General features: G+C 71.3%; 59 protein-coding genes and 1 tRNA gene (1 of these 60 cut by a window edge). 29 read left to right on the top strand and 31 right to left on the bottom strand.

The window, feature by feature from the left end; genetic code table 11:
* From ELY19_RS11400 to purD, 5 genes are all read right to left on the bottom strand, one after another.
* Positions 1-246: the start of a S9 family peptidase gene (locus ELY19_RS11400; RefSeq protein WP_126196304.1), read on the bottom strand. The gene continues 1,869 nt to the left of window position 1, outside the view; only the first 246 of its 2,115 coding nucleotides appear in the window; the start codon lies at positions 244-246; its stop codon lies beyond the left edge, outside the window.
* Positions 243-1,133, bottom strand: coding sequence for a phosphoribosylaminoimidazolesuccinocarboxamide synthase (locus tag ELY19_RS11395; protein ID WP_126196303.1), 891 nt, complete (start codon positions 1,131-1,133; stop codon positions 243-245). The genes ELY19_RS11400 and ELY19_RS11395 overlap by 4 nt, the downstream gene beginning before the upstream one ends.
* 85 nt (positions 1,134-1,218) lie before the next feature.
* Positions 1,219-2,646: an adenylosuccinate lyase gene (purB, locus tag ELY19_RS11390; RefSeq protein WP_126196302.1), complete on the bottom strand. Its 1,428-nt coding sequence runs from the start codon at positions 2,644-2,646 to the stop codon at positions 1,219-1,221.
* A 34-nt stretch (positions 2,647-2,680) separates the two neighbouring features.
* The gene (locus ELY19_RS11385) at positions 2,681-3,283 is read right to left on the bottom strand and encodes a TetR/AcrR family transcriptional regulator (RefSeq protein ID WP_197716015.1); all 603 of its coding nucleotides are present in this window, start codon (positions 3,281-3,283) and stop codon (positions 2,681-2,683) included.
* An 87-nt stretch (positions 3,284-3,370) separates the two neighbouring features.
* Positions 3,371-4,609, bottom strand: coding sequence for a phosphoribosylamine--glycine ligase (purD, locus tag ELY19_RS11380; RefSeq protein ID WP_126196300.1), 1,239 nt, complete (start codon positions 4,607-4,609; stop codon positions 3,371-3,373).
* 93 nt (positions 4,610-4,702) lie between these two features.
* On the opposite strand from purD, the gene ELY19_RS11375 reads away from it, so the two are divergent.
* Genes ELY19_RS11375 through ELY19_RS11365 form a run of 3 tightly spaced genes read left to right on the top strand, consistent with a single transcriptional unit; the run spans position 4,703 to position 6,589 of the window.
* A complete protein-coding gene (locus ELY19_RS11375) occupies positions 4,703-5,704 on the top strand; it encodes a serine hydrolase (protein WP_126196299.1) in 1,002 nt (333 codons plus the stop codon).
* A 9-nt stretch (positions 5,705-5,713) separates the two neighbouring features.
* The gene (locus ELY19_RS11370; protein WP_126196298.1) at positions 5,714-6,178 is read left to right on the top strand and encodes an ArsR/SmtB family transcription factor; all 465 of its coding nucleotides are present in this window, start codon (positions 5,714-5,716) and stop codon (positions 6,176-6,178) included.
* 9 nt (positions 6,179-6,187) lie between these two features.
* A complete protein-coding gene (locus ELY19_RS11365; protein WP_126196297.1) occupies positions 6,188-6,589 on the top strand; it encodes an HIT family protein in 402 nt (133 codons plus the stop codon).
* 1 nt (position 6,590) lies between these two features.
* Here ELY19_RS11365 and ELY19_RS11360 read toward each other — a convergent pair whose 3' ends face one another.
* The 4 genes from ELY19_RS11360 to ELY19_RS11345 form a co-directional block, all read right to left on the bottom strand.
* Positions 6,591-7,985 carry a sensor histidine kinase gene (locus ELY19_RS11360; protein ID WP_126196296.1) on the bottom strand — a complete coding sequence of 465 codons (1,395 nt, stop codon included), beginning with the start codon at positions 7,983-7,985 and terminating at the stop codon, positions 6,591-6,593.
* Between the two features lie 6 nt (positions 7,986-7,991).
* On the bottom strand, positions 7,992-8,699 hold the full coding sequence (locus tag ELY19_RS11355) for a response regulator transcription factor (RefSeq protein WP_126196295.1): 708 nt from the start codon (positions 8,697-8,699) through the stop codon (positions 7,992-7,994).
* Positions 8,700-8,778: 79 nt separating this feature from the next.
* On the bottom strand, positions 8,779-9,105 hold the full coding sequence (locus ELY19_RS11350) for a GNAT family N-acetyltransferase (protein ID WP_227966751.1): 327 nt from the start codon (positions 9,103-9,105) through the stop codon (positions 8,779-8,781).
* The gene (locus ELY19_RS11345; protein WP_126196293.1) at positions 9,102-10,106 is read right to left on the bottom strand and encodes a pirin family protein; all 1,005 of its coding nucleotides are present in this window, start codon (positions 10,104-10,106) and stop codon (positions 9,102-9,104) included. The genes ELY19_RS11350 and ELY19_RS11345 overlap by 4 nt, the downstream gene beginning before the upstream one ends.
* An 18-nt stretch (positions 10,107-10,124) precedes the next feature.
* Here ELY19_RS11345 and ELY19_RS11340 point away from each other — a divergent pair, with 18 nt between their 5' ends.
* Positions 10,125-10,589: a carboxymuconolactone decarboxylase family protein gene (locus ELY19_RS11340; RefSeq protein ID WP_126196292.1), complete on the top strand. Its 465-nt coding sequence runs from the start codon at positions 10,125-10,127 to the stop codon at positions 10,587-10,589.
* A 22-nt stretch (positions 10,590-10,611) separates the two neighbouring features.
* Here the strand turns inward: ELY19_RS11340 and ELY19_RS11335 are convergent, their stop codons facing one another.
* On the bottom strand, positions 10,612-10,971 hold the full coding sequence (locus ELY19_RS11335; protein WP_126196291.1) for a hypothetical protein: 360 nt from the start codon (positions 10,969-10,971) through the stop codon (positions 10,612-10,614).
* Between the two features lie 149 nt (positions 10,972-11,120).
* Between ELY19_RS11335 and ELY19_RS11330 the strand changes: the two genes are divergently transcribed.
* The 3 genes from ELY19_RS11330 (at position 11,121) to ELY19_RS11320 (ending at position 13,982) form a co-directional block, all read left to right on the top strand.
* Positions 11,121-11,993, top strand: a complete 873-nt coding sequence (locus ELY19_RS11330) for a hypothetical protein (protein WP_126196290.1) — start codon at positions 11,121-11,123, stop codon at positions 11,991-11,993.
* A 54-nt stretch (positions 11,994-12,047) separates the two neighbouring features.
* Positions 12,048-12,887 carry an alpha/beta fold hydrolase gene (locus ELY19_RS11325; protein ID WP_126196289.1) on the top strand — a complete coding sequence of 280 codons (840 nt, stop codon included), beginning with the start codon at positions 12,048-12,050 and terminating at the stop codon, positions 12,885-12,887.
* A 63-nt stretch (positions 12,888-12,950) separates the two neighbouring features.
* Positions 12,951-13,982: an NAD-dependent epimerase/dehydratase family protein gene (locus ELY19_RS11320; RefSeq protein WP_126196288.1), complete on the top strand. Its 1,032-nt coding sequence runs from the start codon at positions 12,951-12,953 to the stop codon at positions 13,980-13,982.
* On the opposite strand, the gene ELY19_RS11315 is transcribed toward ELY19_RS11320, so the two are convergent.
* From ELY19_RS11315 to ELY19_RS11305, 3 genes are read right to left on the bottom strand one after another with little or no spacing between them, the layout of a single operon-like run.
* On the bottom strand, positions 13,963-14,994 hold the full coding sequence (locus ELY19_RS11315; protein WP_126196287.1) for a sensor histidine kinase: 1,032 nt from the start codon (positions 14,992-14,994) through the stop codon (positions 13,963-13,965). The two genes, ELY19_RS11320 and ELY19_RS11315, sit on opposite strands and share 20 nt — an antisense overlap.
* A complete protein-coding gene (locus ELY19_RS11310; RefSeq protein WP_126196286.1) occupies positions 14,987-15,688 on the bottom strand; it encodes a response regulator transcription factor in 702 nt (233 codons plus the stop codon). Before ELY19_RS11310 ends, ELY19_RS11315 begins: the two co-directional genes overlap by 8 nt.
* Before the next feature lie 18 nt (positions 15,689-15,706).
* Positions 15,707-17,077, bottom strand: coding sequence for a hypothetical protein (locus ELY19_RS11305; protein WP_126196285.1), 1,371 nt, complete (start codon positions 17,075-17,077; stop codon positions 15,707-15,709).
* 124 nt (positions 17,078-17,201) lie between these two features.
* On the opposite strand from ELY19_RS11305, the gene ELY19_RS11300 reads away from it, so the two are divergent.
* Genes ELY19_RS11300 through ELY19_RS23495 form a run of 5 tightly spaced genes read left to right on the top strand, consistent with a single transcriptional unit; the run spans position 17,202 to position 20,716 of the window.
* Positions 17,202-17,867, top strand: coding sequence for a glycosyltransferase family 2 protein (locus ELY19_RS11300; RefSeq protein ID WP_126196284.1), 666 nt, complete (start codon positions 17,202-17,204; stop codon positions 17,865-17,867).
* A complete protein-coding gene (locus ELY19_RS11295) occupies positions 17,864-18,535 on the top strand; it encodes a TIGR04282 family arsenosugar biosynthesis glycosyltransferase (RefSeq protein WP_126196283.1) in 672 nt (223 codons plus the stop codon). The genes ELY19_RS11300 and ELY19_RS11295 overlap by 4 nt, the downstream gene beginning before the upstream one ends.
* The gene (locus ELY19_RS11290) at positions 18,529-19,155 is read left to right on the top strand and encodes a class I SAM-dependent methyltransferase (protein WP_126196282.1); all 627 of its coding nucleotides are present in this window, start codon (positions 18,529-18,531) and stop codon (positions 19,153-19,155) included. The genes ELY19_RS11295 and ELY19_RS11290 overlap by 7 nt, the downstream gene beginning before the upstream one ends.
* Entirely contained in the window at positions 19,152-20,273 is a 1,122-nt protein-coding gene (locus ELY19_RS11285; protein WP_126196281.1) for a molybdopterin-dependent oxidoreductase, read from the top strand. Before ELY19_RS11290 ends, ELY19_RS11285 begins: the two co-directional genes overlap by 4 nt.
* The gene (locus ELY19_RS23495) at positions 20,270-20,716 is read left to right on the top strand and encodes a hypothetical protein (RefSeq protein ID WP_164711585.1); all 447 of its coding nucleotides are present in this window, start codon (positions 20,270-20,272) and stop codon (positions 20,714-20,716) included. Before ELY19_RS11285 ends, ELY19_RS23495 begins: the two co-directional genes overlap by 4 nt.
* On the opposite strand, the gene ELY19_RS11280 is transcribed toward ELY19_RS23495, so the two are convergent.
* The 3 genes from ELY19_RS11280 to ELY19_RS11270 form a co-directional block, all read right to left on the bottom strand.
* Positions 20,667-21,155 (bottom strand): GNAT family N-acetyltransferase, encoded by a 489-nt coding sequence (locus ELY19_RS11280; RefSeq protein WP_126196280.1) that lies wholly within the window; start codon positions 21,153-21,155, stop codon positions 20,667-20,669. The genes ELY19_RS23495 and ELY19_RS11280 overlap by 50 nt on opposite strands.
* 65 nt (positions 21,156-21,220) lie before the next feature.
* A complete protein-coding gene (locus ELY19_RS11275; protein WP_126196279.1) occupies positions 21,221-23,623 on the bottom strand; it encodes a P-loop ATPase, Sll1717 family in 2,403 nt (800 codons plus the stop codon).
* Positions 23,624-23,764: 141 nt separating this feature from the next.
* The gene (locus tag ELY19_RS11270) at positions 23,765-24,643 is read right to left on the bottom strand and encodes a crotonase/enoyl-CoA hydratase family protein (RefSeq protein ID WP_126196278.1); all 879 of its coding nucleotides are present in this window, start codon (positions 24,641-24,643) and stop codon (positions 23,765-23,767) included.
* A gap of 40 nt (positions 24,644-24,683) precedes the next feature.
* Between ELY19_RS11270 and ELY19_RS11265 the strand changes: the two genes are divergently transcribed.
* From ELY19_RS11265 to ELY19_RS11260, 3 genes are all read left to right on the top strand, one after another.
* Positions 24,684-24,758, top strand: a tRNA-Thr gene (locus tag ELY19_RS11265).
* Positions 24,759-24,773: 15 nt separating this feature from the next.
* On the top strand, positions 24,774-24,941 hold the full coding sequence (locus ELY19_RS23490) for a hypothetical protein (RefSeq protein WP_164711584.1): 168 nt from the start codon (positions 24,774-24,776) through the stop codon (positions 24,939-24,941).
* Positions 24,942-25,033: 92 nt separating this feature from the next.
* Positions 25,034-26,593, top strand: coding sequence for a DUF4132 domain-containing protein (locus ELY19_RS11260; RefSeq protein WP_126196277.1), 1,560 nt, complete (start codon positions 25,034-25,036; stop codon positions 26,591-26,593).
* A gap of 10 nt (positions 26,594-26,603) precedes the next feature.
* On the opposite strand, the gene ELY19_RS11255 is transcribed toward ELY19_RS11260, so the two are convergent.
* Entirely contained in the window at positions 26,604-28,310 is a 1,707-nt protein-coding gene (locus ELY19_RS11255; RefSeq protein WP_126196276.1) for an aldehyde dehydrogenase family protein, read from the bottom strand.
* 165 nt (positions 28,311-28,475) lie between these two features.
* On the opposite strand from ELY19_RS11255, the gene ELY19_RS11250 reads away from it, so the two are divergent.
* From ELY19_RS11250 to otsB, 5 genes are all read left to right on the top strand, one after another.
* Positions 28,476-29,657, top strand: coding sequence for a PucR family transcriptional regulator (locus tag ELY19_RS11250; protein WP_126196275.1), 1,182 nt, complete (start codon positions 28,476-28,478; stop codon positions 29,655-29,657).
* A gap of 226 nt (positions 29,658-29,883) precedes the next feature.
* Positions 29,884-31,266, top strand: coding sequence for a threonine/serine exporter family protein (locus ELY19_RS11245; RefSeq protein WP_227966749.1), 1,383 nt, complete (start codon positions 29,884-29,886; stop codon positions 31,264-31,266).
* Positions 31,267-31,322: 56 nt separating this feature from the next.
* The gene (locus tag ELY19_RS23485) at positions 31,323-31,484 is read left to right on the top strand and encodes a hypothetical protein (protein WP_164711583.1); all 162 of its coding nucleotides are present in this window, start codon (positions 31,323-31,325) and stop codon (positions 31,482-31,484) included.
* 7 nt (positions 31,485-31,491) lie between these two features.
* A complete protein-coding gene (locus ELY19_RS11240; protein WP_126196273.1) occupies positions 31,492-32,937 on the top strand; it encodes an alpha,alpha-trehalose-phosphate synthase (UDP-forming) in 1,446 nt (481 codons plus the stop codon).
* Positions 32,934-33,698, top strand: coding sequence for a trehalose-phosphatase (gene otsB, locus ELY19_RS11235; RefSeq protein ID WP_126196272.1), 765 nt, complete (start codon positions 32,934-32,936; stop codon positions 33,696-33,698). The genes ELY19_RS11240 and otsB overlap by 4 nt, the downstream gene beginning before the upstream one ends.
* A 224-nt stretch (positions 33,699-33,922) precedes the next feature.
* On the opposite strand, the gene ELY19_RS11230 is transcribed toward otsB, so the two are convergent.
* The 3 genes from ELY19_RS11230 to ELY19_RS11220 are packed head-to-tail and all read right to left on the bottom strand — an operon-like array spanning position 33,923 to position 37,003.
* On the bottom strand, positions 33,923-34,768 hold the full coding sequence (locus ELY19_RS11230; RefSeq protein ID WP_126196271.1) for a transglutaminase-like domain-containing protein: 846 nt from the start codon (positions 34,766-34,768) through the stop codon (positions 33,923-33,925).
* Positions 34,735-35,919, bottom strand: coding sequence for a L,D-transpeptidase (locus tag ELY19_RS11225; protein WP_227966743.1), 1,185 nt, complete (start codon positions 35,917-35,919; stop codon positions 34,735-34,737). The genes ELY19_RS11230 and ELY19_RS11225 overlap by 34 nt, the downstream gene beginning before the upstream one ends.
* Before the next feature lie 10 nt (positions 35,920-35,929).
* Complete coding sequence (locus ELY19_RS11220; protein WP_126196269.1) at positions 35,930-37,003, bottom strand: UDP-N-acetylmuramate dehydrogenase; 1,074 nt, start codon at positions 37,001-37,003, stop codon at positions 35,930-35,932.
* Positions 37,004-37,027: 24 nt separating this feature from the next.
* On the opposite strand from ELY19_RS11220, the gene ELY19_RS11215 reads away from it, so the two are divergent.
* From ELY19_RS11215 to ELY19_RS11190, 6 genes are all read left to right on the top strand, one after another.
* A complete protein-coding gene (locus tag ELY19_RS11215) occupies positions 37,028-37,555 on the top strand; it encodes a DUF2505 domain-containing protein (RefSeq protein ID WP_126196268.1) in 528 nt (175 codons plus the stop codon).
* Positions 37,556-37,573: 18 nt separating this feature from the next.
* Positions 37,574-38,083 carry a DUF2505 domain-containing protein gene (locus tag ELY19_RS11210; protein WP_126196267.1) on the top strand — a complete coding sequence of 170 codons (510 nt, stop codon included), beginning with the start codon at positions 37,574-37,576 and terminating at the stop codon, positions 38,081-38,083.
* 4 nt (positions 38,084-38,087) lie between these two features.
* Positions 38,088-38,873, top strand: a complete 786-nt coding sequence (locus ELY19_RS11205) for a class I SAM-dependent methyltransferase (RefSeq protein WP_126196266.1) — start codon at positions 38,088-38,090, stop codon at positions 38,871-38,873.
* 126 nt (positions 38,874-38,999) lie between these two features.
* Entirely contained in the window at positions 39,000-39,806 is an 807-nt protein-coding gene (locus ELY19_RS11200) for a carbon-nitrogen hydrolase family protein (RefSeq protein WP_126198800.1), read from the top strand.
* Between the two features lie 17 nt (positions 39,807-39,823).
* Entirely contained in the window at positions 39,824-40,879 is a 1,056-nt protein-coding gene (locus tag ELY19_RS11195; RefSeq protein ID WP_126196265.1) for an LmeA family phospholipid-binding protein, read from the top strand.
* A complete protein-coding gene (locus tag ELY19_RS11190) occupies positions 40,876-42,183 on the top strand; it encodes a cytochrome P450 (RefSeq protein WP_227966736.1) in 1,308 nt (435 codons plus the stop codon). The genes ELY19_RS11195 and ELY19_RS11190 overlap by 4 nt, the downstream gene beginning before the upstream one ends.
* A 94-nt stretch (positions 42,184-42,277) precedes the next feature.
* Here ELY19_RS11190 and deoC read toward each other — a convergent pair whose 3' ends face one another.
* Entirely contained in the window at positions 42,278-42,994 is a 717-nt protein-coding gene (gene deoC, locus ELY19_RS11185; protein ID WP_126196264.1) for a deoxyribose-phosphate aldolase, read from the bottom strand.
* A 7-nt stretch (positions 42,995-43,001) separates the two neighbouring features.
* Here deoC and purU point away from each other — a divergent pair, with 7 nt between their 5' ends.
* Positions 43,002-43,877, top strand: coding sequence for a formyltetrahydrofolate deformylase (gene purU / locus ELY19_RS11180; RefSeq protein WP_126196263.1), 876 nt, complete (start codon positions 43,002-43,004; stop codon positions 43,875-43,877).
* 88 nt (positions 43,878-43,965) lie between these two features.
* On the opposite strand, the gene ELY19_RS11175 is transcribed toward purU, so the two are convergent.
* The 5 genes from ELY19_RS11175 to ELY19_RS11155 all read right to left on the bottom strand — a co-directional run bounded on the left by ELY19_RS11175 (position 43,966) and on the right by ELY19_RS11155 (position 47,720).
* The gene (locus ELY19_RS11175) at positions 43,966-45,018 is read right to left on the bottom strand and encodes an alpha/beta fold hydrolase (RefSeq protein WP_126196262.1); all 1,053 of its coding nucleotides are present in this window, start codon (positions 45,016-45,018) and stop codon (positions 43,966-43,968) included.
* Positions 45,019-45,042: 24 nt separating this feature from the next.
* Positions 45,043-45,342 (bottom strand): DUF2516 family protein, encoded by a 300-nt coding sequence (locus tag ELY19_RS11170; protein WP_126196261.1) that lies wholly within the window; start codon positions 45,340-45,342, stop codon positions 45,043-45,045.
* A 74-nt stretch (positions 45,343-45,416) separates the two neighbouring features.
* Positions 45,417-46,034 carry a heparin-binding hemagglutinin gene (locus tag ELY19_RS23480; protein WP_164711582.1) on the bottom strand — a complete coding sequence of 206 codons (618 nt, stop codon included), beginning with the start codon at positions 46,032-46,034 and terminating at the stop codon, positions 45,417-45,419.
* Positions 46,031-46,411 carry a helix-turn-helix domain-containing protein gene (locus ELY19_RS11160; RefSeq protein WP_126196260.1) on the bottom strand — a complete coding sequence of 127 codons (381 nt, stop codon included), beginning with the start codon at positions 46,409-46,411 and terminating at the stop codon, positions 46,031-46,033. The genes ELY19_RS23480 and ELY19_RS11160 overlap by 4 nt, the downstream gene beginning before the upstream one ends.
* A gap of 85 nt (positions 46,412-46,496) precedes the next feature.
* Entirely contained in the window at positions 46,497-47,720 is a 1,224-nt protein-coding gene (locus ELY19_RS11155; protein WP_126198798.1) for a DUF445 domain-containing protein, read from the bottom strand.
* Positions 47,721-47,890: 170 nt separating this feature from the next.
* Here ELY19_RS11155 and ELY19_RS11150 point away from each other — a divergent pair, with 170 nt between their 5' ends.
* The gene (locus tag ELY19_RS11150) at positions 47,891-48,745 is read left to right on the top strand and encodes a polyphosphate kinase 2 family protein (protein WP_126196259.1); all 855 of its coding nucleotides are present in this window, start codon (positions 47,891-47,893) and stop codon (positions 48,743-48,745) included.
* A 145-nt stretch (positions 48,746-48,890) separates the two neighbouring features.
* Here ELY19_RS11150 and ELY19_RS11145 read toward each other — a convergent pair whose 3' ends face one another.
* The gene (locus ELY19_RS11145) at positions 48,891-50,120 is read right to left on the bottom strand and encodes a low temperature requirement protein A (protein WP_126196258.1); all 1,230 of its coding nucleotides are present in this window, start codon (positions 50,118-50,120) and stop codon (positions 48,891-48,893) included.
* A gap of 88 nt (positions 50,121-50,208) precedes the next feature.
* Positions 50,209-50,958 (bottom strand): SDR family oxidoreductase, encoded by a 750-nt coding sequence (locus ELY19_RS11140; RefSeq protein WP_126196257.1) that lies wholly within the window; start codon positions 50,956-50,958, stop codon positions 50,209-50,211.
* A 123-nt stretch (positions 50,959-51,081) separates the two neighbouring features.
* On the opposite strand from ELY19_RS11140, the gene ELY19_RS11135 reads away from it, so the two are divergent.
* Positions 51,082-51,966, top strand: coding sequence for a LysR family transcriptional regulator (locus tag ELY19_RS11135; protein ID WP_126196256.1), 885 nt, complete (start codon positions 51,082-51,084; stop codon positions 51,964-51,966).
* Between the two features lie 30 nt (positions 51,967-51,996).
* Here ELY19_RS11135 and ELY19_RS11130 read toward each other — a convergent pair whose 3' ends face one another.
* The 3 genes from ELY19_RS11130 to ELY19_RS11120 all read right to left on the bottom strand — a co-directional run bounded on the left by ELY19_RS11130 (position 51,997) and on the right by ELY19_RS11120 (position 54,664).
* Positions 51,997-52,749: a class I SAM-dependent methyltransferase gene (locus ELY19_RS11130; protein WP_126196255.1), complete on the bottom strand. Its 753-nt coding sequence runs from the start codon at positions 52,747-52,749 to the stop codon at positions 51,997-51,999.
* A 35-nt stretch (positions 52,750-52,784) separates the two neighbouring features.
* The gene (locus tag ELY19_RS11125) at positions 52,785-53,717 is read right to left on the bottom strand and encodes an NAD(P)/FAD-dependent oxidoreductase (RefSeq protein WP_126196254.1); all 933 of its coding nucleotides are present in this window, start codon (positions 53,715-53,717) and stop codon (positions 52,785-52,787) included.
* A gap of 77 nt (positions 53,718-53,794) precedes the next feature.
* On the bottom strand, positions 53,795-54,664 hold the full coding sequence (locus ELY19_RS11120) for a 3-hydroxybutyryl-CoA dehydrogenase (RefSeq protein ID WP_126196253.1): 870 nt from the start codon (positions 54,662-54,664) through the stop codon (positions 53,795-53,797).
* Positions 54,665-54,778: the final 114 nt, after the last annotated feature.

Here is a 54,778-nt window from a genome sequence, read left to right as displayed (position 1 = left end):
GACCGACATGTCGGTCTCCTGGGTGTGCGCCTTGATCTCCCCGAAGATCGCCTCGCGCAACGGCTCGTGGTGCGCGGTGGCCGCCTCGGTGTAGGCGTTGTGGGCGCGCAGGTAGTCGAGCACCTCCTCGTCGGAGGTGTCGGCGAGCCAGGCGTAGTCGTCGATCACCGTGTCGCCGTGGAAGGTCCGCGAGGACGGAACCTTCTTCGCAACGGGCTGGGCCGGCGCCTCGTTCGCGGGGCTCATGCCGCTCCGCCCGGCCAGTCGTCGAAGCTGAGACCCGAGATGCGTTCGTACGCTTCGATGTAGCGCGCGCGGGTGCGGTCCACAACGTCGCTCGGCAGGGGCGGCGGCGGGGCCCCGGAGTCGGTGGACCAGCCGGATTCCTTGGTGAGCCAGTCGCGCACGATCTGCTTGTCGAAGCTGGGGAGGGCGGAGCCGGGAGCGTAGAGCGCGCCGTCCCAGTAGCGCGAGGAGTCGGGCGTGAGCACCTCGTCCGCGAGGAGCAGGTCACCGTCGGAGCTACGGCCGAACTCGAACTTGGTGTCCGCGAGGATGATCCCCCGCTCGCGGGCGATGTCCGCGCCGCGGGCGTACACGTCGAGGGTCAGGTCGCGCAGGCGCGTCGCCAGCTCGATGCCCACATCCTCGGCGACCCGCTCGAAGGAGACGTTCTCGTCGTGGTCGCCGACGGCGGCCTTGGTGGCGGGGGTAAAGATCGGCGGGTCGATCCGGCTGCCGTCGACCAGGCCCGCAGGCAGGGGCACACCGCACACCTCGCCGTTCGCGCGGTACTCCTTGAGGCCGGAGCCGGTGAGGTAGCCACGGGCGACGCACTCCACCGGCACCATGTCGAGCCGGCGCGTCACCAGCGCGCGGCCGAGCACCGCGTCGGGGATGCGGGGGTCGTCGGCCGGCCCGGCGAGATGGTTCGGCACGCCGAGCGCATCGAAGAAGAAGACCGACATCGCCGTGAGCACGCGCCCCTTGTCGGGGATCGGCGTGTCCAGGATGTAGTCGTAGGCGCTGATCCGGTCACTGGCGACGAGGAGCAGGTGCTCGTCGTCGACCTCGTACAGCTCGCGGACCTTGCCCGAGTAGATCGGCGTGTACTCGCTCAGTTCAGGACGCACCCCGCCACCCTATCCCCTGTCGGTTCCCTGCGGTTTCGGCGGGCGAATCGCAGGTCGCGGCCGCCGAAACCGCAGGGAAAGCCGATCAGAGGATGGGGGCGGGGGTGTAGGAGGCGGCCTCGGGGTACTTCGCGGTCAGCGCCTCGACCTCGGCGACGACCTGGGCGACCTGGGCCTCCGCGGCGCCGGTGAAGGCCGCGCGGTCCGCGAGGGCGTCGTCGAGCTGCGCGCGGGTGAGGCCGAGGCGGGAGTCGGCGGCGAGGCGGTCCAGCAGGTCCGGCTCCTTGCCCTCCTCGCGCATCGCCAGCGCGACGGCGACGGCGTGCTCCTTGATCGCCTCGTGCGCGACCTCGCGCCCGACGCCCGCGCGCACCGCGGCCATGAGCACGCGGGTAGTGGCGAGGAAGGGCAGGTAGCGGTTCAGCTCGTTCTCGATCACCGCCGGGTAGGCACCGAACTCGTCGAGGACGGTCAGGAAGGTCTCGAAGAGGCCGTCGATGGCGAAGAACGAATCCGGCAGGGCGACGCGGCGGATCACCGAGCAGAAGACGTCGCCCTCGTTCCACTGCGAGCCGGCCATCTCGGCGGCCATCGAGCCGTAGCCGCGCAGGATCACGGTGAGGCCGTTGACCCGCTCGCAGGAGCGCGTGTTCATCTTGTGCGGCATCGCGGAGCTGCCCACCTGGCCGGGCTGGAAGCCCTCGGTGACCAGCTCGTGCCCGGCCATCAGCCGGATCGTCGTGGCCATCGACGACGGTCCCGCCGCCACCTGGACCAGAGCGCTCACCACGTCGTGGTCGAGCGAGCGCGGGTACACCTGGCCCACGGAGACGAGGGACTCCGAGAAGCCGAGATGCGCGGCGACCCGCTCCTCCAAGGAGGCGAGCTTCGTCGCGTCGCCGCCGAGGAGGTCGAGCATGTCCTGCGAGGTCCCCATCGGGCCCTTGATGCCGCGCAGCGGATACCGGCCGATGAGGTCCTCGAGGCGGGCGATCGCGACCAGCAACTCGTTCGCCGCCGACGCGAAGCGCTTCCCCAGCGTGGTCGCCTGCGCCGCGACGTTGTGCGAGCGGCCCGCCATCACGACGGACGAGTACTGCGCCGCGCGCTCGGCGAGCCGCGCCGCGACGGCGACGGCGTGGTCGCGCACGTACTCCAGCGATCGCAGCACCTGCAGCTGCTCGACGTTCTCCGTCAGGTCGCGCGAGGTCATCCCCTTGTGGATCTGCTCGAACCCGGCGAGGTCGCTGAACTCCTCGATCCGCGCCTTGACGTCGTGCCGGGTGATCCGCTCGCGCTCCGCGATCGACGCCAGATCGACCTGGTCCACGACCTTCTCGTAGGCCTCGACGGCACCGTCGGGCACGTCGATCCCGAGGTCGCGCTGCGCCTTGAGCACCGCGATCCACAGCTGGCGCTCCAGCACGATCTTGTACTCCGGCGACCACAGCTCGCGCATGCGGGGGCTGGCGTACCGGTTGGCGAGGACGTCGGGGATGCGGGGAGTGCTCACCCCGCGATTCTCTCATGCACGGACGCCGGGCCCGTCACGGAAGGGCGGGCGCCAGATCGTCGACGACGGCGACGAGTGCGTCGCGGACCGCGCGGGGCACGTCGGCACCGTGGGTGGTGAGCGCCGCCAGGACCGCCCCGTCCTCGATCGCCATCAGCCGCTCCACGTCCGGCCCCGTCGCCCGCCGGCCCGAGCGGGTGAGCACCTCGACGTGCAACTCCGCCACGACCCGCCGGACCTGGGCCTGCAGCCGGGTCAGCTCGGGATCGCGGGCGCACAGCACCATCCGCTCGTAGCGGGACACGAGTGCGCCCCGCTCCGCCTCGGTGTCGCAGGCGAAGAACACGGTGGCGAGGAGCTTCGCGAGCGCGGAGTCGCCGCGCCTGCGGCGGCTGACCGCCTCCGCGCGACCGCGGACCGCCGCGACGTCCAGCTCGCCGGCGTACGCGACGGCGTTCGACAGCAGGTCGCCGAGGGACTCGAAGTAGTACGTCGTCGCGGCCAGGGGGATGTGCGCGCGGTGCGCGACGGCCCGGTGCCGCACCGACTCGAAACCGCCCTCGACGAGGAGCTCCCCGGCCGCCGCCACGAGGGCCGCGCGCCGGCGCTCACCCTTGGGCGTGGTCGCGGCTGTCATCTGAGACATGCTGCCAGCACGTCCCGCTCGGTCTGAGGGTTTCGACCAAATCGTCGGCGCCGGTGGCGGCCGACATGGACAAATGCGCTACTGCAAGGCCTGGTGCCCGATGTCCGTCCGGAAGTGACTGCCCGGCAGCTTGATCCGGTCGAGCTTCGCGTAGGCGTCCGCGCGGGCCGCGGCCAGGTCGTCGCCGACACCGACCACGTTCAGCACGCGGCCGCCGTTCGAGACCAGGCGGCCCTCGGCGTCCACGGCCGTCCCGGCGTGGTAGATACCCGCGCCGTCGGCGCCCGTGATGACGTCGCCCTTGCGGGGCGCGGCCGGGTAGTTCTCCGCGGCGAGCACGACGGTGATGGCGGCACCGTCGCGCCACCGGAGCGGCGCGAGGGCACCCAGGCCGCCCGTCGCGGTGGCGTGCAGCGCCTCGCCGAGGGGCGACTCGAGCAGGCTCAGCACGGCCTGCGTCTCGGGGTCGCCGAAGCGGCAGTTGAACTCGACGACGGCCGGGCCCTCTGCGCCCATCGCCAGGCCCGCGTAGAGCAGGCCCGAGAACGGGACGCCGCGGCGCACCATTTCCCGTGCGACGGGGCGCACGACGGTCTCGACGATCTCCTCGGTCGCGCCGTCCGGGAGCCAGGGCAGGGGTGCGTACGCGCCCATGCCGCCGGTGTTGGGGCCGGTGTCGCCGTCGCCGACGCGCTTGTGGTCCTGCGCGGGCAGCAGCGGCACCACGTCCTCGCCGTCAACGAGGCAGAACAGGGAGACCTCCGGGCCGTCGAGGAAGGACTCGAACAGGGCCGGGCGCCCGGACTCGAGGAGGTCGGCGGCGTGCGCGCGGGCCTCGGCGCGGTCGGCGGTGACGACGACGCCCTTGCCGGCGGCCAGGCCGTCGTCCTTGATCACCCAGGTGGGTCCGAAGCGGTCGAGGGCGGCGTCGATCTGCGCCGGGCTGTCGACGATCTCGCTGCGCGCGGTGCGCACGCCGGCGGCGTCCATGACGTCCTTGGCGAAGGCCTTGGAACCCTCGATCTGCGCGGCGGCCGCGGACGGGCCGAAGACGGCGATGCCGCGGGCCCGGACGGCGTCGGCCACGCCGAGGACCAGCGGAACCTCGGGGCCGATCACCACGAGGTCGGCGCCGAGACGCTCGGCGAGCGCCGCGACCTCGTCGCCGGAGGAGGCGTCGACGTCGTGATTGGTCGCGATCGCCGCGGTGCCCGGGTTGCCCGGGGCCGCGTGCAGCTCGGTGACCCGGGGATCACGGGTCAGGGCGTCGATGAGGGCGTGTTCGCGGCCGCCGGTGCCGATGACGAGTACTCGCACGTCGCAGACCTTACCGGGGCGAGGGCTGTACACCGCACCCCAGCATGGGTATCGTTATTCCGGAATTCCGATTCCGCGTTCTTGGGAGGCCCGATGCGCCGCACACTGATCACCGTCGTCGCCGCCGCCCTCGTGGCCGCGATCCCCGCCCCCGCGGCGAGCGCCGCGCCGTGCGCCCCCGCGCCGGCGGCGGACACGAGCACCGTCGCCGGCTGGACCGGCTACCTCGCGCAGCACCGCGGCGACGTCGCGCTGGTCGTCGACGACGGGCGGGGCGGCACCGTCGCGCACCGCGCCGACGCGGCCATGCCGACCGCGTCGATGCTGAAACTGATCCACCTCGCCGCGCTCACCGGCCGGGCCGGTGCCGGCCGGATCGATCTCAACGAGCGGATCCGCGTCGCCGACTGGCAGAAGTGGTACGTCGATCACGAGGGCACCCCCGTCGACGGAGGCGCCCACATCAAGGCCCTGGAGTACCTGGGCATCCCGGCGACCAAGGGTGTCCCGAACGCCCCGTCGGGCAGCGTCTCGCTGCACCAGCTCGCCGACGTGATGATCCGGTTCTCCGACAGCGCCGCACCGGACGCGATCCGCGCGCGGCTCGGCGACGAGGCGCTGCGGGAGGTGATGACGCGCTACGGCATGCCCGGGCCCGTCCCCTCGCTCAAGGAGCTCTACCAGCGGATCACCGACAGCGGCGCCGCGACGGAGCAGCAGGCCTACGCCGCGATCGACCGCACGTACGCGGCGCCGGCCGCGTCCTTCGCGCGACTGATCGGCGATCTGGGGACCGGCCGGTTCGGCCCGGGCTCCGAGGCGGCGCGCCGCTTCCTGGAGTTCCAGGACGCCGCACCCGCGGGCCTGACCGCGCTCGGCTTCAAGGGCGGATCGCTGGTCGGCGTGCTCACGGAGGCCTTCGAGGGCCGGCGGACCGACGGCTCCGTCACCGTCGGGGTCCTCATGGTGCGCCGGGCGTCCGCGCAGGACGTGCGCAAGGACGCCGAGGCCGGCATGCCGCATCAGCAGCTGCTGGTGCAGGCGATGACCGACGAGGGCACCCGCACGCGAGTGGCCTGCGCGCTGCGCTCGTAAACTCCCGCCATGACCGACGACGATCGCCTCGCCGCTCTCGAGGCGCGGGTCGCCGCCCTCGAGGCCGCCCTCGGGGCGGCGCCCGCCGAGCAGGCGCCCAGCGGTGCCGGCACCGTCGGGTACGGCGGCGACGTGGCGCTGCACGGCGAGGTCACCTGGCGCATCGACTACTCCGCCGGCGCCGCGACCGCCCTGCCCGCCGACCGGATCGCGACGGTGCTCGGCGCGCTCGGGCATCCCGCGCGGATCGAGATCGTGCAGGAGCTGCTCCGGGGCCCGCGCACGGCGGCCGAACTGGTGGAGCTCGCCGACGGCGGCTCGAAAGGCCAGCTGTACCACCACCTGAGCACGCTCACCGCCGCCGGCGTCGTCAGCAAGGGCGCGCGCGGCCGGTACGCCGTCGCACCGCAGAAAGTGGTGCCCGCGCTCGTCGCACTGGTCACCGCGGCGGACATCGGCGGGCTGCTCCGATAGCCTGGCCCCATGGCATCCGTGTTCTCGAAGATCATCGCCGGCGAGCTCCCGGGCCGGTTCGTGTACCAGGACGATGCGGTGGTGGCGTTCCTGACCATCGCGCCGCTCACGCAGGGCCACGTGCTGGTGGTGCCGCGCGAGGAGGTGGACCACTGGGAGTCGATCGACGACGAGCTCTGGCAGCACCTCAACACGGTGGCACGCAAGCTGGGGCGCGCCGTCAAGCGCGCCTTCGACGCGCCGCGCGCAGGCCTGATCGTCGCCGGTTTCGAGATCCCGCACCTGCACCTGCACGTCTTCCCCGCGTACGGCCTCACCGACTTCAGCTTCGACAGCGTCGACCAGAACCCGTCGCCCGAGTCGCTGGACGACGCGCAGACCAGGATCGTCGAGGCGCTCGCCGCGGAATGACCTACCGGGTCAGGCGCACCGTGAAGGTCGCGCCCTCCCCCGGCGCGGTGTCGACGGTGACGCTCCCGCCGTGCCGCTCGACGATGCCGAGCACGATCGACAGGCCCAGCCCCGCACCGCCGCTGCCACGGCTGCGGGAGGAGTCGGTGCGGTAGAAGCGCTCGAAGACGCGCGCGGCCTCGTCGGGCTCCATACCCGGCCCCGTGTCCGCGACCGACAGGACCACGGCCCCCGGCTCCGTGCGGATCCGGACGCGCACCGTCGCCTCGTCCGGCGTGTGCCGCAGGGCGTTCGAGACCAGGTTGGTGACCACCTGGTGCAGGCGGTCCCGGTCGCCGGTCAGGTCGACGGTGCCGGCCTCGGCCTCCAGGGCGATGTCACGCCCCGGTTCGCGGGCCTGCGCGGCGTGCACCACGTCGTCCGCCACCGCGACCAGGTCGACGGTGTCGGCCGCGAGCGGCCGGCGCGCGTCGAGACGGGCGAGCAGCAGCAGGTCCTCCACGAGCAGGCCCATCCGCTCCGCCTCCGACTCGATGCGCGACATGACGAATCCGGTGTCGTCGGTCGCACCCTGGCGGTACAGCTCGGCGAAGCCGCGGATCGACGTCAGCGGCGTGCGCAGCTCGTGCGAGGCGTCGCCGACGAAGCGCCGCATCCGCTCCTCGTCGGCACGGGCCCGCTCCTCCGAGGACGCGACCCGGTCGAAGGAGTCCTGCACCTGGTGCAGCATCGTGTTGATCGACGTCGAGAGCCGCCCCACCTCGGTGTGCGCCGGCGCCGCCGGCACCCGCCGCGTCAGGTCACCCGCGGCGATCGCCTCCGCGGTGGCCTCCACCTCTTCGAGCGGGCGCAGCGAGCGGCGCACGACGAGGTAGCCGAGGCCGCCCGCGATGATCAGCACACCGCCGCCGATGAGCAGCTCCAGCACGACCATCGCGCGCAGGGTCGACTCGACGTCGGTGAGCGTGACCGCGACGAAGGCGACGCCGTACTGGGACGAGGACTGCACGACCCGCCACTCCGGCCCGCCGCCACCGGCGGAGGGCACGGTCACGGCGTCGCCGTGCAGGTCGCCGAGGCCGGACAGGTCGGGGCGCTCGGTGAAGTCGGGATTGCTGATCTGCAGCTGCCTGCCGTCGGGAAGGAAGACCGCCTGGTAGAAGCGGGTCGGCGGGCGCCCGTCGCGGGGCGGCTCCGGCAGCAGCACCGGCTTGGGCCGCGCCCACGTCTCCGCCGCCTGGCGCAGCGCCTGGTCCTCGCGGGAGAGCAGCCGGTCCTTCATCGCCGCCGTCAACGCGGTGCCGGACGCCAGCAGCCCCAGGAAGACGAGGCCGACGACCACCGCGACCAGCGACAGGCGCAGCGGGACGCGGGACGCGAGCGAGGTCGAGCCCATGCGCGCCTACCGCGGTTCGCGGAGCACGTACCCCACGCCGCGGAGGGTGTGGATCAGCCGCTTCTCGCCCGTGTCGACCTTGCGGCGCAGGTAGGAGACGTAGGACTCGACCACGTTGACGTCGCCGCCGAAGTCGTAGTGCCAGACGTGGTCGAGGATCCGCGGCTTGGACAGCACGACACCGGCGTTGACCATGAAGTAGCGCAGCAGGGTGAACTCCGTCGGCGAGAGCGACACCAGTTCCCCCGCCTTCCAGACCTCGTGCGTCTCGTCGTCCAGTTCGAGGTCGGCGAACGTCAGGCGGGTGGAGTTCTCCTGCTCGCCGAAGCCGTGACGGCGCAGCAGCACGTTGATCCGCGCCACGACCTCCTCGAGGCTGAACGGCTTCGTGACGTAGTCGTCGCCGCCGAGGGTGAGGCCGGCGACCTTGTCCTCGACGGAGTCGCGGGCCGTGAGGAAGAGTACGGGGGCCTCGATCCCGTCCTGCCGCAGCCGCTTGAGCAGGCCGAGACCGTCCATGCCGGGCATCATGATGTCGAGCACCATGACGTCGGGCCGGAAGGTGCGGACGCGGTCGAGCGCGGCCGGGCCGTCGTGGGCCACGGCCACGTCGAAGCCCTGGAACTTGAGGCTGACCTGCAGCAGCTCCCGGATGCTCTGCTCGTCGTCGACCACGAGCACGCGGGGCTTGGCTTCGTCATTCGCACTGGACACACCGCAATAGTGCACGCCGCGGCGCCCAGGACTCTGACGACTCGCTGTCAGTTGGCTGTGAACGTCCCGCCGGGGCCGCTCAGCGCAGGGACGCGAGGATCTCCGGCGTCACGGGATCGACGATGTCCTGCACCTCGGGGTGCTTGGAGACGTACCGCTTGACCAGCGGGCACACCGGGACGACGCGCTTTCCCGCGGCGCGCGTGTCCTCCAGTGCGTCGTGCACCAGGATGCCGCTGAGACCGCGGCCGGAGAACTTCTCGTCGAGCTCCGTGTGGGGGAAGATTCGCTGCTCACCGCGGTCGATGAAGACGGTGAAGCCGGCCGGCTCCCCGTCGACGGTGATGTCGTAGCGGCCCTCGGCGTCGTTGCGGACGACGGCGACGTTCTCGGTGTTCTCGCTCACTGCGGGTTCCTCCTGCGGGGTTTGAGCCGGGTGGTGGGGAGCGGCGGCGCCGGCAGGTACTGATCGTCGCGCCATCCGTTCACACTGCCGAAACGCGGGGACCGCGCCTGCCATTCCTCGCGGTACTCGACGATCTCCTCGTGCGTGCGGCCCACGAAGTTCCACCACATCACGATGTCCTCGTCGAAGGGCACGCCGCCGAGCAGGACCACGCGGGCGTCCTCCTCGGTGGGGTTGTGCAGGCGGAGCCCGCCGAGGCCCGGCCCGGCGTAGCCGAGGTCGCCCCAGGCGAGGGCCACACCGTCGAAGATGAGGCGCTCGGTGTCGAGCAGGACGCCGTGCTCGAAGGCGGGGTCGACGGCGAGGCTGACCCGCGCGCCCGGGCGCAGGATCAGCTCCGCGCCCAGGAGCGGAGTGGCGGTGACGATCGGCGACGTACTGCCCGCGAGTTCGCCGATGAAGACGCGGGCGGTGCCGCCCGGGCCGCCCGCGCGCACGTCGGGCAGCTCGACGGAGGGCGGCGCGTAGTGCTGGAAGCCGTTCGGGGCGTTGCGCGTCCGATCCGGCAGCGCGAGCCAGAGCTGCACGCCGTGCAGGCGGCGGGTCTCCGGCGTGGACACCTCGGAGTGGCTGATGCCGTAGCCGGCCGACATGAGGTTGATCTCGCCCGGGAGCACCGGCGCCTCGACGCCGGCACTGTCGCGGTGCTCGATCTCCCCCTCGAACAGCCAACTCACCGTCTGCAGGCCCGTGTGCGGGTGCGGCGGGACGTTCATACCGCCGGAGCGGTCCACCTCGTCCGGGCCGTAGTGGTCGGCGAAGCACCACGCCCCGATCATGGAGCGTTCGTGCGTGGGGAGGGTACGGCGCACCGTCATCGCGCGGGGACCGCCGAGCGGCACCTCGCGGGCTTCGATCACCTCCACCCCGCTCGCGGGGGCCGGTCCGTCCACCGAGGCCCCGCACTCGACCTCTTCGGGCTGGCGGTCGACGTTGCTCATGACCGCTAGCCTAGTGGCATGCCAGCCCAGCGCGTGCGGATCGACAAGGCGTCCCCCCGGATCTACAAGCAGCTGATCGCGGTCTCGACGGAGGTCGCCGAGGCCGCGGCCGCCGCCGGAATCGGCCGCGACGTGGTCGAATTGGTGAATCTGCGGTGCTCTCAACTCAACGGCTGCGCCTTCTGCCTCGACCTGCACGCGCGCGCCGGCCGCGCCGCAGGACTGACCAGTCAGCAGCTCGACGTGCTCGCCGCCTGGCGGGAGGCGCCCGCGTTGTTCGACGACGTGCAGCGCGCCGCGCTCGAGATCGCCGAGCTGGTGACGGAGCTGCCGCCGCACCACGCGGCGGACATCGCCTACGACCGCGCCACCGACGTGCTCGACGAGGCGCAGACGTCCGTGCTCATCTGGGCCGCCGTCACGATCAACGCCTTCAACCGCGTGTCGGTGATCAGCGGCTACGAGGTGCGGCACCGCGCGTGAACGCGGTGCCGCGGGCGTGCGCTCAGAGCGCGGGCTCGTAGGAGATCTGGTAGCCGTTGGGCGCGATGACGGCGAGGCCGCGCCCCACATCGACGCGGTACGTGTAGCCGTTGTTGACGGCGCTGTACGACGATCCGTTCGACCACACGACCGGCGCGGTCACGGCGAGGCCGTTGCCCTTGCCGAAGCCGCGGTACTCGGTGCGGCCGTCCCCCTGCCAGCGGCAGATGGACGCGCTGGAGCTGGGGGTCTCGATGTGGGCGACGGTCCATTGGTGCACGTCGCAGCCGTTCGGCGCGGCGTTGGCGGCACCCGGCGCGAGCATCGCCAGGCCCGCGGAGGCCGCGAGCGCTGCCGTGATGGTGATGGTCCTCGTGCGCATGATGACTCCTCCGTCGTCGGTGTTCGTCTCCCTCCACAGTGATCCCGGCCCCTTACGCCTCGCTCAAGATCCACTGAATGCGCAGGTCGCGCGGCACGCCGGCCGTCCGTGGAGCTACCATCGTCGATATCTGAAAGATGGGGATCGCGATGAAGAAGTTCATGACGCTCGTCGCCGTCGTGGCGACGGTGACGGGGTGCGACCCGGGCTCCGGCACGCGGGCACCGTCGTACTCCGTTCCGACCGGCGCCCACGTCTCGGAGGCGACCGCCCCTCCCCCGGGCACGTCGACGTCGACGGCGGCGGCACCGTCGTACTCCGTTCCGCCCGAGCCGGGTCCCGACTGCGACGCGGCGGAGGTCCGCGACCTGGATCCGGTCGCGCCGGTCGCCTGCGTGCTGCTGTCGCCCAGCTTTCCCGGGCTGCGCTTCGAGTACTCGGACACGGCGGCGGTGCGGGGGTACGAGGGCCGCGAGCAGCGGATCGTGGTGCGCGACGGTGCTCGCGTGGTGCAGACGATCACCGAACGCGTCGTGGCCGCCTACCGCACACCGCCCTTCGTGCAGCGGTTCGCGAACGACGGAGCGGGCCAGCTGCTGGTGGTGACCACGACCGGCGGATCCGGCGGCAGCGGGATGGCGGTCTGGCGCGCACGCGGGCCGAAGGGACCGTTCGTTCGCGGCGGCGAGCTATTCGGCTTCCCTTCCCGGGTCGCGACCACCGACGAGGGCTTCTCCGCCATGTACGCGCACAGCTCGGCCGTCAGCGGCGTGTACACGATCTTTCGGTTCGACGGCGATCGCGTCGTGGAACTTCTCGACCTCCCCGTCGCCGCGGCGGGCGCGGGCGCGACACCGAGCGACGGCAACGGCCCCGTCGTGACCAACGACCGGACGAACTGCCGTGCGGTGCAGGCGACTCCGGAGCAGGCTCGTGCGCTTGAGCAGGCGGGAGTCACCGTCGCCGGGGTCGGCGAACACTTCTGCCGCCAGACCTGGGTCGGCCGAACCTATTCGGGCTGATTTCTCCGCCGTCGGGCGGATGCCCCGCACCGTCGGGCGTGGTTGGGTGGGGGCATGACGGAACGGATCACGGAGTTCACCCGGTCGGGACTCATCTTCCCGGTGGTCGACAGCGGGCCGGCCGACGGCGACATCGTCGTCCTCCTGCACGGCTTCCCGCAGACCCCGACGTCGTGGGCGGCGACGTCCGAGGACCTGCACGCGCGGGGGTACCGCACCGTCGTGCCGTGGCAGCGCGGGTACGCGCGCACCGCCAGCCCTGCGCGACGCTGGCAGTACCGCAGCTCCGAACTGGCCGCCGACGTCGCGGCGCTGCTCGAGCGGACCGGCCCCGCGCACCTCGTGGGGCACGACTGGGGGTCGTCGACGGCGTGGCTGACCGCCGCCACCTACCCGCACCTGGTGCGCACGCTGACCGCGGTCTCGGTGCCGCACCCCCTCGCCTTCCTGCGGGCGTTCCTCCGGTCGGACCAGGCGCTCAAGTCGTACTACATGTACCTGTTCCAGATCCCCGCCGTGCCGGAGCTGCTGGCCCGCCGCTTCCCGGGCCGGTTCGAGGCCTTCCTCCGCGCCAGCGGCATGCCCGACGACGCGATCCGCACCGTCGTCGACGAGGTGCTGACGCCCGGCCTGCTGCGCGGCGGCCTGGGCTACTACCGCGGTATGCCGTTCACCGCCGTGAAGCCGGGCGAGGGCACGCGCATCGCGTGCCCGGTGACGTACGTGTGGAGCACCGAGGACATCGCGTTGAGCCGGGCCGGGGCCGAGCTCGCGGGCGAGTACGTCGACGGTCCGTACCGGTTCGTCGTACTCGACGGGGTGAGCCACTGGATCCCGGACGAGCGGCCGGAGCAACTCGCCGGCCTCATCGCGGAGACCGCCGCGCAGGTGTGACGAGTCGGTGACGTCTCGCCCCGCCCGGTCGACCGGCCGGGCGCCGGCGGCGAGCATGGGGGCATGCGCGTACTCCTCACCGGTGCCGCCGGATTCATCGGCTCGCACGTCGCCGACCTGCTCGCCGACCGCGGCGGGCACGAGGTCGTCGGCATCGACGGGATGCTCCCGCAGGCACACGGCACCGGCGAACCGCCGGACGGCGTCGAGCGGCTCGATCTGCTGGACGCGGACGGCCTCGACCGGGTGCTGCGCGGCGTCGACGCCGTCTGCCACCAGGCCGCCGCCGTCGGCGCGGGTGTGGACGCCGCCGACGCGCCGCTGTTCGCCGCGAACAACGACCTCGGTACCGCCGAGCTGCTCGCGGCCATGGCGCGGGCGGGCTGCCGCCGGCTGGTGCTCGCCTCGTCGATGGTGGTCTACGGCGACGGCGCGTACGTCGACGCCGACGGGCGGCCGGTGACGCCCCTGCCGCGCACCGTCGACGACCTGCGGGCGGGCCGGTTCGAACGGCTCCTTCCCGGCGGCGGCACGGCCCGTTGGGCCCTGACCGGGGAGGACGCGCCGATCGCGCCGAACGGCCTGTACGCGGCGTCCAAAGCGGCGCAGGAGTTCTACGCCGCCGCGTGGGCCCGCGCCACCGGCGGATCGGTGACCGCGCTGCGCTACCACAACGTCTACGGGCCGCGGATGCCGCGCGACACCCCGTACGCGGGCGTCGCCTCGATCTTCCGCTCGGCGCTGGCGGCGGGCCGCCCGCCGCGGGTGTTCGAGGACGGCCGGCAGGCGCGGGACTTCGTCCACGTCCGCGATGTGGCCGCCGCCAACCTGCGGGCACTGGACGCGCCCGCGGACCGGCCGTTCCGCGCGTACAACGTGTGCTCGGGCGTGCCGGTCACGATCGGCGACGTGGCCGCCATCCTCGCGAGCGAATCCCCGGGCGCCCCGGCGCCGGTGGTGACCGGCGAGTTCCGCACCCCCGATGTGCGGCACATCGTCGCCGATCCGGCGCGGGCGGCGGCGGAACTGGGCTTCACCGCGTCGATCCGCCCGGAGTGCGGGCTGGCCGAGTTCGCTACTGCTCCCCTGCGCTGATCCGACCCGGGAGCCGCACCTCGAACCGAGCCCCCTGCCGCAGGTTCGCCGCGACGACGGTGCCGCCGTGCACGTCGACGAGGCCGCGCGCGATCGCGAGCCCCATCCCCGTGCCCGCCGGGAGGCCGTCGGTGTTCACCGGCGACCGGTGCGCGGTGCCGCGGTAGGCGAGGTCGAAGATCCGGTCCAGATCGTCGTCGGCGATGCCGGTCCCGGTGTCGTCCACCCGGAGCACCACGTCGTCGCCGTCGCGACGCACCGCGATGGTGACCCGTCCGCCGGCGGGAGTGTGCGCGAGCGCGTTGAGCACCAGGTTGCGCAGGATGCGGGCGAGCGCCGACACCCCCACCGGCGCCTGCACGGGCTCCGGCGCGTCGAGATCCAGGTCCACCCGTGACCGCTTCGCCACCTGCGCCAGCCCTGCGCGCACCTCGTCGGCGACCTCGCGCACGTCGATGGTCTCGAGCTCCAGCGTCAGCGCGCCCGAGTGGATCCGCGACATCTCGAACAGGTCGTCCACCATCGCCGACAGGCGCACGGTCTCCCGGTCGATCCGGTCGGCGAACTCGGTCACATCGCCCGGGTCCGTGACCACCGCGTCGCGCAGCGCCTCGGACATCGCGCGGATCCCCGCGAGCGGCGTCCGCAGGTCGTGACTCACCCACGCGACGAGCTCGCGCCGGGCCGCCTCGGCGGCGCGCTCCTGCTCCCGGATCTGCCTCTCCCACACCGTGCGACGGGCCTGGAACCGCCCCAGCGCGACGGCCGCGGGCACCGCGACCACGAGGACGGCGGCGAGCACGGTCAGCGTGCGGGCGAAGTCCGCCGTGAACATGAACCCGCTGACGCCGATCACGCCCGACAGCACCGCGAGCACGGGGATCAGCACCAGGATCACCATCGACATCTGCAGGGACATCCGGCGCGCGCGCCACAGCACCAGCGCGCCCGCGAGCACCACCGGAGCCGACCACAGCAGCGCCAGCAGCGCGATCTTGACGACCTCAGGCATCGTCGCCCTCCTCTTCCCCGCTCCAGCGGTAGCCGCGGCCCCAGACCGTCTCGATCCGATGCTCCGCACCGAGTTTCGCCCGCAGCCGCTTGACGTGCACCGTCACCGTCGACAGGTCACCGAACTGCCAGCCCCACACGCGCTCGAGCAGTTCCTCCCGGGTGAAGACCTCCCCGGGGTGCGCGAGGAAGTGCGCCAGCAGGTCGAACTCGCGGCGCGTGGTCGCCACGACCCGACCGTGCACGGTCACGACGCAGCCCGCGGTGTCGACGGCGACGGCGCCGTCGGCCACCGGGCCCGCCGGCTCCTGGTGCGCGCGCCGCAGCACCGACGCCACACGCAGCGCCAACTCCCGTGGGCTGAACGGCTTGGTCACGTAGTCGTCGGCGCCGGCGGCGAGGCCCGTCACGCGATCGTCCTCCTCGCCGAGGGCCGTGAGCAGGATCAGCGGCAGGTCCGACGGTGCGCCCGCCTCCCCGCCCCGCACCCGGCGGCACAGCTCCACCCCGTCGGGGCCCGGCATCATGACGTCGAGCACCGCCAGTCGCACCCGGCCCGCGGCCAGGTGCTCGGCGGCCGCCGCACCGTCGGCCACCACCGACGTGCGCAGGCCGTCCCGCTCCAGGTACCGCCGCACGACGTCGCTGACCAGCGGGTCGTCATCGGCGATGAGAACGTACCGCTCATCCGCCATCTCGGCTCCGTCCGTCGTTCACTGGTAGATCAGGACCGCGTGCGCCACCACGAGCGCGCCCACCGCCTGCGCGGTGAGCCAGCCCCGGGCGAGCCCGTCGCCCCGCCGCTGTACGAGCATCCCCGCTCCGGCCGCGATCCACACCGTGAACGGCAACCAGATGCGTTCGACCTCCGCCTTGCTCAGGGCGGACAGGTCCGCGGCGAGCACCATGACCACGGCGCCCGCGACGAGCGCGAGGAGGGCCGTCGGGGTGCCGAGGAGCGGGCGCCGGAAGGCCCCGACGGCACCGGGGATCCTTCCGATCGCCGCGGCGCCCGCCGGGCCGAGCGCACACGCCGCGGCGGCGAGATTCGCCCAGCCCCAGTACGCGAACGGCCGGAAGGAGGCGATGCCCTGGTAGTACCGCAGCACCACGCCGTGATAGCCGTCGAGCCACCAGAACCCCGCCGCGGCGAACACGGCGACCACCAGGAGCGCCGACGGGACCGCGGTCAGCAGCGGGCGGGGGTTCCGCGCGATCAGGAGCACCGCGACGGCCAGGACGCCCATCAGGATGAGGCCGTAGTTGAGGAAGATCGCCCAGCCGAGCAACAGGCCCGCGAGCACACCGAACGCCACGGCGCGGCGCCCCCGCGCGACCGCGGCGACCGCCAGCGCCGCGATCCCCCATGCGGCGGTGCCGGCGAAGTACGCGTCGCCCGACGGCGCCAGCCACAGCGCGCCCGGGAACAGCGCGAGGAAGGGCGCGCAGCAGCGGGCGATCTCCTCGGTGCCGAGGGTCCGGACCGTGACCAGGATCGCCGCGGCGGCGGACGCGCCGGCGGCCGTGCAGAACAGCGCCGCCCAGGTGCCGCCGCCGAGGCCGATCCGGTCCAGGCCGACGAAGGTCAGCAGGGCACCGGGCGGGTGTCCGGAGACGTGCACCGTCCAGGAGTCCGGGTGGTAATCGGGGATACGGCGGGCGAACTCGCGGACCGCGCCACCGACGTCCGCGCGCGCACCCGGCACCTCGTGCAGGTACTGGTCGTAGCCGGTGAGCTTGGTGGCGAACCGTTCCCACCCCGCGACGGTGCCCAGGCTCAGCGCCCAGGCGAACAGTGCCGTCGACGTCACCACGGCGAGGCGGCCGAACGGCAGCCGGCGCGCCAGCGCCGGCCCTTGGAGCACGACGGCGGCGGCGAGCACGAGGGCGGGAACGGTGCCGATCCCGGCGTGCGCGTCGAACGTCCCGAACAGGGGCGCGGCCTCGGCGACGAGCCGCATGCGGAACCCCTCGTCGAAGAGGTACGGCACGATCACCGCCGCGGCCACGAGCGCGACCGACCCCGCCGCCCAGGCAACGTCGCGGCGCACGGTGCCGCGGGGCGCGGCCGACTCGGAGGGCATGTCCCCGACGGTATCCACCGGACCCCGTCCGGGACAGCCGGAACGGGAGGTCGCGGCGCAGCGTCATACTTTCGTCATCGCGAAGGCATGGCCTGCGCGGCGCCGCGTTCCTAGCGTGAAGACCATGACAGACATCGAGCCGGACGCGGTCACCGTGGTGATCCCGTGCCGCGACGAGGCGGCCTCGATCGGAGCCGTGATCGCCTCCCTCCCCGAGGGATTCACCGCCCTCGTCGTGGACAACGGATCGAGCGACGGCACCGGCGAGGCCGCCCGCCGCGCGGGCGCGGAGGTCCTCGCGGAGCCGCGTCCGGGATACGGCAGCGCCGTGCACGCCGGGGTCGCGGCGGCCCGCACGGAGATGGTCTGCACCATCGACGGCGACGGCTCGATGGACCCCGCGGAGTTGGGCGCACTCGTCGACGCCGTACGCGGCGGGGCGGACCTCGCCGTCGGGCGGCGCCGACCCGACACCCGCGGGGTCTGGCCCTGGCACGCCCGCCTCGGATCGGCGCTCGTCGCCGCCCGGCTGCGCCGCCGGTACGGCCTGCCCCTGCACGACATCGGCCCCATGCGGGCCGCGCGGCGCGAGGCCGTCCTCGGCCTCGGCGTGCTGGACCGGCGGTCCGGGTACCCCGTGGAGCTGCTCGCCCGCGCCGGCGCGGCGGGGTGGCGCGTGGTCGAGCGCCCCGTCCGCTACGGCCCGCGGACCGGCGGGCGGTCGAAGGTGTCGGGCTCGCTCACCGGCACGGTCCGGGCCACCGTCGACTTCCTGCGGGCGGCGCGATGAGCACCGTCCTGATCGTCGCGAAAGCACCCGTTCCGGGGCGGGTGAAGACCCGCCTGACCAGCGCCTACAGTGCGGCCGATGCGGCGCGTTTCGCCGCCGCCGCCCTCCGGGACACGCTCGCGGCGGCCCTCGCCGTGCCCGGCGCCCGGTGCGCGGTCGCCCTCGCCGGACGGCTCGACGACGCCGTCGATGCCGGTGTCCTGCGCGAACTCCTCGCACGGTGCGTCGTGTTCCCGCAGTCCGCGGGCGGCCTCGGCGCCCGGCTCGCGGACGCCCACCGGCGCGCCGCCGACCCCGACGGGCCCGTCCTCCAGATCGGGATGGACACGCCGCAGGTCACCCCCGAGCTCCTGGCCTCCGGTCTGCGCGCGTCCCGGCGTCGCGCCGCGCTGGGCCCCGCGGCCGACGGCGGGTGGTGGGCGCTCGGTGTGCCCGCGGGCGCGGCGGACCGCCTCGGGTGCCTCGCGGACGTCCCCATGTCGACGAGCCGGACCGGGGAGGCGACCCGGATCGCCCTCGCATCGATCGGGCTGTCCCCCGCCCCGTTGCCCGAGCTGCGCGACGTCGACCACCCGGGGGACGTCGCCCCGGTCGCCGCCGCCTGCGCGCCGGGTTCGGCGTTCCGCCGCGCCGCGGCCGAGCTGACGAGCGCGGGTTCGCCGTGCTGACGGGGCACTGGGAGTCGGTGATGGCGGGACGGTGCCGGGAACTCCAGACCGCCGACGGGCACGTCCGGCGGCTCCCCGTCGCGCGGTGGCACGGCCGGGACCGGGCCGACGACACGCTGATCCGCACCGTCGCCGAGTGGTGCACCGGGCCGACGGTGGAATTGGGCTGCGGGCCCGGCCGCTTCGTCGCCCACCTGCTCCGCCGGCAGGTCCCCGCCCTGGGGATCGACGACGCCCCCACCGCGATCCGGCTGACCCGCGATCGCGGTGCCGCCGCGGTGCAGCGGGACGTCTTCGCGCCGCTGCCCGGCGAGGGCCGGTGGTCGCACGTCGTGCTGCTGGACGGGAACGTCGGCATCGGCGGCGATCCGGGTCGGCTGGTGCGCCGCGCCCTCGAACTGATCGAGCCGAAGGGGACGATCATGGTGGAGGTCGAACCAGCCGTGCGGGGAGTCCTCCGAGAGGCGGTGCGGCTCAACGTCGCCGGCGGGGCCACCGAATGGTTCCCCTGGGCGCGGGTGGGGGCCGATGGGATCGGCGCCCTCGCCCACGAGGCGCGGCTGCGGATCGTCCGGCGGATCGAGAGCGGCGGCCGGATGTGCGTGGAGCTGGCGCGATGAGCGCGCCGCAGACGGCCCCGGAGACGCCGGCGCACGTGCCGCTGCTGCGGCGTCCCGGCATCGCGGCGCGGCTGGGCGTCCTGCTCGGCGTGTGCGTCGTGCTCTGTTTCGCCACCGGGCTCTTCAGTCACTGGATCCAGCACCCGCCGTCGTGGTTCGTCACGCCCCGCTCGCCCGCCTGGCTCTACCAGCTGACCCAGGGGGTGCACGTGGCATCGGGGGTGGCGACGATCCCACTGGTGCTGCTCAAGCTCGCCGCGGTCTATCCGAAGCTCTTCGAACGCCCGATGATCGGCTCGCCCGTGCGGCTCCTCGAACGCGTAGCGACCGCGGTCCTGGTGGCCTCCATGCTGTTCCAGCTGTTCACCGGTCTGCTGAACATCTCGCAGTGGTACGCGTGGAAATTCTTCTTCACCACCACCCACTACGCCACCGCGTACCTCGTACTCGGCGCCGTCGCGGTGCACGTCGCGATCAAGCTGCCCCTGGTCGCAGCGGAATTCCGCAGGCGCACCGCGGAATCCGTCACTCCCGGCCTGTCGCGGCGCGCCGTGCTCACCGCCGGGATCGCGGCGGCGGGACTGGCGGTGGTCACCGTCGGGAGCCAGTCCGTGCCCGCGCTGCACCGGCTGGGCGTGTTCGCACCGCGCTCCGGATCCGGGCCGCAGGGCATGCCGGTGAACCGGACCGCGGCGGCCGCCGGCGTCGCCACGAGTGCCCGCTCGGGCGACTACCGCCTGGTGCTCGCCGGCCCGACGCCGGTGGAGCTCACCCTGGAGCAGCTGCGCGCGATGCCGCAGCACACCGCGCGCCTCCCCCTCGCGTGCGTGGAGGGCTGGACGCAGTACGGCTGGTGGTCGGGGGTGCGGGTGGGCGATCTGGCCGCGCTCGCCGGCCTCGAAGGCCTGAACCTGCGCTTCGTCTCGCTCGAACGCGGGCCCTACGGCCAGTCGGAGATGGACCACGCGCAGGTGACCGACCCGGACACGTTGCTCGCGCTCCGCCTGGGCGGGGAGGACCTGGACCTCGACCACGGCTTCCCGTGCCGGTTGATCGCGGCGTCGCGGCCGGGCGTGCAACAGACCAAGTGGGTCAGCCGGATCGAGGCCGTGCGATGAGAGCTGTACGGGTACTGCTCGCCGTCGTGGGCGTGAGCCTGCTCGCGTTCGGCGCGAACCGGCTCTACGAGACGATCCCCCCGAAAGACCTGCTCGACGCGGCGATCTGGGCCGCGGCGATCCTCATCGCGCACGACGGGATCTTCGCACCCGTGTGCCTGCTGCTCGGGCACGGCGCGAAGCGCATCCTGCCCGTCGCATGGTGGCAACCGGTGCTGATCGGGACGATCTTCGCGGTGACGGTGTGCGCCCTGGCCGCGCCGGTCGTGCTGCCGCGGCCGCCCGACAAGCGGGCACTGAACCCGACGGTCCTCGACCAGCCGTACACCGCCTCCGCACTGTCGCTGCTCGCGGTGATCGTGCTCGCGACGGTGATCGCCGGGATCGCCCGGACTAGAGGATCCGCTGCATCAGCACCAGATCCAGCCAGCGACCGAACTTGATGCCGACCTGCGGCATCTGGCCGGTCACGCGGAAGCCGAGCTTGCGGTGCAGCGCGACCGAGGCGTGGTTGGACTCCTCGATGGCGGCGACCACCACGTGCACGTCGGACTCCTGCGCGCGCTCGATGAGCGCGTTCATCAGCGCCTCGGCGATGCCGCGGCGGTAGAAGCCGTCCGCCACGTACACCGAGTTCTCGACGGTGTGCTTGTAGCCCGACTTGCTGCGGAACGGCCCGTACGAGGCGTACCCGCCGAGCTCACCGTCGACGATGGCGACGAGGACGGGGAAGCCCCCGGCGCGGCGCTCGGCGAGCCAGGCCTCGCGCTCGGCGAGGTCCGCCTTCTCCTCGGACCAGATGGCGGTCGAGTTCTCCACGGCATCGTTGTGGATGGCGAGGATGGCCGGAAGGTCGGCCGGCTGGGCGTCGCGGATCTCCATGGGGCAATAGTAGGCTCTCAACAAATCACTGGTTCACTTGGTGCGAAGACTCGCAGAAGATCCAGCTACTCGGAATCAAACTTCAGTGTTACGTCTTCCAACCCCGAGGCATGCAAGTCGTCATCACGAATATCCAAGTAGTGCCGAAATGCGGGATGAACTCTAAAATGTATCGGACGCGAGGAGCGCTCTGAGGAACGTGATGCAACCTTCAGCTTGCGATCAACTTCAGACTTCCCCTCCACATGAGCAAACTTGCCCTCTCGGACCTCAATACCAAGGAATGACGTCCTCAGTAGCCACGATCTAATCTCCAACGGATCGTAATCGATGCTCCCCAAGACCTGACCCAATTCCTCTTCGGTGAGAATTGAATTGAGCCCCGCAAATTCGTATAGAACATCCTCGAGACTGAAGCCTTGCGATCCGCTCTCAACCACAAGGGCGTCATACGCAAACCTTGAATAGGTTTCGTCGGCCATCGCTATATCATCTTGAGTAATAACTGCGTGCCTCCGATTTATTGCGGTAGTGAGGGCAGCGTTACCGAAGTAGATAATGTCACGCGGACGCGGCAGTATCCTCCATAGAATGTAGTCCTTAGCGGGTAACCCGCTCACCTCATCTGGGAATATGGTAGCCCACATGTCATCATCTCGAGGATTCTTACGCCTTCGATTAGTCGAGTATCGCTCCTCGAGCACTCGTGCAAGGAGATAAGGGTCATCCCAATGGACCGCAAGTGGACCGATCTTGTCTGGCTCCCTCGCGTAAGAAGTCATTACTTCGAAAATGTCCGATCGAATGAATATTCCCAGCGTTACAGTTCTCCCGTCCATCCCCCTTAGAAGCGCCTTTCGAAATTGTCCTGCCGCCCCTAATAGCGCTAGCAGGAACCTGGAAGTAACTTCGAAATCAGTGTCGCTCTCCCACGTCTTGTCAAGATTATCAACGAGGATAGCAATCCGATTATGCGCACTGAATGCCGCTTTCCTGAGTTCGTGGTGAAACTCTTTGAATGAGTGCACGCCGAGGGCGCTACCGACGACTTCTCGAAGCTCTCGATCATCACACGTCGATGCAGATTCGGTTTGAATCCTGGATATCGCTTCTTCCAGCCGCGTAGCTAAGTCAGCCGTGGCGTCTACTCTCATCGCCGCAAGTCTGCGATCGATCGCCAACAACTCCGGCGATCCACCCACTCCTGCGCCACTTGCGTCTGCAGATGCGAGCAGATGACACGCGACCTCAGTCGACAAGAGAAAGTTCCATAGGTTATTGAGAAGGTATTCACTCCCCGAGCGCAACTCGAATCGACTAACCAGATCAACCAACCCAGCAAGCTCATAGGATGTCGGCTTGACCCGCACCACCAGATTCCGTCGGTCTTTTTCCAATTCAGCTGCAGCCTGCAGCATCGTGGCTGTTTTTCCAGTCCCTTTCCTCCCAATGAAGACTGTTTCCGATCCCCGCAACAGGCTGCCGAACTCGCTCGTTGGCAAAAAATACTCTTCAAGCCGCGAAAACTCCTCGTTTTCCGCCACGTATTGACCAAACGAGCTAACGGGCAATTCCAAGTCCATTGTCAATCGCCCCAGGCGACGACTACTTCCCTGTTTCAGAGGTATGCTCTCCAGCCAATCATCAACATGTCGGACCATTTGAGCCGCAGTCGAATAATTAAAGAGGAGATCTCGGTAGTCGAGAGGACTTTCGTACTCCGATTCAGCAACCATTAACACAGGCGTTTCCCAACCCCGCGCAAATCCCGCAAGAAAACTTGATCGAGCATTATGCTCGACTCCTCGCGTCCTGCCGGGGTTCATCAAGTGAAATATCGCCGCCGCCGATCGCACTATCTCACACGCGTAGTAAGAGAGGGGCGCCAGCCCTAGGTCGTCGCCGCTAGCAAGAACCTGGATACTCCCACGGTTTCCAAGCTCCTTATCCAGCATTTCGGCAGCTTGAAACTTGACCGGAACAGTCGGGGCGAACACAGCATTGAGCTGTTGTTGCCGACGATCTGAAAGAATACTCGAAAGAAGCGAACCTTCACCACCTGCAATAATAGCACCTTGAATACGGTTCGCTAGTTCGTGACCATTACCATGGTAATCCAACCTGCCGATTGTGGCGAATAACTGGACGCCTTCCCACAGTCGTCGCGCACTCTCCAGAGACTCATCCAAAGCAAACAACAGTGTCTTATTTCGCGCCAGCGCATACCCTGCCTCGAACAACACATTCTTGTTCATTGTGCTGATTTCGGCCACGACGACGTCGGCGCGATCGATCTCGTCTGTGATTGCGTCGATGAGGATCCGTCCGCTCGGATTCATGTCTTGCCAGGTTCGCGCTGCAACACCTTGATCGCGCAAATCCGCCGCAGCTGTAGACATTGCCTCACCACAGGATGCCGGATACGACGCGTAAGCAAAGAAGACCGACGTATTATCTGACTCGCCCACCACCCGATTGTGTCACCCAACAGGGTTCCGCGTGTCCGACTTCACGTATTCACCCACACCGATGGCTGCGCCGCGCCTCAGAGGGGTACGGAGTGCCTTCTAGACGCCGCACTTCGGGCTGCGGACGCTAACCCGCGGTGGCTACTCCGGGACGATGCGCGGGATCTCGGAGGCCTTGCTGGTGAATTCGGGGGCGCGCTTCTCGAGGAAGGCGGCCACGCCCTCCTTGCCGTCGCCGATCGAGGTGTAGTACATGCCGAGCGAGTCGGCGAGGTGCTGGTCCAGGGGCTTCGCCGCACCGAGGCCGCCGTAGACGAGCTGCTTCATGACTCCGGTGGCGGCGGCCGAGCGGCCCTTCACCCAGGAGCGGGCGAGTTCCTGCGCGGCGGGGACCAGCTCGTCGGGCTCGTGCAGGCTGCGGACGAGGCGACCCTCGCGGGCCTGCTCGGCGGTGAGGATGTCGGCGGAGTAGACCCACTCCAGCGCCTGCGCGGGACCGACGATCCGCGGCAGGAACCAGCTCGAGCACGCCTCCATGACGATGCCGAGCCTGCCGAAGACGAAGCCGATGCGGGCCTTCGTCGACGCGAGCCGCGTGTCCATCGCGAGGGTCATCGTCGCGCCGATGCCCACCGCGGGGCCGTTGATCGCGGCGATCACCGGCTTGGGCAGCGAGTAGATCGCGAGCGTGAGCTTGCCGCCGGTGTCGCGCACACCGTCCTGGTACGGCGCCTCGTCGTAGTGCGCCGCGAACTCCTCGGGCGTCGGACGCACGGACTCGTCGAGGCCGAAGACGTTGCCCTCGCCGGTGAGATCCATACCCGCGCAGAAGGCACGGCCCGCGCCGGTGACGACGACCGCGCGCACCTCGTCGCGCCGCGCGTGCACCTCGAAGAACTCCGTCAGCTCGCGCGCCATCGTCACACTGAACGCGTTGAGCTGATCCGGGCGGTCGAGCACGAGCGTGGCGATGCCGTCGTCGTCGAGCGTCCAGCTGATGGTCTCGAAGGAATCAGTCATGCTGGTCACGATATGCTGGCGCGGCGACCGTGCGGTCCGCGCCTCCTTAGCTCAGTGGTAGAGCACCGCTCTTGTAAAGCGAAGGTCGTCGGTTCAATCCCGACAGGGGGCTCCACGAAGGGGGACGGCCATGTCGACCACGGTGCAGGTCATCCTCATCACCGCGCTGGTGCTCGGCCTCGTCGCCCTCGTCTTCGGGCTGGTGCACCTGTGGAACACCCGGGTCGAGGGCACCGAGCGCGAGAAGCGGATCGACGGCTTCTTCGACCGGCTCAGCGATCGCTTCTTCGACCGCTGAGTCTCACTCGCGTCGGTCGGCGAGCGCCGGCCGGCATGCACCCAACCGTGAATTCAATCAACAGAATGACATCTCCTTTATCATGAAGCCTCATGGAGGGCGGTCTGTTCGAGGAGCTGGAAGCGCACACCGAGGTGCGCCTCGGCCTCGCGGCGGCGAACGCACTGAGCACCATGCGGTCCAGGTGGATCTACGTCGGCGAGGACAATGCGCTCCTCGGGGAGCTCGCCACGCAGCTCGCCGCGAGCGAGCCGTATCGGATCTTCGCCGCGAAGGTCCTCGAACTCGCGGACGATCGCCTCGCACGCATCCACGACGGCTCGGAGCCCTTCGTCGCCGACAAGGCGTTCACCCCTGAGGATGCGCGAGCACTGGAACGCGCCGGACTCGTCGCACTCACCCTCGACGCCGAGTGGGCAGCGCCCGTCTCCCGCATCCTGGCGCAGGCATCGGTCGCACCGAACCCCGCAGTCAAGGCCGTCCCGTCGCAGGCCGCGGCATTCGCGATGGCGCGCGCCATCATGGCGGCCCCCACGCCCGAGACCGTGTCGGCGCTCGCGGACGCGACCAGCGCCACCCGGCACGCCGGCATCAAGAAGAAGTTCACACGCTATACCCGGGACGCCAGGCGCCGCCTGGGATCCCGGCCTGACGTGGCGCTACGCCTGGCCGAGGAGCACCCGACGAAGGCACAAGTCACCACCTGGCTGAAGTCCGTCGAGGGCTCCTGGACCGTCGCCGCCTCCTGGGACGCAGCTCGTTGGATTCGGGCCGCGTTCGCGACATCCGTCACGACGTTCAGCGAAGCGCTGGTCTGGCAGGTCATCGACGGGCCGTCGTTCCTGGGCCGCCCCGGCGCGTTCCGCGACGCCGCGGGACGGCCGGTGCAGGTCCCCGACGACGCGCGAGTCCGTCTCTGGCATCCCGCTGCATCGACGGACGCCGATCGGACCGCCTGGCGAGAACACGTCCGCGAGGCGAAGCTCGAGCAACCCTTCTCGCAGGTGTTCCGTGAGCACTACGACGCCTCGGATGCCGATCGACTCGTAGCCGCGAACACCGTGCACGACACCCGACAGGTGATCGGCCTCTACCGTTCCGAGGGCTGGCGTCACGACGGCGACAACACGATCGCACGCGGTACCGCCGCCGCCGGAGCGCTCCTCTGGTTCGACGCCTCGATGTACCCCGGCTCCGGCTCGCAACAGTGTCACCCGCTCGGACTGGCCATCGGCGCACCGTCGTTCACCGCACAGGGCATCCGGACGCTCGACGCCGAACCCGACGCGGCAGCGCAGTCCGAGCTGGTGCGGTCGGTGGACCTCATCCTCAGCGCATCGACGATCGCCCTCGACGAGAACGGGTTCGACGACGGCGTTCGCGGCGACCAGACCCCCGCCGGCGTACTCGCCACTCGAAGAATGATTCTCGAGCACATCCTCGCCGAGCTGCCCACCACAGCGGTGAACGTCGCGGCCAGGCACGTCGAGGTGAACGGTCACCGCGTGAGCATCGCGACCGTCCGCGTGACGCGGGACGGCGACGCCGTCGAGGTCACGCCCCGCCGTCGCCACGGGCTCTGGCAGCCCGCGACGGACCGGCTGCTCACGACGATCGTCGGCACCGTCGTCGCACTGCTCGACGAGGAGTGACCGCGGACCGTCAGCCGCGCAGGGCCGAGGCGAAGATACCGGGGAGCTTGAGCCAGGACGGCTTCGCCGCGAACGCGGTGAGCCGCTCGCCGGTCACGGCACCGGTGCGGTTGGTCACGAACCACGGCGGCTTCGGCGACATCGACAGCTCGCCGCCCGCGAACGACCGGGGCGACGGACGGAACGGTCCGCGCACGACGGTCCGCTCCACGTCGTCGAGCAGCAGCGCGTTGTGGACCACGCCGATGCCGCTCTGCACATCGTCGATGGTGTGGCCGGGGAAGGCACCCCACGACGCGCGGGCCGTGAGATAGCCGACGCCGGTCCACGCGTTCACGGCGATCGTGCCGTACCGCAGGTCCGCGATCGCCCGATCGAACGCCGGGCCGAGCGCGCTGATCGTCGCCGGGTCGGCGACGATGTTCACGCCGAGCGTGCCCTCGAAGTCCTCGTTCGCCGCCCTGACGGCGGCGTCGAGGAAGGTCGCGGCGTCGCCGGCCAGCTCCAGCACGCCGTAGACCGGCGCGAAGTACTCGGTGCGCAGCGCCTCCTCGGTGCGATCGGCCCGCAGGCCGGACAGGAGGGTGCGGGCACCGTCGGGCCCGACGGCCTGCGCCCGCTCCCCGTAGCCGGCCCGGGCGGCGGCCACCCGGTCGGCGGAGCCCGGATAGTAGTCGCGGCGCGACGGCGCGCGGTCGAACGCGGCGCGCAGCTCGCGGAGGAACTCCTCCTTCTGCGGCCAGTCGGCACTGATCACGGCCACCTGCGAGGCGACGCAGTTGTAGCCGTTGTTGTGCAGACGCTGCGTGGCGAGGTGCTCGGCCTGGAACCGCAGGTCGGCGGCGGACCACTCGCCCGGCACGACGATGGTCGGGGAGACGCCGCCCAACTCGCTGGTGATCGTCTTGTCGAGCAGCGGGCGGTTCTCCGCCTTGCGCTGCGCGCCGTCGTCGCCGGTGCCGAAGACGATGGCGTCGTGCGTGCGGGCACTGCCGGTCATGTGCACCGTCGTGATGCCCGGGTGGTTGACCAGGGCGCCGCCCACGTCGGCCCCGCCGGTCACGATCCGGACCACGCCGCGGTCGATGAGCGGGGCGAAGGCGGCGCGGTAGGTCTCCAGCAGCGGGTCGGTGACCGGGTTGAGCTTGAGCAGCACGACGCGGTTGTCGGCGTACAGCTGGTAGAGCGTGTCCAGCGGCGGGATCGAGAAGATGTTGCCCGCACCGAGGACGCCGGCGATGCCGTGCGTGATCGTCGGGTCGAGTTCGCCCAGGCCGGCGCGTTCCCGGACGGCGGCGGCATCCACCCCCGGCACCGTCCAGACCTCCGCGCTGAAGCCGCTGAGCAGGAGCCGGTCGAAGGCGCTGTGCGGCAGCACCTCGACGGCCGAGCGGCCACCGGGCGCGGGGCGGACCGTGAAACCGTCGGCGGGGCTGCGCCCCTCCTCCAGCGACCGGAGCGACGCGGCGAGCGCCTCGCACGCGGTGATCACGGAGTACGGCCCCGACAGCCACTCCTCGCCGAGCAGGGTGGAATCGGCGGGCAGGCCCTTGATCCCGGTGGCGACGTCGACCCACTGCCGCGCGACGGCGGCGGTCGCCTCGCGGACCTCGTCGAGCAGGGCGCGACGGTCCGCCAGCGGCGTGGCGGCCCAGGTGCGCTCGCCCTGCTGCAGGTCGGCGACAGCGGCGTCGAGGACTGATTCGGTGGTGGTCATACGGCTCTCCGTCTCCGTTCGACCCGACGTGAGCCGGGTCACTGTTCCCCTTCGAGTCTGACCCCCGGACGCGCCCCGGGCATCGTGCGAGAGCTTCGGCCGTCACGCCGATCCGTTGTGCCCACGCACAACGACCGCGCACATGACGAGGGCTACCATCGAGGCGTGTCCACGATCACAGAGCCCGCGGAGACGTCGCCCGCCGCGGTCGCCCGACTGCTGGTGAACGACCTCGACGGGCTGACCGACGAGCTCGTGGATCGCATCCTCACGGGCGAACACGCCTATGCGGAGAGCACCCTCATCACCCCGGTCGAGCTCCGCGAGGCTGTGCACGCGAACCTCGATTCGGTGCTGCGGCAGCTCACCGGCGAGCTCGGCAGCGACCTGCACGCCGCCCGCGCGACGGGCCGGCTCAAGGCCGAGTACGGCTTCCCGCTGGCCGCGGTCCTGCACGCCTACAGGCTCGCGGGGCGCCTGGTGTGGGATCGCATGCGCACCGCGTGCGCCGACAATCCCGAGATTCTCCCGGACATCGGCGCGGACGTCTGGCGCATCATCGACGAGTACTCGACGGCCGCCGCCGAGGAGTACGGGCGCGCGGTCTCCGAACGCACCACCCGGCACGCCGAGCTGCTCCAGGTCGAGCTGCGCGCCCTGTTCGACGGGGTGCTCGAGCCCGGTCGCCTGCACACCGCGGCGCAGATGCTGCAGTTGCCCGCCACGGGCACGTTCCTCGTGGTGTGCGCCGAGGCCCGCGGAGCCGGCGACCCGTACGCCGGGATCGACCGTCGGCTGCGGGACCGGCTGGTGGCCTCGCACTGGATGTCGGACGTGCAGACCCGCATCGGCCTGCTGAGCCTGAGCACACCGCAGACGCTGCCGCAGGTACTGGACCTGCTGCGCGGCGAAGCGGGCGGGCGCGTGGGCGTCAGCGAGCCCTTCACGACACCGCTCGGCGCGCGCGACGCGCTGCGCCAGGCCGAACTCGCGATGGCCAGCCTGATCCCGGGCGAGACGACGACCGAGACCTACGGGCGATCGGCGCTGCCGCTCGCGCTGGCGCACTCCCCCGCCGCCGCGCGCGAGCTGCGCGACGCGGTCCTCGGCCCCGTGCTCGCGCTCCCGGAGGCGGACCGGGACGCTCTCATCACCACTGTGCGCGCCTGGTTCGACTGCGGCGGCTCCCTCGCCGCCACCGCGGAGGCCCTGCACTACCACCGGAACACGATCAATCACCGGCTCCGCCGGATCGAGCAGCTCACCGGCCGCGACCGGTCGGACCCGCGGGCGGCCGCGGAGCTCTACGTCGCGGTCCTCGCGGACCGGCTGTTCGGGCGCGACTAGGCCCCGGCGCGGGCGCATTCCGGGGACGTCGAGGACACCGCCGCGGCGGTCGCGCGGCAAGTGGTGATCCGGCGCGGATCACGGGCCCACGGGCGGACCGGAACCCGGCGTGATCTGGCACAGTAACGAATCGAGGTCAGTGCCACGACACCGACGTGAAACCCCGAGGAGGTGCCCCACGATGAAGCCCGCGTTCCGCGATCGCCTCGCGCACGCAATACAGGCCGTGACCGGCCGGAACGCCGCCACCGTCGACACCGCGGGCATGCCGGTGCTGACGCCGCTGCAGCCCGTCGACCTCCGCGACAACGAGACCGTCGGCGAGGTCCTCGAGGTCGCGATGAAGGTCGGCGAGGTGCTGCTGGATTCGGGCACCGGCGCCGTCGACACCGAGGCCCAGGTCCGGTACGTCGCGGCCACCTACGGCATCGACGACGTCACCGTGACCGTCACGTACAACGCGATCACCGTGAGCGTGCAGCGCGGGCGCGGCCTGCCCCCGTCGACCTACACGCGGACGGTGAGCCACCGCTCCCTGGACTACACCCGCCTGTCCCAGGTCGACACCCTGGTGCGGCGCATCGGGCGCGGGCGGATCCGCCCGGACCAGGCCCTCGCCGCGCTCGAGTCGATCATGACCGCGGGGCACCCCTACCCGCGTGCCGTCGCGACCTTCGGCTGGGCCCTCATGGCGGGCGCCCTCACGCTGCTGCTCGGCGGCAAGCTCTCGCTGGCGGGCGTGGCCTTCGTGACGACCGCGCTGATCTACGCCGTGAACGTGCGGCTGAGCCAGTGGGGCCTGCCGTACTTCTTCCAGCAGGTCGTGGGCGGTTTCCTCGCGACACTGCCCGCCGCGATCATTTACCGCTTGTCGATCGAGTTCGGCTGGGACGTCCAGCCCTACCGGGTGATCGTCGCCGGCATCATCGTGCTCATGGCCGGGCTGTCACTGGTCGGCAGCGTGCAGGACGCCATCACCGGCGCGCCCGTGACGGGCGCCGCCCGGTTCTTCGAGGTCGTCGTGTTCACGGGCGGCGTGGTGGCCGGCGTCGGCATGGCGCTGAGCGTCACCGCGCAACTCGGCGCGACCCTGCCGCCCCTGCAGCAGCAGCCCTTCGACTACGCGCCGCTGCCGATCCTCGTCGGCGCGGGCGGTGTGGCCGCGGCGGCGTTCGCCCTGGCCGGGTACGCACAGATCCGCGCGCTCACCGCGTCCTTCCTGGCCGGGTGCGCGGGCGCCCTGGTCGCCGGGTCGATCCTCAACCTGGGGCTCGGGCCCATCGTCTCGTCGACGGTGGCCGCGACCGTCGTCGGCCTGGCCGGCGGCCTCCTCGCCCGACGGGCCGTGGTCCCCCCGCTCATCGTCGCCGTCGCGGGCATCACGCCGCTGGTCCCCGGCCTCGCCGTCTACCGCGGCCTGTCCGAGCTGATGGAGGGACAGACCACCTCCGCACTGACCAACATGGCCACCGCGCTCACCGTCGGCTGCGCGCTGGCCGCGGGCGTCACGCTGGGCGAATGGGTGGCCCGCACCCTGCGCCGGCCGCAGCTCCCGCCGAACCTGCGGCCGCACATCGGGGGCATCACCTTCCGCCGGGTCCGCGACTGAATCGTTTCGCGGGTAAACTGTCCCTGCTCGTCCATTTCCCGAACGAAGGTGCGTTCATGCCCCCGAAGACCACGCAGGACATCAGCGAAGACGATCTCGAGCCCGTCGCGGACGAGACCGCCCGCCAGGCCCAGCGGGTCGTCGCGGCGTACGCCGAGGACGCCGACGAGTGCCGGATGCTGCTGTCGATGCTCGGCATCGGCCCCAAGGAGGCGTAGCCCACCCATGACCGCTGCGGCGTTCGGAACTTCTGATTTCATCGTCGTGGCCAACCGGCTCCCGGTCGACGTCGAGAAGGCGCCCGACGGGACGCTGACCTGGAAGGAATCTCCGGGCGGCCTCGTGACCGCGCTCAAGCCGATCCTCAGCGCGCGCAACGGCGCGTGGGTCGGCTGGCCCGGCGCCCCCGACGTCGGCGACGGCCCCATCGAGGGCGAGGACATGCTCCTCGTTCCGGTGAAGCTCAGCGCCCAGGAGGTGCAGGAGCACTACGAGGGCTTCTCCAACGGCAGTCTGTGGCCGCTGTACCACGACGTCATCGTCAAGCCCGAGTACCACCGCGAGTGGTGGAACACCTACGTCGAGGTCAACCGCCGCTTCGCGGAGGAGACCGCCAAGGTCGCCGCCGAGGGTGCCACCGTCTGGGTGCAGGACTACCAGCTGCAGCTGGTGCCGAAGATGCTGCGGATGCTGCGGCCCGATGTGAAGATCGGCTTCTTCCTGCACATCCCGTTCCCGCCCGTCGAGCTGTTCATGCAGATGCCGTGGCGCCGCGAGATCGTCGAGGGGATCCTCGGCGCCGACCTCGTCGGTTTCCACCTGCCCGGCGGCGCGCAGAACTTCCTCTACCTCGCCAGCAAGCTGGCGGGGTATTCCACCAGCAAGAACTCCATCGGCGTGCGCTCGAAGTTCGGCGTGGTCACCGTCGGATTCCGGTCGGTCCGGGTGGGCGCCTTCCCCATCTCCATCGACTCCGCCGACCTGTCGGCCACCGCGAAGCTCCCCGAGACGAAGCAGCGGGCCCGGGCGCTGCGCAAGGAGCTGGGCAATCCCGAGAAGATCCTGCTCGGTGTCGACCGGCTGGACTACACCAAGGGCATCGACGTGCGGCTGCGCGCGATCGGCGAGCTGTACCAGGAGGGCCGCCTCGATCCGGAGCGGCACGTCTTCGTGCAGCTGGCGACCCCGTCGCGCGAGCGGGTCGAGTCCTACAAGGTGATGCGCGACGACATCGAGCGGCAGGTCGGCCGGATCAACGGCGACTTCGGCCGCGTGGGCCGGCCCGTGGTGAGCTACGTGCACCGCCCGGTGCCGCGCCGCGAGCTGCTCGCCTTCTTCGCCGCAGCCGACGTCATGCTCGTGACCCCGCTGCGCGACGGCATGAACCTGGTCGCCAAGGAGTACATCGCCTGCCGCAACGATTCGACGGGCGCGCTGGTGCTCAGCGAGTTCACCGGCGCCGCCGCCGAGCTGCGCCAGGCCTACCAGTGCAACCCGCACGACCTCGAGGGCGTGAAGAACGCGATCGACGAGGCCGTGCACCAGGACGCCGAGGAGGGCAAGCGCCGCATCCGCACCATGCGCCGCCAGGTCCTGCAGTACGACGTCGACCGCTGGGCCCGTTCCTTCCTGCAGACGCTCGCCGGCACCGTCGACGAGACCCGGGCATGACCCTGCCCGGCTCGGTCCGCGACGCCCTGCGGCGGTTCGCCGCGCTGCCGGCGGTGCTCGTGGGCACCGACTACGACGGGGTGGTCGCACCGATCGTCGCCGACCCCGCCGCGGCCTTTCCGCTGCCGGGGACCGTCGCCGCGCTGGAGGCGCTCGCCGGCCTGCCCGGCGTGACGGTGGCCGTCGTCTCCGGCCGCGACCGCGCGACGCTCGGCCGGCTCTCCGGCGCCGGCGAGGCGCTCGTCACCGTCGGGAGCCACGGCGCGGAGTGGGCGGAGGGATTCGAGGGCGCCCTCACCCCCGACCTGGTGGACCTGCGGTCGACCGTGCTCGACGACCTCGCGGCGATCGCCGAGCGCTTCCCCGGCGCGGCCGTCGAGCCGAAGCCGCTGGGCGCCGCGCTGCACGTCCGGAACGTCGTGGACGCGTCCGCCGGGCCGCTCGCGCTGGAGGAGGCCCGACGGGGCCCCGCCGCCCTGCCCGGCGTGCACGCCACGGAGGGCAAGGCCGTGCTGGAGCTGACGGTGCTCGACGCCTCCAAGGGACGGGCGCTGCAGACGCTCCGCGAGCGCACCGGCGCCGACGCCGTGCTGTATCTGGGCGACGACGTGACCGACGAGAAGGCCTTCGCCGCGCTGACCGGCGCCGAGGACGTCTCCGTGAAGGTGGGCGACGGTGCCACCGCCGCCCGCTTCCGCGTCGACGGGCCGGCCGATGCGCGCGCGGTCTTCGAGGAGTTGCTGGCGCTGCGTCGCGGCTGAGTCCCGTCGACGCGCTCCGTCCAGGCCGGTGTGTCTGCGGGCAGGCCATGCGCGCCGCGTTCCGTCCACCCGAAGCCACGTACCTCCTGCGGGCGCAGACATGCGGCGCCGGGCGGACGACCTGCGCTCAGAAACAAGAGTTGACCTGTGAGTTCACCAGGCATGCGTCGCGCGCATGGCTCTCGCGCGGCACCACCGCCCCTCCGAGTGGCAGCCCGCGCAGCTCAGGCGATGGGGATGAGCGCGTACGGGTCGTCGGCGGGCAGGGGCGCCGCGGATTCGGCGGTCACCGTCAAGCGGTCGAAGCGGATGGAGCCGCCGTGATTGTCGAGGAAGGCGATGTCGGCGGCGTCACGGCCGGTGGCGATCCGCACCATCGCGGCGCGCGGCGCGAGGCCGGTCGCATCGAGGACCCACCAGCGGCCGTCGACCATCACCTCGGCGACGGCGTGGAAGTCCATCGGATCGCACCCGGGCGCGAAGACGGCGCTCATCCGGGCGGGCAGCTTCAGCGCGCGGAGCAGCGCGATCGTCAGGTGCGCGTAGTCGCGGCACACGCCGGCGGAGGCGAGCAGGGTGTCGGAGGCACCGTCGACGGAGCGGCTGGCTCCGGGCAGGTAGTCGAGCCGATTCGCCACGAACTCCCGCACCGCCACAGCACGTTGTGCATCTCCGGTCACGCCCGCGAACTGCTTCGCGGCGTAGCCGTAGAACCGGTCGACCTCGCAGTACCGCGACGGCCGCAGGTACAGCGACCGCAGGTACTCGTCGACCGGCTCCGGCGCCGCGAAGCCGGCGACCTGCGCGTGGTACTCCAGCAGCACGGCCCCCGCCCCGGCGTCGACCCGGTGGATCCGCCCGCCGTGCGGCCCGACGACCTCGTGCACCGGCAGGGGCGCACCGTCGAGCGTGACGGCGAGCGACTCCTGCACCTGCAGGCCCGGCACCCGCGCGACGGTCGCCTGATACTCCAGCACCGTGGGGGCGAGCACGGTGCACGCCACCCGCGCGGACATCCTCCGCGCGCCGGGGACCACTAGTTCTTCGACAGCGCCGACATCGATTGCCACGTCGGCCAGTCTAGGGTCCAGTCGTAGATGTCACCGTCGGCCTCCGACAGCGGGATCGACGTGCCGGTGACCTCCACCGGGTCCCCGAACAGTGCGCTCTCGAAGTAGCGCTGCGCGTCCTCGAGAGAGAGGTTGATGCAGCCGTTGGTGACGTTCGAGGCGCCCTGGTTCCCGACGGTCTGCGGGTTGGCGTGGATGAACTCGCCGTTGTTGGAGATCCGGACCGCCCACCGTTCGCGCACGTTGAAGTACCCCGCGGCGGGGTTGGACATGGCGAAGTCCTCGTGCTTCTCGCTGACGACGTGGATGCCCGAGCGGGTCACGTTGCGCGGGAGGTCGCCCTCACCGTAGGAGCACGGGAGGTCGAGGTACACCTGGTCGCCGCGCATCACCCGGATCCGGTGCGACGGGGCGGAGGCCTTCACGATCTGCGAACGCCCGACCACGAAGTCGCTGGTCACGTCGCTGGCGCCGTACTGCCCGCCGCCGTGGTCGAGGCCGTAGAGCTTCGCGTTCATCGACACCTTGGTGCCGGGCCGGTAGTACTCGCGCGGCCGCCAGTGGGCGCGGGAGCCGTTGTCCTCGGGCAGCCACGCCCAGGCCCCCTCGGTGTGCGGGGTGGTGGTGATCTCGAGGGCCTTCTCGACGGCGGCCTTGTCCTCGACGGTGCCCGCGAATTTCAGGATGAGCGGGGCGGCGATGCCGACCTCGGCGCCGTCGGCGATGTTGACCTGGACCGACATCGTGGCGTCGGGCGAGACCACCGCGACCTCGCCGTCGAGGCTCGACCAGGTGCCGCCCTCGCCGTCGGCGGCCCCGGACCAGCGGTAGGTGGCGCCGAAGCCGAGGGGCTCGGCCGTCGAATAGGTCACACCGTCGGGCGACGCGGTCAGTTCGACCTTTTTGCCCGTTTGGACGTTCGTCAGCGCCACGCCCGGACGGAAGGTGCCGCCCCGCACGCGCACGGAGACGGTGTCGCGGGGGCCGATCCGCTGACCGGCCGCGGGCGCGTACTCGAAGGTGGGGGCATCGGCCCTGGTCTCACCGATGCCGCCGTCACGGGTGCAGGCCGCCGCGGCGACGGCCACCGTCGCCGCGGCACCACCGAGGAAGGCGCGCCGACGCACCGGCGCACGAAAGAAGTCGAACACTGTATGAATTCTACTGGCGCAGCGGGGGAAGCTCCGCCCCCACGAGCACGGGCTCGGGCCGCAGCTCGACACCGAACCGGGCGAACACCCCATCGCGGACCTCGCCCGCGAGCGCGAGCAGCTCGGCCGTCGTGCCGGTGCCGCGGTTGGTGAGCGCGAGGGTGTGCTTCGTCGACAGCGAGACGCCGGTGCGGCCGCCGTCGTAGCCCTTGCGGAACCCGGCCCGCTCGATCAGCCAGCCCGCGGAGAGCTTCACCCCGTCGGGCGCGGGGTACTGCGGCGTGGTCTCGCCGGTCGACTCCTCGATGCGCCGGACCGTCGCTTCGGCGGTCGCGGCCGGCACGACGGGGTTGGTGAAGAAGGATCCGACGCTCCACGTGTCGTGGTCGGCCGGGTCGAGCACCATGCCCTTGCCGCGGCGCAGGTCGAGCACGGCGCGGCGCGCGTCCGCGGGGTCGACGGTGCCGCCCGCCTCGACACCGAGGGAACGGGCGAGTTCGCCGTATCGGATCGGGGCGGAGGCACCGTCGGTCAGGGCGAACCGCACGCGCAGCACGACGTCAGCGGGGCCGGAGCCGGCGGCGCCCGGGGCCTCGTGCTGCTTGAGGCGCGACGTGCGGTAGCCGAGGGCCAGCGTCTCCGGCACGACCCACGCGGTCTCGCCGGTGGCGCGGTGGTACAGCTCGACGGCGTCGAGCCAGGCGGACACCTCGACGCCGTACGCCCCGACGTTCTGCACCGGCGTCGCGCCTGCGGAACCCGGGATGCCGGAGAGGCATTCGAGGCCGCCGAGCCCGGCCTCGACGGAGGCGGCGACGACGTCGTCCCAGACCGCGCCGGCGTCGGCGGTGAGCACGGTCCCGTCGATCGTCACCGTGTCGTGCGCGAGGTGCACGACGGTCCCGTCGAAGCCCGCGTCGGCGATCACCAGGTTGGACCCGCCGCCGACCAGCAGCACCGGCTCGCCCGCCGCGTCGCAGCGCGCGACCGCCTCGGCGACGGCGGCGGCGGAATCGCAACGCAGGTAGGCGCGGGCGGGGCCGCCCAAGCGCAGCGTGGTCAACTCCGATAGCAGTTCAGGCACCCCGCAACGGTAACGTGTCTCCTCATGACCACCCGTCTCGAGCGCTCGCTCGACTACGCCACCAGTCCGGCCGCGCTGCACGCCGCGTTCACCGACGATGCGTACTGGCCCGCCCGCGTGGCCGAGGTCGGCGGTGAGGGCGCCCGCGTCGCGGAGCTGTCCATCACCGGCGAGGGCACCGGGCGCTCGGTGCGCGTGCTGGTGGTGCACGTGATCGGCGAGGACAAGCTTCCGCCCGTGGTGACCGCGATCCGCCCCGGCGGGCTGGAGATCCACCGCCTCGAGGAGTGGGGCCCGTTCGACGGCACCCGCTGTGAGGGCCGCTTCTCGGCCGAGATCCAGGGCGTCCCGGCGCAGCTGTCGGGGACCGCCGTGCTGGAGGCGGGGCCCGGCTCGGACGGCGCGTCCGCCCGCATCACCGCGGACGGCGAGGCCAGCGTGTCGATCCCGTTCGTCGCGAAGAAGGTCGAGTCGCTGGTGGTCGAGAACCTGCAGGAGCTCATGGAGAGCGAGCGGGACTTCACCCTGCAGTGGATCGCGGAGCATCCCTGACCGGTAAGGTTTCCCCACATGGCACGACGTCTCAGCTACTCGGCGCGCTTCCCGTTCCCCGCCGAGGTCTTCTACTCCGCGTACTCGAACAAGGAGTACTGGACCGAGAAGATGACCGACTTCCGCAACCTCACCCCGCTGTCGGAGCTCACCGAGTTCGACGTCGATGACGAGGGCATCACGGTCGTCCAGAAGCAGAACCTGCCGCACGAGTACCTGCCGCCGATCGCGCAGGGCGTCGTGAAGAAGGACATGATCATCACGCGCGAGGAGTTCTACGGCGCGTGGGACGGCGAGAACTCGATCGGCGACTACAAGGCGTCGATCCCCGCGGGCCCCGGCTCCCTCAAGGGCGAGGCGTCGCTGTTCAACACCGAGACCGGCTGCACCATGCGCTACACCACCGTGGTGAAGGTGTTCGTGCCGTTCGTGGGCACCAAGCTGGAGCAGCTCATCCTCATCAACCTCGTGGACCTGTTCCGCGCGGAGGCCGAGTACCTCAAGTACTGGGTCGACAAGAACGCCTGATCCCGTGCCGCCGGAGGGGCGGGCCGGGCAGCCCGAGGGGCGGATCACCCGCGGCACCACGGGCCTGAACCGGCTGCGCCGCAGCGACCGCTGGTCGGTGCACTCCCCCGCGGTGTCGGCCGCGCTCGGCGGACCGTCGCCGCTGGCCGTCGACGTGGGCTACGGCGCCCGCCCGAACACCACCCTCGAATGGGCGGCCTGGTTGCGCCGGATCAACCCGGCCGTGCGGGTCACGGGCCTGGAGATCGACCCCGCCCGCGTGGTCCCGGGCCGCGACGGCGTGGAGTTCGCCCGCGGCGGCTTCGAGCTCGCCGGGCTGCGCCCGAACCTGGTGCGCGCCTTCAACGTGCTGCGGCAGTACGACGAATCCGAGGTCGCCGACGCCTGGGCGACGGTCGTCGGGCGGCTCGCGCCGGGCGGCGTCTTCGTGGAGGGCACCTGCGACGAACTGGGCCGGCGGTGCTGCTGGCTCACGCTGGACCGGTCCGGGCCGCGCACCCTGACCCTGGCCTGGCATCCGGGGTACAGCGAGCACCCGTCGGACCTGGCCGAGCGGCTGCCCAAGGCGCTGATCCACCACAACGTGCCCGGCGAGCGGATCCACACGCTGCTGGCGCTGGCGGACGAGTGCTGGGATCACGCCGCCGGTTACGCGCCGTACGGCAACCGGGTGCGCTGGCGGGCCGCGGCCGCCGCGCTCGCCGCCCGCACCGACGGCGCGGCCCGCGCGCCGCGCCGGCCGGTCCGCGACAACGTGCTCACGGTCGACTGGCACCTGGTCGCGCCGTAGCGGCTCACGATGTCGACGTCCGGCGCTGCGCAGGTGTTCTGACGCACCTCCAAGGCCGCGGACGTCGACATCGTGAGCGCGGAACCTTATCGAGCACGAGTCAGTAGTGTGGTGCGCATGACATCGCTGACCGTCGCGCTGGCGCAGATCGAGGCCACGACCGATCCCGCGGCCAACGCCGCGCTGGTCGAGGACGGCCTCCGTCGCGCCGCCGCGGCGGGAGCGGCGCTCGCCGTGTTCCCCGAGGCCACGATGTGCCGGTTCGGGGTGCCGCTCGGTCCCGTGGCGGAGCCGCTCGACGGCCCGTGGGCCACCCGCATCGCCGACCTCGCACGGGCCACAGGCGTGCACGTCGTCGCCGGCATGTTCACCCCCGCCGCCGACGGTCGCGTCCGCAACACCCTCCTCATCGCCGCCCCCGACGGCACCCGCGCCGCCTACGACAAGATCCACCTCTACGACGCCTTCGGCTTCGCCGAGTCCCGCACCGTGGAGCCCGGGGCGCGCGCCGTCCTCGTGGACGTCGCCGGCGTCACCGTGGGGCTGAGCACCTGCTACGACCTGCGCTTCCCCGCCCTCTATCAGGGGCTGGCCGACGCCGGCGCCCGGGTGATCGTCGCGCCCGCGTCGTGGGGCGACGGCCCGGGCAAGCTCGACGCCTTCACCACGCTCGCCCGCGCGCGGGCGCTCGACTCCACCACCTACGTCGTCGCCGTCGACCAGGCGCGGCCGTCCGACCCGGAGCCCGGCACCGCGCCGCGCGGGGTGGGCGGCTCGCTCGCCGTCGGGCCCGACGGTGCCGTGCTCGCCTCCGCCGGCGACGGGCCGGAACAGATCGTCGTCGACCTGCCGCTCGCGCGCGTCGACGAGGTGCGGGCCACGCTGCCCGTGCTCGCCAACCGCAGGGACTTCACCGTCGCCACCCAGGGATGAGGAACAATCTAACGCCGATGGACACGAACCCGAACTTCCCGCAGAACCCCGGTCAGCAGCCGCAGCAGGCCCCGCAACCGCAGCAGCCGCAGGTCCCGCCGGCACAGCACCCGCAGGTCCCGCAGGCACAGCACCCGCAGCAGCCGCAGGCGCAGGCACCTCAGGCTCCGCAGCCGCAGGACGGTCTCACGCGGCCGATCGAGCCCGCGGCGCGCCCCTCGGGCGCGCACGCACGGCCCGAGCCCGGCCAGCAGCCCCCCGTCCCCCCGGTGCCGCCGACCCAGGTCCCGCCCGGCGGGCCGTCGGGCCAGGGCGGCCCGGGCGGCCCGGGCGGCCCGGCCACGCCGGCGAAGAAGCGGTCCACCGGCAAGCTCATCGGGCTGGCGGCGGCGGGCGTCGTCGCCGTGCTCGTGATCCTGCTCGTCGGCTCCGAGCTGTACATCCGCAACCACGTGCAGAGCTGCCTCGCCGACAACATCAAGAAGGGCACCAGCGCCTCCGACGTGAAGGTCAGCTTCGAGAAGACCCCGATGCTGATCCAGAACGCGAGCGGCAAGATCCCGTCGATCGACATCCAGATCGACGGCATGCAGGGCACCTCGGGCCTCAACGCGCACCTGCTGCTCAAGGGCGTCGAGCCCAGCGGCGACAACAAGGTCGACGACGTGACGATCCTCGGCACGTTCACCGCCGACGGCATCAAGAACAAGGTCGTGAGCTCGGGCGTGATCTCCGATCCCAAGGTCAGCCTCAACAGTTCGGCCAACCAGATCGAGATCAGCGGCACGGCCGTGATCCTCCCGGTGACGGTGAACCTCAAGCCCACCATCAAGGACAACAAGGTGGTGCTCACGGCGAGCAAGGCGTCGGTGTTCGGCATCGGCGTACCCGACGACCTCGCGCAGCAGCTCATCACCGCCGTCGCCGACATCCCGACCCCGAACGGCCTCACCGCCAGCGACCTGAAGATGACCGACGAGGGCATCTCGCTCCGCTACTCCGGCCAGAACGTGCTGCCGAAGGACATCGAGAGCGGCTCCGACGTCGGCGCCACGAACTGCTCGGTCGTGTGAACCCGCTGAGCGCCGCCCGCGCGGACCTGCAGCTGCGGGTCCGCTGGGCGGTGCTGCACGGCCTGCCGCGCTACGCCCTCCCCCGGCGGGCCGCCCGCGGCGACGTCATGGCCGAACTGCTCCTCGGCTACCGCGGCGCGCCGGGCGGCCAGTACGCGCAGCTCGACCGCATCCGGGAGCAGGGCCGGATCATCGGCAGCGAGGTGGGTGCGGCGACGGCCGACCACGCGGTGTGCCGGGCGGTCCTGCGCGATCCGCGGTTCGCGACCATCCAGCCGCGGGACTTCGGCTTCCCGCGGCCGCTCATCCCGGTCCTGGACCGGACGGACCCGCGCCTGCCGAACCCCGTCGAGCCACCGTCGATGCTGGTCACCGAGCCCCCGGCGCACACGGCCTACCGGCACCCCATCGCGCGGACGTTCACGCCGAAGGCGATCGCGACGCTCACCGACCGCGCGCGGGAGGTCAGCGAGCGGCTGCTCGACGAGCTCGCCGCCGACCCCCGACCCGACCTCGTGACCGGCTACGCCGCCCGGCTCCCGGTCACGATGATCGGCCGGCTGCTGGGGCTGCCCGAGGCGGACGACGAGTACATGCTGGAGTGGGGCGAGGCCGCGGCGCCGCTGCTGGACACGGGCCTCGCGTGGCCCGTCTACAAGCGCGCGCAGGACGCGCTGCGCGGCCTCGACGACTACCTCACCGCGCACTTCGCGCGGGTCCGCGCGAACCCGGACGCCGACGACCCGTTCGCGCTGCTCGCCGCGTCGGGCGAGCTGACCGACCGCGAGCTGGTGACGAACGCGGCGCTGCTCATCGGCGCCGGCTTCGAGACCACGGTGAACCTCATCGGCAACGGCATCGTCGCGCTGCTCGAGCACCCGGAGCAACTGGAGCGGCTGCGCGCCGAACCCGAGCTGTGGCCGAACGCGGTCGAGGAGATCCTGCGCTACTCCAGCCCCGTCCAGCGCACCGCGCGCGTGGCGCGGGAGGCCGGCGAGATCGAGGGCGTCGCGTTCGCCGAGGGCACCGTCGTCTCCCTGCTGCTGGCCGGTGCGAACCGCGACCCGGCCGTGTTCGACCGCCCGCACGAGTTCGACGTCGCGCGGCCCGAGGCGAAGAAGAACGTCTCCTTCGGCTACGGCATCCACGCCTGCATCGGCGCGGCGCTGGCCCGGATGGAGGGCGCCGTCGCCCTGCCCGCGCTGTTCGAGCGCTACCCGGGCCTCGCGCTCGACGGGCCGGGCACGCACCGCGGCCTCGCCACGCTGTACGGCTGGGCGTCGCTGCCCGCCAAGCTCGCCTAGCCCGACGGTGCCGGCGTCCCGCCGGTGGCCGGCGTCCCGCGGGTGGTCCCGCCCGACGGGCCGGGCCGGCACCGTCGGACCGGTGACGCGAGCGCTACTCCGGGAAGCCGGCGAGCACGGCGCGGGTGCCGGAGAGGCCGAGGCGGTTCGCGCCGGCGTCGATCATCTCCTGCGCGGCCTCGGCGGAGCGGATGCCGCCCGAGGCCTTGACGCCCACGTCGGGCCCGACGGCCGCGCGCATGAGCGACACCGCCTCCGCGGATGCGCCGCCCGACGGGTGGAAGCCGGTGGAGGTCTTGACGAAGGTGGCGCCGCCCTTGACGGACCGCTTGCACACCTCGGTGAGCAGGTCGGCGTCGCCGAATTCGAGCAGCGCCGCGGACTCGACGATCACCTTGAGCACGGGGTCGGCGCCGATGGCCTCACGGACGGTGAGCACGTCGGAGAACACGCGGTCCAGCTCGCCGGCGAGCGCGAGCCCGACGTCGATCACCATGTCCACCTCGTGCGCGCCCTCCTCGATCGCCATCCGCGCCTCGGCGGCCTTGATGAGGGTGTGGTGCTTCCCGGACGGGAAGCCCGCGACGACGCAGAGCTGCGGCGCGCGGCGCCCGGTCTCCGCGGCGCCCGCCTGCGCGTCGATCGCGGCGCGCAGCGGCAGCATCGACGGGGAGAGGCAGACGGCGTAGACGCCCAGGTCCAGCCCCTCGGCGTAGGCCGAGGCGGCCGCGGCCTCCGTGGCCTCGGGCTTGAGCAGCGTGTGATCGACGAGGGCGGCGACTTCGGATCGGGTGAGCACGTCTGAGACGATACCGGGCGTGACCCGCGATACACGCTACGTCCTCACGCTCGGCTGCCCGGACACCACCGGCATCGTCGCGCGCATCTCGACCTTCCTCGCCGACGTCGGCGGATGGATCGTCGAGGCCGGCTACCACTCGGATCAGGACTCCGGCTGGTTCTTCACCCGCCAGGCCGTCCGCGCCGACAGTGTGGCGGTGCCGCTCGACGAACTGCGGGAGCGGTTCGCGTCCGAGGTCGTCGCCGAGTTGGGCCCGGAGACCGAGTGGCGGCTGACCTCCAGCGCGGAGCCGAGGGACATCGTGGTGCTGGTCAGCAAGGAGGGGCACTGCCTGCACGATCTCGTCGGCCGGGTGGCGACGGGCGAGCTGAACGCGCGGATCGCCGCGGTGATCGGCAACCACGAGGACCTGCGCGATTTCGTGGAGCGGCTCGACATCCCGTTCCACCACGTGCCCTTCCCCGGTCCGGGCGAGGACAAGTCGGCGGCCTTCGCTCGCGTCGCGGAACTCACCGATGCGCTGAACCCCGACGCCGTGGTGCTCGCGCGGTTCATGCAGGTGCTGCCGCCGGAGCTGTGCGAGGCGTGGGCCGGGCGGGCGATCAACATCCACCACAGCTTCCTGCCGAGCTTCGTCGGCGCGCGGCCGTACCACCAGGCGTTCGCGCGCGGCGTGAAGCTGATCGGCGCGACCTGCCACTACGTGACGGCGGACCTCGACGCGGGCCCGATCATCGAGCAGGACGTCGCGCGCGTGGACCACGCCGACGCGGCCAGCGACATGGTGCTGCGCGGCCGCGACATCGAGAAGGTCGTGCTCGCGCGCGGCCTGCGCTGGCACCTCGAGAACCGGGTGCTGGTGCACGGCCGCAAGACCGTCGTCTTCTCCTGACCCGCTCCCCGCGATTGAACACCGTTTCTGTCCTGCGCGACCTGCGGTTTCGCCGTACAGAAACGGTGTTCAATTCCCGACGGGGCCGCTACTCCGGCGCCCCGGAGGTGACCGGGCGGCCGTCGAGGATGGAGTCCAGGAGGGCGTTGAACTTCTCGGGCTGCTCCAGGGGCAGCATGTGGCCGGAGTCGCGGATCACGGCGAAGCGGTCGAGCTTCCCGGCGACGCGGAGTTCGCCGGCGATGATGTCGGCGTCCGCGGGCGGGGTGAGGTGGTCGAACTGGCCGACCGCGACCGACGTGGGGATCGTGATCTTGCGCAGGCCGGCGGTCACGTCGACGTTCGCGAGCACGTGGCCCCACTCGGCGCGCACGTCCGACGGACAGGAGGCGACCATGTCCTCGGTGTACTTCACCGCCCCGTAGGAGGCGTAACCGCACAGCGCGGTGTACCGGATCACGGCGGTGTGCACGCGGTTGTGCCGGACCTTGACGTTGGCGCCGAGCACCGCGTCGCCCAGCTTCTGCGTGAACCGCGGCGCGACGCGCGGCAGCGCGGCGAGCGGGGTGGCCCCGGCGAAGCCGGCGACGGCGTCGCGCGCGTAGGTCGAGGAGAGCACCGCGTGATGGGCTCGCTCGGCGACCTCGTCGGTGTACTTGTCGGCCCAGGCCATGATGGTGATCGCGCCCATGCTGTGGCCGACGAGCAGCGCCTTCTTCCCCGCCGGCACGTGGGCGGCGAGGACGGCGTGCAGGTCGTCGGCGAGGACGGCGGCGGAGAACGCGAAGGCGCCCGCCTCGGACTCGCCGTGGCCGCGCTGGTCGTAAGCGACGACGCGGTAGCCGCGGCCGACGAGGTGCTCGACCTGCCGCGGGAAGTTGGTGAGATTGCAGGTCCAGCCGTGGATGAGCACGGCGATCGGCCCGTCCTCCGGCCCCCACACCCTGGTGTGCAGGCGGGTGCCGTCTCCGGAGACGACGACACCGTCGGTGTGCGGGCCGTCGTAATCCTCGATCAGCTTGGCGTTCGCCGGCTCCGCCGGGGACGACAGCGCGTAGGCGGCGACGCTCGCGGCGATGGCGGCGGCACCGGCGCCGAGGGCGCCCGCGGCACCGACGACGAGCTTCCTGGAGATCTTCATACCAACAACCTTACTAACTATTACTCAATAGCGCGGGCGGCGGATCTCGTCGAGCTTCGGCTTCACGTCGAGCAGGTACACCAGGATGCCGACGGCGCCGATCACCGTCCCCATGTAATTCAGGCCGGCCAGCACGAGCAGCCCGCAGGCGACCAGCGTGATCACCCAGTAGTTCTTCTGCCATTTGCCGGCGGCGGTGAAGGCATCGGCCGGTGCGCGCAGGGCGTGAATGAGGCAGAAGGCCCCCGTCGCGAGCAGCGCGACCGTGACCACGAGCGATGCGAGCAGACTGAGGGTGCCGAATCCGTAGAGGAGGACGTCCATGACACCAGCCTAAAGGTCGGGCGCCCGGCGGCAGTGCCGCCGGGCGCCCGGGGTGATGCGGAGAGGGGTGACGATCAGGCGTCGGCCTTCTTGGGGGCCGCCTTCTTGACCGCGGTGGCGGCCTTCGCGGTGGTCTCCTCGACGACGGCCTCGGCCTTGTCGGCGGCGGCCTCGGCCTCGTCGCCCGCGCGGCCGACCAGCTTGGCGGCGCGCTCGCCGACCTGCTTGGTGGCGGTGGCGACCTGGCCCAGCGAGGACTCGGTCAGCTCGACGGCCGAGTTGTAGGCCTTGGTGGCCTGCTCGGTGGCGTCCTCGATCACGGAGCCGGCCTTGAGGCGCTCGAAGGCGGTCTCGCCGCGCTCGGCGAGCGACTCGTAGATGTCGGTGGCGACCTGGATGTAGGCGGCGGCGACCTTGCGCAGCTCGTCGGCGGTGAACTTGGCGCGCAGCTCGTCGACGTCCTTGGGCAGGCCGTCCTTGGCCTCGGTCAGCTTGGTCTGCGCGGAGCCGGCGGCCTCCTCGACCTTGGCCTGGGCCTCCTCGACCTTGGTCTGGAAGTCCTTGGACGCGTCGGTCGCGGCGGCGCGCAGCTTCTCGACGACCTCGGAGACGGCCTCGTAGGCGTAGTCACCGGCGCCGAGAGCGGCGAACAGGGGGGTCTTCAGGTCTTCGAGGGTGTTCTGCTCGGTCATGGCACGTTCTCCTTCAATGCGGTCTCGTTCTCGCGGCAGAAGCTCTCGTAGATGTCGAGGAGAGCCTGTTTCTGCCGCTCGTTGATGGCCGTGTCCGCGATCAGCGCATCGCGCACCGGGGATTCCGGTCGCTCCTCGAGGATCCCGGCCTGGACGTAGAGCACCTCCGCCGAGAGCCGCAGCGCTTTGGCGATCTGCCCGAGCACGTCGGCCGACGGTCGTCGGAGCCCCCGCTCGATCTGGCTGAGGTACGGGTTGGAAACCCCCGCCCTCTCGGCCAGCTGCCGGATGGACACCTCCGCCGCGAGACGCTGCGCCCGGATGAACGCTCCGATGTCAGATCCCGAATTCTCAACAGTCTCTTCGTCGCTCGTCATATCCGGTCTCCCGTCTGCGCGGCTGATTCCACGCTAACAGCTAGTGCTAGCTCTTGCAAGCAGTTTGCTAGCAGGGTGATTCCAATCAGAAGAAGATCTGGGTGATCGAGTAGATCACCAGGCCCGCGATCGAGCCGACCACGGTGCCGTTGATGCGGATGAACTGCAGGTCACGCCCCACGGCGAGCTCGATCTTGTCGGAGGCCTCGTCGGCGTCCCAGCGCGCGACGGTGTCCGTGATGATCGATGTGATCTGGCCCGCATAGTTCTCGACGAGGTGCCGCACCGAGCGGTCGACCCAGAAGTCGACCTTGTCGCGCAGCGCCTGGTCGTCGCGCAGCCGCACGCCGAACCGGGCGGCCGACTCGCTGAACTTCTCCCGCAGCGTGGAGTCCGGGTCCTCGACGGAGGCCTCGATCATCCGCTTCGCGGCCCGCCACGCCGCCTGCGCCGCGGTGCGCACCTCCTCGCGGCCCATGAGCTCGGCCTTGACGTCCTCGACCTTGGCGATGGTGCGCGGGTCGTGCTGGAGGTCCGAGGCGAAGTCCCACAGGAACGTGCTCATCGCCTGGCGCACCTCGTGGTCCGGATCGCTCCGCACCTTCCAGGTGAACTCGACGAGCTCGCGGTAGATCCGCTCCCCCAGCAGCGAGTTGACGAACTTGGGCGACCACTGCGGACCGTCGGTGTCCACGATCTTGTCGATGACGCCCTGGCTGCCCAGGGCCCAGTGGTGGGCGCGCTCGGCGAGCAGGTTGATCAGCGGCAGCTGGCGCTGCTCCTGCAGCAGCGTCTCCACCAGACGCCCGATGGGCGGCCCCCACTCGGGCTCGGCGAGCCGCTTGATGATGGTCGAGTTGAGCACCGCCTCGACGTCCTCGTCCCGCAGCACCTCGCTCATCACCTTGACCAGCTTCGCCGCCTCGGCGCCGAGCTTCTGCGAGTTGTCGGGGTCGGCCATCCAATTGGCGACGCGGCCGCTCAGGTCGAGCGAGCCCACCTTCTCCGCGATCACCTCGGGGGTGAGGAAGTTGCTCTCCACGAAGCCGCCGAGCGCGTCGCCCAGCTGGTCCTTCTTGCGCTTGATGATCGCCGTGTGCGGGATCGGCAGGCCGAGGGGGTGCCGGAACAGCGCGGTCACCGCGAACCAGTCGGCGAGCCCGCCGACCATGCCCGCCTCGGCCGCGGCCTTGACGTAGCCCACCCACGGCCCGGCCATGGGGAGGTTCGAGCCCTTCGTGTCGAGGTACTCGCAGAACAGGTAGATGATCGCCGCGCCGATGAGGAAGGAGAGCGACAGCGCCTTCATCTTGCGCAGCTCGCGCTTCTTCTGCTCGTCGGGCGTGCCGCCGAACGGACTCGCCGGGACACGGGGCGAGGAGCTGGCCCCGGACGACTGCGGGGAACCCGCGGGAACTGACACCGTCACGAGTCGATCTTGCCCGAAGATCGGGGCCGCGCGCCGGATAGGGTGACTCCATGGCGAACGACAACGGTTGGTCCGGTTCCGCGTCCGCAGCTCTGCGCTGGCAGCCGGGGGCCACGGTCCAGGACATCGACACCTCGGGCAAGCCGGGTTTCGACGGTGACAAGGCCCTCGGGGAGAAGCTGCTCGCCGAGCGGGGTGAGCGGCTCTCGGAGCTGCAGGAGCTGCTGTACGCCAACGGCCGCTCGGGCGATCACCGCTCGGTGCTGCTGGTGCTCCAGGGCATGGACACCGCCGGCAAGGGCGGCATCGTGCGGCACGTGATCGGCATGGTCGACCCGCAGGGCGTGAAGACCGCCTCCTTCGGCAAGCCGACCGAGGAGGAGCTGGCCCACGACTTCCTGTGGCGCATCCACAAGCAGACGCCGCAGGGCGGGCAGATCGGCGTCTTCGACCGCTCGCACTACGAGGACGTGCTGGTGGTCCGCGTGCACGACCTGGTGCCCCCGGCCGTGTGGGAGCCGCGCTACGACATCATCAACGACTTCGAGGCCGACCTCATCGCCGCCGGGACCACGATCGTCAAGTGCGCGATGTTCGTCTCCCTCGACGAGCAGAAGAAGCGGCTCGCGGAGCGGCTCGACCGCCCCGACAAGTACTGGAAGTACAACCCGGCCGACATCGACGAGCGCGGCTACTGGCCGAAGTACCAGGAGGCCTACCAGGCCGTGCTGGACCGCACGAGCACGGACGGCGCGCCGTGGCACGTCATCCCCGCCGACCGGAAGTGGTTCAGCCGGCTCGCGATCACCGAGCTGCTCATCGAGGCCCTCGAAGGCTTGAATCTCGACTGGCCGCCCGCCGACTTCGACGTCGAGCACGAGAAGGCGCGACTCGAGAAGGCCTGACCGCTCCGCCCCGTCGGGTCCGACCGTGCCGGGCCGCGCGGGCCCGGCCCCGTCGACGCTCCCTAGCGGGGCGTGCAGCGCCATGGCGAGTCGTGCACTCCCCATGTCCATGGACGTAGGGAGTGCGCCGCCCCGCTAGGGAGCGCTACGCCAGGCGCTCGGCCCGGCGCTTACCGGACCACAGCTCCTCGACGACGACCTGCACCAGGAGTGCGAGCGCGCTCCACACCAGGCCGGCCAGCGGCGTCGCCCCGGCGGCCACGGCCCCGACGCCCGCGCCGAGGAGCGCGAGGGTGATGCCCACGGAGACGGCGCGGTGACCGTCGAAGCCGGTGAGGTAGGCGTCCATGATCTCGATCCCGAGCACCGCGACGGCCAGCGGCACGACGAACGCGGACGCGACTACCACGTTGCTCACGTGCGCCTCGTGCGAGATGCCCAGGGCCTCGACGTGCAGTCCGGCGCCGAACGCCGCGATCGCGAGGAAGATCACCATGTGCCCGTAGCCCCAGGCGAAGCACTTGTTCGGAGCGCGGACCAGCGCGTGCCCGACCGGGATGGAGAAGTAGATCCACCAGATGGACAGGTTGAGCACCATCGCCGCGACGCCGAGCACGGCGATGTCGAAGCTCCAGCCCTGGGCCTTGAGCAGGGCCTGCAGCGCCACGACGGTGCCCACCACGCCCTCGCCGAGGGTGATGATGGTGAGCAGGCCGTAGCGCTCCGCGATGTGGTGCGGGTTCCACGGCGTGCGCCGCCGCGTCTCCGCGACGACGGGGCCGCCGAGTTCGACCACGAACAGGATCAGGCCGACGACGATGAACTGCGTCAGCGTGAGCGGAGCGAAGGCGCTGAAGACCCAGCCGATCTGCGCGGTGGTGATCGCGACGATGTACGTGACCGCGGCCTTGCGGTACTGCGGCGAGGAGATCGCCACGCGGGTCCACTGCGCCAGTAGCGCCACGCGCATCACGACGTAGCCGATCACGAGCACCGTGTTGTTCGGCTGCTCGTGCGCGGTGATCGACGTGAAGAACGGCTCGACGCCGAGGGCCATGATGCAGACGCCGATCATCTGCATCATGGTCACGGCGCGGAAGAGCCAGTCGTCGGTGTCGAACGCCGAGGCCATCCAGGTGAAGTTGATCCACGCCCAGACCGCGGCGAACGCGCACAGCCCGAATCCCAGGAACGCGGTGAGGTAGTGCGCCTCCGCGATCGCGTCGGCCAGCTGCACCCCGGCGAGGGAGAAGACCACCACGAAGGTGAGGTCGAAGAACAGCTCCAGCGTGGTGGCCGTGCGGCCCTCCTCGTGGGGGTCGCGCCCTGCCATCCGGGTCAAGCGGCGGCGCACCGCCGGCGGTCCATCGGTCACTGAGATCTCCTGGTCGTCGTCCGCGTCTTCGTGATCGCACGAAACGTCGATCATCGTAGGCCGGGTGGACCGCCGGCGCGCACCCGAATCAGCGCGTGGTGTAGCCGCCGTTCGCGAACAGCGTCTGCCCGGTGATCCAGTGGCCGTCGGTGGAGAGGAAGTCGACGATCGGCGCGATGTCCTCGATGAACGTCAGGCGGTTGCCCATGCCCTGCGACTTGTGGAACTCGACGCGCTCCGGCGTCTCCTGGCCGTAGAAGAAGGGCGTGTCCATCGGGCCGGGCGCGATGGCGTTGACGCTGATCCCGCGGACGCCGAACTCCTTGGCGGCGGCACGGTTGAAGTGCTCGACCGGCGACTTACCGCCCGCGTAGGTGGAGTAGCCGTCGGTGAAGGCGCCGAGCAGCGCGGTCACGATGGTGATGAGCGTGCCGTCGTCGTTGAGCGTGCGGCCGGCCTCCTTGATGAAGAAGTAGGCGGCCTTGGCGTTGATGTCCAGCATGGAGTCGTACTCCTCCTCGCTGGTCTCGAGGATCGGCTTGCGCAGCACCTTGCCGACGGTGTTCACCGCGACGTCGACACCGCCGAACTCGGCGACGGCCGCGTCGAACAGCTCGGTGACCTTGGCGGGCGCGGTCAGGTCGCCCTGGAACAGCAGCGCCTTCGTGCCCGCGGCCTCGACGGCGGCCGCGGTCTCGCGCGCCTCCGCCTCCGACGACGGGCTGTTGTAGTGCACGACGACGTTGGCGCCGAGGCCGGCGAGGTGTCGGCTGACCAGGCCACCGAGGTTCTTGCCGCCACCGGCGACGACTGCGGTCTTGCCTGCGAGCTTCGTCATGGATGTCTCTCCTTCGTCGGGTTGGTGAAGCCTTTGCAATACCCAACGTACGAGCTGGAAGCTCAACTGACAATCGAAACTTTCCGGACTATCAACCACTTCTAGTTGTGCAATGCTGGTCGTGTGACCACACCCGACCTCCGCCGCCTCGAACAGTTCGTCGCGGCGATGGAGGAGCCCTCGCTCGCCGCCGCGGCCGCCCGCCTGCACCTGAGCCAGCAGGCGCTCTCGGCCGCGCTGCGCCAGCTCGAGCGCGAGCTCGGCACGCCCCTGTTCACGCGGTCCGGTCGTCGCCTCGCCCCCACCGCCGCCGCGCACACCCTGTACGACGGTGCGCCGTCCGTCCTGTCGGGCGCCCGCCTGCTCGCCGCGCGGGCCCGCGCCGCGGGGACGGACCGCCCGCGGGTCTTCGTCGTGGGCCGCAGCCCCGCTGTGACCGCGGACGAGGCCTACGAGCTGCTCGAACCGCTCATCGACCGTCCGGAGTCGCCGTCGATCACGGTGCGTGAGCTGTTCCCCTCGGCGATGACCGGCGAACTGGAGCGGGGCACCGTGGACGTGGTGCTGCGGCGGGGCGTCGCGCTCCCGGACCGGCTCGCCGGCGTCACTCTCACCTATCACCGGATGCGGGTGGCGCTGCACCGCGATCACGAGCTGGCGGGCCGGGATTCCCTGACGCTCGCGGACCTGGCCGCGTCGCCGATCGTGGTGTGGGCCCCGCCGCACGCGTCGTTCTACACGGACTTCCTCGTCGCGCAGTGCCGGCGTGCGGGCTTCGAGCCGGACCTGCTGGTGAACCGGGTGCAGGGCACGCCGCCCGCGACGGCCGTGCTCACCTCGCCGCACGCGGCCGCGTTCGTCACGGATCCCGCGGGGCCGCGGTCCGGCGGGCGGGTGATGGTCGTCGAGCTCGACGACGCGCCGCAGGTCCCGGTGCAGGCCCTGTGGCTTCCGCACACGACCGACCCGCTGCGCGCGGAGCTGCTCGCCGCCTATCCCCCGGCGTGACCGCCGCCGGGCCGGGTCACTGCGGGCGGGTCACCGCGGTTTACGGGCCGTCACGAACTGCCCCTGCCCGCTGACGGTCTGCTGCACGTCGACGAGGCCGTACTCGCGCAGCCAACCGGTGATCTCGTCCTTGCCGAACCAGCGGAACCCGGAGACCCGCTCCGCCGTCGACGAGCCCAGGACCGAGGTCAGCGGCGTCTGCAGCGAGGTGAACAGCGCGACGCGGCCGCCGGGCTCGGCGACGCGGCAGATCTCGCGGACGGCGATCCGCGGCGCCGGGATCAGGTACAGCGCCGCGAGGCAGACCACCGTGTCGAACGTATCGTCCGGGAAGGGCAGCTCGAGGGCGCTGCCGCGCACGTAGGCGACGCGGTCGTCGGCGTTGTCGCGGACGGCCCGCTGCAGCATGGCCGGGGAGACGTCGAGGCCGACGACCACGCCCTCGTCGCTGAGCTTGCGGGCGAGCGGCTTCGTGTAGAGGCCGGGCCCGCAGGCCACGTCGAGAAGCTTCTGGTCGCCGCGGCCGGTGAGCTCGTCGAGGAGCACGTCGGTGCGGCTCAGGGTGCCTGTGCCGCCCAGGCTGAACAGCCGGGTGAAGGCCGGTCGCCACGCCTTCTCGTAGACCGCGGCCAGCGCCGGGTTGTGCATCAGCGCGTTGCTCAGCCCCGCCGGCTTCCCGCTGTCGGGGGCGAGCACGTCGAGATAGCCGTGGCTGCGGTCGGGCTCGCGGCCGAGGCGGCCGGGGTCGAGCAGGGCCTCCACCCGGTCGAGTGCGCTGGTCATGGCGCCCACGCTAGCGCGCCGCCCTCCGGGCCGGGTCAGATCGCGGGCGCGACGCGGGCGAGGTCCGCCGCGATGTCGCGCTCGAGCAGGTGTGCGCTGATCCCGGCGGCGGCGCTGGAACCCGCCCCGGCCGCGACGATGACCTGCGCCATCGGGCTCACGACGTTGCCCGCCGCCCACACGCCCGGCAGCACGCCGCCCATGGGGTCGGTGGCGACGAAGCCGTTGTCCCCGCGCTCGGCGCCCAGTTGCAGCAGTAGCTCGTCCTGCGGCACGAACCGCGGGCCGACGAAGACGGCCTCCCGCGCGATCTCGGTGCCGTCGGCGAGCCGGACGGCGCGCACCGCGTCGCCCTCGACGACGAGGCCCGCCACGGCACCGTCGACGATGCGCGTCCCGCGCGCCTCGATCCGCTCCCGGTCTGCGTCGGGGACGTCGAGGCCGTTGGTGAAGAAGACCAGGTCGCGGGACCACTGCGGGATGAGCAGCGCCTGGTGCACCGACATCGCGGCGTTGTCGCCGCCGAGCACCGCCAGCGGCCGGTCGCGCACCTCGTAGCCGTGGCAGAACGGGCAGTGGATGGCGTCGCGGCCGAACCGCTCGGCGAGGCCGTCGATCGCGGGGAGTACGTCGCGCAGGCCGGTCGCGACGAGCAGGGTTCGGGCGCGCAGCACCTCGTCGCCGACGGTGATCTCGAGGAGGTCGCCGTCGCGGCGCGCGGCGGTCGCGGCACCGGGGAGGATGCGCACGCCGTAGGCCTGCGCCTCCCGGCGACCGATCGCGAGCAGCTCGGCGGGGTTCAGTCCGTCGTGCCCGAGGTAGCCGTGCATGTGCACGGCCGGGGCGTTGCGGGGCGCGCCCGCGTCGACGACGGTGACCGCACGTCGCGCCCGGCCGAGGACCTGCGCGGCGGTGAGCCCGGCGGCCCCGCCGCCGATGATGACGGTGTCGATGATGTTCTCGCTCATGCACTCACCGTGCGCCGAGAACAGCTGAACCGGCAAGTCTCCTTGCCGGTTCAGCAACAGTGTTCGCTACCCGCGAACTACTTCGCGGGGTACTCGTAGATCCCGCGGCCCGACTTCTTGCCGACGTAGCCGGCCTCCACCAGGCGCAGCAGCAGCGGCGGTGCGGCGTAGGTGGGCTCCTTGTACTCGGCGTACATCGCGTCGGCGATGAACTTCACCGTGTCCAGGCCCACGAGGTCGGCCAGCTTGAGCGGGCCCATCGGGTGCGCGCAGCCGAGCATCATGCCCTTGTCGATGTCCTCGGCGGTCGCGAAGCCCGACTCGTACATACGGATCGCGGACAGCAGGTACGGGACCAGCAGCGCGTTGACGATGAAGCCCGAGCGGTCGGTGGCGCGCACGACCTGCTTGCCCAGCACCTCGGAGGCGAACTGCTCGGCGCGGGCCGCGGCGGACTCCGACGTCGACAGCGAGCTGATGACCTCGACCAGCGGCAGCACGGGCACCGGGTTGAAGAAGTGCAGGCCCAGCACACGGCCCGGGTTCTTCGTGGCGGTGGCGATGCGCTGGATCGGCAGCGACGAGGTGTTGGACGCGAGCACGGCGTCGGGGTCGGTGACGACCTCGTCGAGCTTGCCGAAGATCTCCGCCTTCACGGCCTCGTTCTCGACGATCGCCTCGACCACCAGCTGGCGGTCGGCGAAGTCGGCGAGGTCGGTGGTGAAGGTCAGGCGCTCGGCGGCCTGGTCGCGCTCGCGCTCGGTGATCTTGCCGCTGGACACGGCACGATCGAGCGACTTGAGGATGCGGGCGCGGCCACCTGCCGCGAGCTCCTCGGTGGCCTCCCAGACCAGTACGTCGGCACCCGCACGGGCGGACACCTCGGCGATACCGCCGCCCATCTGGCCCGCGCCGACCACGCCGACCCTGGATACAGCTTCACTCATGAGAATTTCCTAACGTAACAACCGCCTGAGGCGAGATGGAGGTAACTCTGCAGGGGTACGCCCGGAACGTACGCACCTACGCCACAGGCGGCCCGCGACGAAAGTCACGGACCG

This window comes from Tsukamurella paurometabola, assembly GCF_900631615.1.
Taxonomy (GTDB): domain Bacteria; phylum Actinomycetota; class Actinomycetes; order Mycobacteriales; family Mycobacteriaceae; genus Tsukamurella; species Tsukamurella paurometabola_A.
This window is presented reverse-complemented; position numbering and strand designations above follow the sequence as displayed.

Bases quoted from the DNA above. Each gene is read 5' to 3' on its own strand.
- ELY19_RS11295 (WP_126196283.1), top strand. From the start codon at position 17,864: ATGAGCACCGTCCTGATCGTCGCGAAAGCACCCGTTCCGGGGCGGGTG.
- ELY19_RS11310 (WP_126196286.1), bottom strand. From the start codon at position 15,688: ATGGCGGATGAGCGGTACGTTCTCATCGCCGATGACGACCCGCTGGTC.
- ELY19_RS11330 (WP_126196290.1), top strand. From the start codon at position 11,121: ATGAAGAAGTTCATGACGCTCGTCGCCGTCGTGGCGACGGTGACGGGG.
- ELY19_RS11340 (WP_126196292.1), top strand. From the start codon at position 10,125: ATGCCAGCCCAGCGCGTGCGGATCGACAAGGCGTCCCCCCGGATCTAC.
- ELY19_RS23485 (WP_164711583.1), top strand. From the start codon at position 31,323: ATGCCCCCGAAGACCACGCAGGACATCAGCGAAGACGATCTCGAGCCC.
- ELY19_RS11285 (WP_126196281.1), top strand. From the start codon at position 19,152: ATGAGCGCGCCGCAGACGGCCCCGGAGACGCCGGCGCACGTGCCGCTG.
- ELY19_RS11170 (WP_126196261.1), bottom strand. From the start codon at position 45,342: ATGGACGTCCTCCTCTACGGATTCGGCACCCTCAGTCTGCTCGCATCG.
- ELY19_RS11300 (WP_126196284.1), top strand. From the start codon at position 17,202: ATGACAGACATCGAGCCGGACGCGGTCACCGTGGTGATCCCGTGCCGC.
- ELY19_RS11305 (WP_126196285.1), bottom strand. From the start codon at position 17,077: ATGCCCTCCGAGTCGGCCGCGCCCCGCGGCACCGTGCGCCGCGACGTT.
- ELY19_RS11125 (WP_126196254.1), bottom strand. From the start codon at position 53,717: ATGAGCGAGAACATCATCGACACCGTCATCATCGGCGGCGGGGCCGCC.
- ELY19_RS11320 (WP_126196288.1), top strand. From the start codon at position 12,951: ATGCGCGTACTCCTCACCGGTGCCGCCGGATTCATCGGCTCGCACGTC.
- ELY19_RS11255 (WP_126196276.1), bottom strand. From the start codon at position 28,310: ATGACCACCACCGAATCAGTCCTCGACGCCGCTGTCGCCGACCTGCAG.
- otsB (WP_126196272.1), top strand. From the start codon at position 32,934: ATGACCCTGCCCGGCTCGGTCCGCGACGCCCTGCGGCGGTTCGCCGCG.
- ELY19_RS23495 (WP_164711585.1), top strand. From the start codon at position 20,270: ATGAGAGCTGTACGGGTACTGCTCGCCGTCGTGGGCGTGAGCCTGCTC.
- ELY19_RS11150 (WP_126196259.1), top strand. From the start codon at position 47,891: ATGGCGAACGACAACGGTTGGTCCGGTTCCGCGTCCGCAGCTCTGCGC.
- ELY19_RS11130 (WP_126196255.1), bottom strand. From the start codon at position 52,749: ATGACCAGCGCACTCGACCGGGTGGAGGCCCTGCTCGACCCCGGCCGC.
- ELY19_RS11365 (WP_126196297.1), top strand. From the start codon at position 6,188: ATGGCATCCGTGTTCTCGAAGATCATCGCCGGCGAGCTCCCGGGCCGG.
- ELY19_RS23490 (WP_164711584.1), top strand. From the start codon at position 24,774: ATGTCGACCACGGTGCAGGTCATCCTCATCACCGCGCTGGTGCTCGGC.
- ELY19_RS11140 (WP_126196257.1), bottom strand. From the start codon at position 50,958: ATGACGAAGCTCGCAGGCAAGACCGCAGTCGTCGCCGGTGGCGGCAAG.
- ELY19_RS11210 (WP_126196267.1), top strand. From the start codon at position 37,574: ATGGCACGACGTCTCAGCTACTCGGCGCGCTTCCCGTTCCCCGCCGAG.
- ELY19_RS11270 (WP_126196278.1), bottom strand. From the start codon at position 24,643: ATGACTGATTCCTTCGAGACCATCAGCTGGACGCTCGACGACGACGGC.
- ELY19_RS11195 (WP_126196265.1), top strand. From the start codon at position 39,824: ATGGACACGAACCCGAACTTCCCGCAGAACCCCGGTCAGCAGCCGCAG.
- ELY19_RS11175 (WP_126196262.1), bottom strand. From the start codon at position 45,018: ATGAAGATCTCCAGGAAGCTCGTCGTCGGTGCCGCGGGCGCCCTCGGC.
- ELY19_RS11160 (WP_126196260.1), bottom strand. From the start codon at position 46,411: ATGACGAGCGACGAAGAGACTGTTGAGAATTCGGGATCTGACATCGGA.
- ELY19_RS11280 (WP_126196280.1), bottom strand. From the start codon at position 21,155: ATGGAGATCCGCGACGCCCAGCCGGCCGACCTTCCGGCCATCCTCGCC.
- ELY19_RS11215 (WP_126196268.1), top strand. From the start codon at position 37,028: ATGACCACCCGTCTCGAGCGCTCGCTCGACTACGCCACCAGTCCGGCC.
- ELY19_RS11155 (WP_126198798.1), bottom strand. From the start codon at position 47,720: ATGAAGGCGCTGTCGCTCTCCTTCCTCATCGGCGCGGCGATCATCTAC.
- ELY19_RS11345 (WP_126196293.1), bottom strand. From the start codon at position 10,106: ATGAGCAACGTCGACCGCCAGCCCGAAGAGGTCGAGTGCGGGGCCTCG.
- ELY19_RS11335 (WP_126196291.1), bottom strand. From the start codon at position 10,971: ATGCGCACGAGGACCATCACCATCACGGCAGCGCTCGCGGCCTCCGCG.
- ELY19_RS11260 (WP_126196277.1), top strand. From the start codon at position 25,034: ATGGAGGGCGGTCTGTTCGAGGAGCTGGAAGCGCACACCGAGGTGCGC.
- ELY19_RS11370 (WP_126196298.1), top strand. From the start codon at position 5,714: ATGACCGACGACGATCGCCTCGCCGCTCTCGAGGCGCGGGTCGCCGCC.
- ELY19_RS11360 (WP_126196296.1), bottom strand. From the start codon at position 7,985: ATGGGCTCGACCTCGCTCGCGTCCCGCGTCCCGCTGCGCCTGTCGCTG.
- ELY19_RS11315 (WP_126196287.1), bottom strand. From the start codon at position 14,994: ATGCCTGAGGTCGTCAAGATCGCGCTGCTGGCGCTGCTGTGGTCGGCT.
- ELY19_RS11385 (WP_197716015.1), bottom strand. From the start codon at position 3,283: ATGACAGCCGCGACCACGCCCAAGGGTGAGCGCCGGCGCGCGGCCCTC.
- ELY19_RS11120 (WP_126196253.1), bottom strand. From the start codon at position 54,664: ATGAGTGAAGCTGTATCCAGGGTCGGCGTGGTCGGCGCGGGCCAGATG.
- ELY19_RS11375 (WP_126196299.1), top strand. From the start codon at position 4,703: ATGCGCCGCACACTGATCACCGTCGTCGCCGCCGCCCTCGTGGCCGCG.
- ELY19_RS23480 (WP_164711582.1), bottom strand. From the start codon at position 46,034: ATGACCGAGCAGAACACCCTCGAAGACCTGAAGACCCCCCTGTTCGCC.
- ELY19_RS11325 (WP_126196289.1), top strand. From the start codon at position 12,048: ATGACGGAACGGATCACGGAGTTCACCCGGTCGGGACTCATCTTCCCG.
- ELY19_RS11240 (WP_126196273.1), top strand. From the start codon at position 31,492: ATGACCGCTGCGGCGTTCGGAACTTCTGATTTCATCGTCGTGGCCAAC.